This window comes from Methylobacterium indicum (genome assembly GCF_001043895.1).
GTDB lineage: Bacteria > Pseudomonadota > Alphaproteobacteria > Rhizobiales > Beijerinckiaceae > Methylobacterium > Methylobacterium indicum.
In genome coordinates, this window is the sequence record NZ_JTHF01000254.1 from 1 (window position 1) to 43527 (window position 43527).

General features: G+C 71.5%; 38 protein-coding genes and 1 pseudogene. 24 read left to right on the plus strand and 15 right to left on the minus strand.

Annotated elements, in window-relative coordinates:
• Nucleotides 1-703: alpha/beta hydrolase (locus tag QR78_RS25820; protein ID WP_048430463.1), on the plus strand; the 703-nt coding region annotated here is incomplete at its 5' end.
• A gap of 4 nt (nt 704-707) precedes the next feature.
• On the opposite strand, the gene QR78_RS25825 is transcribed toward QR78_RS25820, so the two are convergent.
• On the minus strand, nt 708-1388 hold the full coding sequence (locus QR78_RS25825) for an NADPH-dependent F420 reductase (RefSeq protein WP_048430464.1): 681 nt from the start codon (nt 1386-1388) through the stop codon (nt 708-710).
• Nucleotides 1389-1492: 104 nt separating this feature from the next.
• Here QR78_RS25825 and QR78_RS25830 point away from each other — a divergent pair, with 104 nt between their 5' ends.
• Together QR78_RS25830 and QR78_RS25835 are read left to right on the plus strand one after the other, a co-directional pair.
• On the plus strand, nt 1493-2437 hold the full coding sequence (locus QR78_RS25830; RefSeq protein ID WP_048430465.1) for a LysR family transcriptional regulator: 945 nt from the start codon (nt 1493-1495) through the stop codon (nt 2435-2437).
• 52 nt (nt 2438-2489) lie between these two features.
• Nucleotides 2490-3530, plus strand: coding sequence for a TRAP transporter substrate-binding protein (locus QR78_RS25835; RefSeq protein WP_425284140.1), 1041 nt, complete (start codon nt 2490-2492; stop codon nt 3528-3530).
• Between the two features lie 22 nt (nt 3531-3552).
• On the opposite strand, the gene QR78_RS25840 is transcribed toward QR78_RS25835, so the two are convergent.
• The 3 genes from QR78_RS25840 to QR78_RS25850 form a co-directional block, all read right to left on the minus strand.
• The gene (locus QR78_RS25840; protein ID WP_244276379.1) at nt 3553-4047 is read right to left on the minus strand and encodes a GNAT family N-acetyltransferase; all 495 of its coding nucleotides are present in this window, start codon (nt 4045-4047) and stop codon (nt 3553-3555) included.
• Nucleotides 4044-5213 carry a mandelate racemase/muconate lactonizing enzyme family protein gene (locus tag QR78_RS25845; RefSeq protein WP_048430466.1) on the minus strand — a complete coding sequence of 390 codons (1170 nt, stop codon included), beginning with the start codon at nt 5211-5213 and terminating at the stop codon, nt 4044-4046. The genes QR78_RS25840 and QR78_RS25845 overlap by 4 nt, the downstream gene beginning before the upstream one ends.
• Nucleotides 5214-5293: 80 nt before the next feature.
• Complete coding sequence (locus QR78_RS25850; protein WP_048430467.1) at nt 5294-5605, minus strand: hypothetical protein; 312 nt, start codon at nt 5603-5605, stop codon at nt 5294-5296.
• A gap of 495 nt (nt 5606-6100) precedes the next feature.
• Here QR78_RS25850 and QR78_RS25855 point away from each other — a divergent pair, with 495 nt between their 5' ends.
• A complete protein-coding gene (locus QR78_RS25855) occupies nt 6101-6379 on the plus strand; it encodes a hypothetical protein (protein WP_048430468.1) in 279 nt (92 codons plus the stop codon).
• Nucleotides 6380-6614: 235 nt separating this feature from the next.
• Here QR78_RS25855 and QR78_RS25860 read toward each other — a convergent pair whose 3' ends face one another.
• Complete coding sequence (locus tag QR78_RS25860) at nt 6615-7274, minus strand: sigma-70 family RNA polymerase sigma factor (RefSeq protein ID WP_048430469.1); 660 nt, start codon at nt 7272-7274, stop codon at nt 6615-6617.
• A 96-nt stretch (nt 7275-7370) separates the two neighbouring features.
• Nucleotides 7371-8189 carry a polyamine aminopropyltransferase gene (locus QR78_RS25865; protein WP_053221094.1) on the minus strand — a complete coding sequence of 273 codons (819 nt, stop codon included), beginning with the start codon at nt 8187-8189 and terminating at the stop codon, nt 7371-7373.
• A gap of 206 nt (nt 8190-8395) precedes the next feature.
• Between QR78_RS25865 and QR78_RS25870 the strand changes: the two genes are divergently transcribed.
• Nucleotides 8396-9034, plus strand: a complete 639-nt coding sequence (locus QR78_RS25870) for a glutathione S-transferase (RefSeq protein ID WP_048430499.1) — start codon at nt 8396-8398, stop codon at nt 9032-9034.
• A 26-nt stretch (nt 9035-9060) separates the two neighbouring features.
• Here the strand turns inward: QR78_RS25870 and QR78_RS25875 are convergent, their stop codons facing one another.
• Nucleotides 9061-10233, minus strand: coding sequence for an MFS transporter (locus tag QR78_RS25875; protein ID WP_048430470.1), 1173 nt, complete (start codon nt 10231-10233; stop codon nt 9061-9063).
• A gap of 298 nt (nt 10234-10531) precedes the next feature.
• Between QR78_RS25875 and QR78_RS25880 the strand changes: the two genes are divergently transcribed.
• The 5 genes from QR78_RS25880 (at nt 10532) to QR78_RS25900 (ending at nt 15097) form a co-directional block, all read left to right on the plus strand.
• Nucleotides 10532-11551: an aldo/keto reductase gene (locus tag QR78_RS25880; protein WP_048430471.1), complete on the plus strand. Its 1020-nt coding sequence runs from the start codon at nt 10532-10534 to the stop codon at nt 11549-11551.
• Between the two features lie 168 nt (nt 11552-11719).
• Nucleotides 11720-12136 carry an SWIB/MDM2 domain-containing protein gene (locus QR78_RS25885; protein WP_048430472.1) on the plus strand — a complete coding sequence of 139 codons (417 nt, stop codon included), beginning with the start codon at nt 11720-11722 and terminating at the stop codon, nt 12134-12136.
• Nucleotides 12137-12248: 112 nt separating this feature from the next.
• Entirely contained in the window at nt 12249-12431 is a 183-nt protein-coding gene (locus QR78_RS25890) for a hypothetical protein (RefSeq protein ID WP_048430473.1), read from the plus strand.
• Between the two features lie 801 nt (nt 12432-13232).
• Nucleotides 13233-13544 carry a chorismate mutase gene (locus QR78_RS25895; RefSeq protein WP_048430474.1) on the plus strand — a complete coding sequence of 104 codons (312 nt, stop codon included), beginning with the start codon at nt 13233-13235 and terminating at the stop codon, nt 13542-13544.
• Between the two features lie 182 nt (nt 13545-13726).
• On the plus strand, nt 13727-15097 hold the full coding sequence (locus QR78_RS25900) for an MFS transporter (RefSeq protein ID WP_244276378.1): 1371 nt from the start codon (nt 13727-13729) through the stop codon (nt 15095-15097).
• 78 nt (nt 15098-15175) lie between these two features.
• Here QR78_RS25900 and QR78_RS25905 read toward each other — a convergent pair whose 3' ends face one another.
• Nucleotides 15176-16819, minus strand: a complete 1644-nt coding sequence (locus QR78_RS25905; RefSeq protein ID WP_048430476.1) for an OFA family MFS transporter — start codon at nt 16817-16819, stop codon at nt 15176-15178.
• Between the two features lie 168 nt (nt 16820-16987).
• Complete coding sequence (locus QR78_RS25910; RefSeq protein WP_048430477.1) at nt 16988-18361, minus strand: MFS transporter; 1374 nt, start codon at nt 18359-18361, stop codon at nt 16988-16990.
• A 390-nt stretch (nt 18362-18751) separates the two neighbouring features.
• Here QR78_RS25910 and QR78_RS25915 point away from each other — a divergent pair, with 390 nt between their 5' ends.
• Nucleotides 18752-18955: a hypothetical protein gene (locus tag QR78_RS25915; protein WP_048430478.1), complete on the plus strand. Its 204-nt coding sequence runs from the start codon at nt 18752-18754 to the stop codon at nt 18953-18955.
• 129 nt (nt 18956-19084) lie between these two features.
• Here QR78_RS25915 and QR78_RS33205 read toward each other — a convergent pair whose 3' ends face one another.
• A complete protein-coding gene (locus tag QR78_RS33205) occupies nt 19085-22684 on the minus strand; it encodes an autotransporter family protein (RefSeq protein ID WP_048430479.1) in 3600 nt (1199 codons plus the stop codon).
• Between the two features lie 1012 nt (nt 22685-23696).
• Between QR78_RS33205 and QR78_RS25925 the strand changes: the two genes are divergently transcribed.
• On the plus strand, nt 23697-24758 hold the full coding sequence (locus tag QR78_RS25925) for an HD-GYP domain-containing protein (protein WP_048430480.1): 1062 nt from the start codon (nt 23697-23699) through the stop codon (nt 24756-24758).
• Between the two features lie 199 nt (nt 24759-24957).
• Here the strand turns inward: QR78_RS25925 and QR78_RS25930 are convergent, their stop codons facing one another.
• Nucleotides 24958-27525, minus strand: coding sequence for a putative bifunctional diguanylate cyclase/phosphodiesterase (locus tag QR78_RS25930; protein WP_048430481.1), 2568 nt, complete (start codon nt 27523-27525; stop codon nt 24958-24960).
• Nucleotides 27526-27683: 158 nt separating this feature from the next.
• Nucleotides 27684-29129 (minus strand): MocR-like pyridoxine biosynthesis transcription factor PdxR, encoded by a 1446-nt coding sequence (pdxR, locus tag QR78_RS25935; protein WP_048430482.1) that lies wholly within the window; start codon nt 29127-29129, stop codon nt 27684-27686.
• 97 nt (nt 29130-29226) lie between these two features.
• Here pdxR and QR78_RS25940 point away from each other — a divergent pair, with 97 nt between their 5' ends.
• From QR78_RS25940 to QR78_RS25990, 11 genes are all read left to right on the plus strand, one after another.
• A complete protein-coding gene (locus tag QR78_RS25940) occupies nt 29227-29850 on the plus strand; it encodes an FMN-binding negative transcriptional regulator (protein WP_048430483.1) in 624 nt (207 codons plus the stop codon).
• 97 nt (nt 29851-29947) lie between these two features.
• Nucleotides 29948-30844 carry a LysR family transcriptional regulator gene (locus QR78_RS25945; protein ID WP_048430484.1) on the plus strand — a complete coding sequence of 299 codons (897 nt, stop codon included), beginning with the start codon at nt 29948-29950 and terminating at the stop codon, nt 30842-30844.
• Between the two features lie 108 nt (nt 30845-30952).
• A complete protein-coding gene (locus QR78_RS25950) occupies nt 30953-31753 on the plus strand; it encodes a putative hydro-lyase (protein WP_048430485.1) in 801 nt (266 codons plus the stop codon).
• 140 nt (nt 31754-31893) lie between these two features.
• The gene (locus QR78_RS25955) at nt 31894-33144 is read left to right on the plus strand and encodes an ABC transporter substrate-binding protein (RefSeq protein ID WP_048430486.1); all 1251 of its coding nucleotides are present in this window, start codon (nt 31894-31896) and stop codon (nt 33142-33144) included.
• A 109-nt stretch (nt 33145-33253) separates the two neighbouring features.
• Nucleotides 33254-34132 (plus strand): branched-chain amino acid ABC transporter permease, encoded by an 879-nt coding sequence (locus tag QR78_RS25960; protein ID WP_048430487.1) that lies wholly within the window; start codon nt 33254-33256, stop codon nt 34130-34132.
• Nucleotides 34132-35172, plus strand: a complete 1041-nt coding sequence (locus tag QR78_RS25965; protein WP_048430488.1) for a branched-chain amino acid ABC transporter permease — start codon at nt 34132-34134, stop codon at nt 35170-35172. Before QR78_RS25960 ends, QR78_RS25965 begins: the two co-directional genes overlap by 1 nt.
• Nucleotides 35169-35900, plus strand: coding sequence for an ABC transporter ATP-binding protein (locus QR78_RS25970; protein WP_048430489.1), 732 nt, complete (start codon nt 35169-35171; stop codon nt 35898-35900). The genes QR78_RS25965 and QR78_RS25970 overlap by 4 nt, the downstream gene beginning before the upstream one ends.
• The gene (locus QR78_RS25975; RefSeq protein ID WP_048430500.1) at nt 35893-36597 is read left to right on the plus strand and encodes an ABC transporter ATP-binding protein; all 705 of its coding nucleotides are present in this window, start codon (nt 35893-35895) and stop codon (nt 36595-36597) included. Before QR78_RS25970 ends, QR78_RS25975 begins: the two co-directional genes overlap by 8 nt.
• Nucleotides 36598-36656: 59 nt before the next feature.
• A complete protein-coding gene (locus tag QR78_RS25980; protein ID WP_048430490.1) occupies nt 36657-37238 on the plus strand; it encodes a hypothetical protein in 582 nt (193 codons plus the stop codon).
• Between the two features lie 315 nt (nt 37239-37553).
• Complete coding sequence (locus tag QR78_RS25985; protein ID WP_048430491.1) at nt 37554-39707, plus strand: methyl-accepting chemotaxis protein; 2154 nt, start codon at nt 37554-37556, stop codon at nt 39705-39707.
• Nucleotides 39708-39926: 219 nt separating this feature from the next.
• Nucleotides 39927-40457: a protein phosphatase CheZ gene (locus QR78_RS25990; protein WP_244276407.1), complete on the plus strand. Its 531-nt coding sequence runs from the start codon at nt 39927-39929 to the stop codon at nt 40455-40457.
• 61 nt (nt 40458-40518) lie between these two features.
• Here QR78_RS25990 and QR78_RS25995 read toward each other — a convergent pair whose 3' ends face one another.
• The 3 genes from QR78_RS25995 to QR78_RS26005 form a co-directional block, all read right to left on the minus strand.
• A complete protein-coding gene (locus QR78_RS25995; RefSeq protein ID WP_048430493.1) occupies nt 40519-41061 on the minus strand; it encodes a GNAT family N-acetyltransferase in 543 nt (180 codons plus the stop codon).
• Nucleotides 41062-41139: 78 nt separating this feature from the next.
• Complete coding sequence (locus QR78_RS26000) at nt 41140-41466, minus strand: DUF6916 family protein (protein WP_048430494.1); 327 nt, start codon at nt 41464-41466, stop codon at nt 41140-41142.
• Complete coding sequence (locus QR78_RS26005) at nt 41463-42125, minus strand: phage tail protein (RefSeq protein WP_048430495.1); 663 nt, start codon at nt 42123-42125, stop codon at nt 41463-41465. Before QR78_RS26005 ends, QR78_RS26000 begins: the two co-directional genes overlap by 4 nt.
• A 703-nt stretch (nt 42126-42828) precedes the next feature.
• On the opposite strand from QR78_RS26005, the pseudogene QR78_RS35685 reads away from it, so the two are divergent.
• Nucleotides 42829-43527 (plus strand): annotated as a pseudogene (locus QR78_RS35685) (collagen-like protein); the annotation flags it as partial.

Genomic DNA, 43527 nt, shown 5'->3' on the forward strand with positions numbered 1-43527 from the left:
CGTGCTGCGCCGCCTCGCCCAGAACCCGGAGGTCGGCGAGGTCACGGTGCTGGCCCACTCGATGGGCAACTGGCTGGTGCTCGAATCCTTGCGCCAGATGGCGATCCGCGACGGGCGCGTCGCTCCGAAGATCCGCGACGTGGTGCTGGCCGCCCCCGACGTCGACGTCGACCTCGCCCGCGAGGCTTTTCGCGATATGGGCCCGGGCCGGCCGCGCCTGAGCCTGTTCGTGTCGCAGGACGACAACGCGCTCGCGGTCTCGCGCCTGGTCTGGGGCGGGGCCGGCGCGCGGCTGGGGGCCATCGACCCGACGGCCGAGCCCTACCGCACCGAGCTCGCCCGCGAGAACATCGCGGTCCTGAACCTCACCTCCATGAAGGGCAGCGACGCCCTCAACCACGGCAAGTTCGCCGGCAGCCCGCAGCTCGTGGCTCTCCTCGGCAACCGCCTGGCCCAGGGGCAGACGATCACCGATTCCCGCGTCGGCCTCTCCGACCGCATCGTCCAGATCACCGCGGGCGCCGCCGCCACGGTCGGCACCGCCGCGGGCCTCGCGGTCTCGGCCCCGGTGGCGGTGGTGGACGCCCAGAGCCGCGAGACCTACGGCGAGCACCTGCGCTCCCTCGGCCAGGGCCTCGGCGACACGGCGGAAGGTGCAGTGGACCTCGCGACGGCGCCGGCCCGGGCGCTCGGGGGGCGGTAAGGGGTCAGCCCATGGCGCGCGACAGGTCCTTGCGCCAGGAGCCGTGCGCGACCTCCCCGTCCCGTTCGGCCACGGCGAGGGCCTGAAGCAGCCCGGCGCGGTCGAGGGGGACGCAATAGGCGGGTTTCCCCCGCTCAAAGCGCCAGCTCTCCGCCAGGCTCCCGGCATCGACCGGATCGAAGCCGAACTGGTCGACCAGCTCCGCCGCGACCGCTTTCGCCGGCACGTCGTCGCCCGCGAGCGGCAGGGCCCGGCGTCCCGGCGCGCCCGCCGGCCTGCCATCTGTCTCCAGGTCCTGCGCCCTGATGGCGTTGAACGCCTTGACGATCCGGGCCGCAGGCAGGTGCTCGGCCAGAAGCCCGCTCGTCGTCGCCCGCCGCTCGTCGAGCACCGCGATGGGCCCGTCCCGCTCCGGGTAGTGGTTCATTGCGTCGAGGACGATCTTGCCGGCAAGCTCAGCGCCCGGGAGGGTCGGGTAGGCGTGAAACGGGATCGCCGCCACCACGACCTCCCCGAAGGCCGCCGCCTCCGCGGCCGTCCCGATGTGGCAGCGGAGAGCGGCACTCAAGCTGAACAGGCTCTGCCGTCCGCGGGAATTCGCCACCATGACCTCGTGTCCCTGCACGATGGCGTGCTGGGCAACGGCTCGGCCGACATAGCCGGCCCCGATGATCCCGATCCGCATGGCGTCTCTCCTCGTGCGATTGCCGATGCGCCTTGCGTAACTGGGTGCGATCTGGCGATAAATCGCGCATTCGCGATGAGATTCCCAACCAGCAGGGGTTAATCGTGGACCGGCTCACCAGCATGGCGGTGTTCGTGACGGCTGCGGATCTCGGCTCCTTCGCGGCGGCAGCCGCCTCCCTCGGGATGTCGCCGCAGATGGTGGCCAAGCACGTGGCGTTTCTGGAGGGCCGGCTCGGCACGCGCCTTCTCAACCGCACCACCCGCCGCCAGAGCCTGACCGAGTTCGGCCGCGCCTATCACGAGCGCTGCCGCGTGGTCCTGGCGGAGGCGGAGGCGGCCGACGCGCTCGCCGAGGCGGCGCGGGCTCATCCGCGCGGCACTTTGCGGATCAACGCCCCGGTGACCTTCGGCAGCCACAGCCTGGTGCCCCTCCTGACTCGCTACCTGCGGTCCTGGCCCGAGGTGGAGGTCGATCTGAGCCTCACCGATCGCATGGTCGATCTCGTCGAGGAGGGATTCGAGGCGGTGATCCGCTTGGGGCCTCTCACCGATTCGAGCCTGATCGCCCGACCGCTCGCCCCCTACCGGCTGGTGGCCTGCGCGGCGCCGGCCTACCTCGCGGCGCATGGCGCACCGGATTCGCCCGAGGCCCTGGCCGGTCACCAATGCCTCGACTTCGCCCATTGGCCGCGGGGCCGCGACTCCCTCTGGCGCTTCACGCGCGCCGGCGTCACCCGCGAGGCGCCCGCCACCGGGCGGTTGCACATCAACGACTTTCGCGCCCTGTTGCGGGCCGCCCTCGACGGATTCGGGATCGTGCTCGGCGTCGAGACCGCCCTGCGCGACGATCTCGCGGCCGGTCGTCTCGTGCGGATCCTGCCGGAGTGGGAGGCGCCGTCGCGGCCGATGCACCTGCTCACGATGCGCGACCGGCGCCCGACCGCCAAGCTGCGCCGCTTCATCGACTTGGTGACGAGCGAATTCGGACCGTACGGGGCTGCTGTCGCGGCGGGCGAAGCCTTGGCCAGCCACCGCAAGTCCGCCTAGGGTGCTGCCAACGACAACGCCCCCACGGCACGGCGGCGGAGCGCCGCCGCCGATGGGTGGGATCCCCCAGGAGGCCGAGACCATGCACTACCCCACACGCCGCACCCTGCTCGCCGGTGCCGCCGCGGCCGCTCTCCTGCCGGGCCCACATGTCCGCGCCCAAGGCGGGCCGCTCCGGCTCAAATGCGGGGTCGTCACGCCCGACACCCATCCGGCGACGATCCGCCTGCGCGAGGCGGCCGACAAGGTCGCGAAGGAGACGAGCGGCGCCGTCGAGGTCGCGATCTTCCCCAACGGGCAGCTCGGGTCGGATGCCGACATGCTGAGCCAGCTGCGGTCCGGCGCGCTGGAAATGTTCGCGCAATCCTCCTCGAACCTCGCGACGCTGGTGCCGCGCGCCTCGCTCATCAACGTCGCCTTCGCGTGGAGCGGCTACGACAAGGTCTGGCCGGCCCTCGACGGCGAACTCGGCGCCTATATCCGGGGCGAGATCGCGAAAGCCGGCCTCGTGCCGTTCGAGCGGATGTGGGACAACGGCTTTCGCCAGACCACGACCAGCATCCGGCCGATCGCGAGCCCGGCCGATTTCGACGGCCTGAAGCTCAGGGTGCCGAACAGCGCGCTGTTCACCTCGGCGTTCCGGGCGCTGGGTGCCGCGCCGGTGGCGCTCAACTTCTCGGAGGCCTACTCGGCGCTCCAGACCAAGGTGGTGGACGGGCAGGAGAACCCGCTTGCCATCATCGCGAGCTTCAAGCTCGCCGAGGTGCAGAAGTACCTCTCCTTCACCAACCACATCTGGGACGGGTTCTGGCTGATGTCCGGGAACCGGACCTGGTCGCGCCTGCCCGTCGACGTGAAGGCGGTGCTCGCCCGCCACTTCGACGACGCCGCCCTCGATCAGCGCCGGGACATCGCGAGCCAGGGCGAAACCCTGCGCACGGCGCTCGGCCAGGCTGGTTTTACGATCAACGATGCCCCCGCCGCACCCTTCCAGGACCGGCTGCGGGCCGCCGGGTTCTACGCCGAGTGGAAGGGCAAGTACGGGACCGAGGCCTGGGGCCACCTGGAAAAGTTCGCCGGGGCGGTGTCGTAGGACGCTCGCGGCCGTCGCGCGATCAGATGTCGGGGTCGCCCGGGCGCGCCGCTACGTAGGCCGTCCGGCGGCCCGGCACGAAGCCCATCCCCTCGTAGAAGGTGTGGACCCGCGGATCGGCGCGCCCGCTCTGCATCAGGACGTGGTGGCAGCCGCTCGCCCAGGCCTGGGCGAGGGCCGCCCGGACGACGGCTTTGCCGTGCCCGCGCCCGCGGTGGTCGGGGTGGGTCACGACGTTCTCCAGGAAGCCGTGGGCGCGCCCGCCGCGCAGGAGGTTCGGCGCGGTGACGAGCATGCAGGTCGCCGCGAGGGCCCCGCCGGTGTCGGCGTCGGACACGAAGATCGCGACGCCGGGATGCGCCAGGCTCTCCCGCCACAACCGCTCGGCCCGTGCCCCGGGCGCGGCGGCGCTGACCTCCGACGCGGCAAAGAGCGCCAGGAGCGCCGGCAGGTCGGCGGGACGCGCGGGCCGGGCGGCGGCCCTCCGGCGGTCCTCGCCCGGGCCCACGCGGGTCACCCCTGCTCCAGCGGCCGCATCACCGCGTAGAGCGCGTTCTTCGCCTCGAAGCCGATGCCGGGCACGTCCGGCATCGCGACCCGGCTGTCCTCGACCGGCACCGCGTCGGCAAAGCCGCCGAAGGGCGCGAAGACGTCCGGGTAGCTCTCGTTGCCGCCGAGGCCGAGGCCCACCGCGATGTTGAGGGCGAACTGGTGACCGCCATGGGGCACGCAGCGACGCGGCGACCAGCCGTGGGCGCGCAGCACGTCGAGGGTGCGCAGGTATTCGACGAGCCCGTAGGACAGGGCGGGATCGAATTGCAGGATGTCGCGATCGGGCCGCAGGCCGCCATGGCGGATCAGGTTGCGGGCGTCCTGGTGCGAGAACAGGTTCTCGCCGGTGGCGAGCGGCCCGTCATAGGTCGTGGCGAGGGCGGCATGGGCCAGGCAGTCGAGGGGATCGACCGGCTCCTCGTACCAGCGCAGGCCGTAGGGGGCGACCGCGCGGCCGAAGCGGATCGCCTCCTCGAGGGTGAAGCGGCCGTTGACGTCGACGCAGAGGCGCGCGCCGTCGCCGCCGAGCACCGACAGCACCGCCTCGATCCGGGCGACGTCCTCGGCGAGCGGCACCAGCCCGACCTTCATCTTCACGGTGCTGTAGCCGCGGTCGAGATAGGAGCGCATCTCGTCCTGGAGGGCGTCGAGGCCCTTGCCCGGGTAGTAGTAGCCGCCCGCGGCGTAGACCCACGCGGTCGGATCGGCCTCGCCCCCGCGGTAGCGGTCGGCGAGGAGCCGCCAGAGCGGCACGCCCTTCGCCTTGGCGAGCGCGTCCCACAGGGCCATGTCGAGCACGCCCACCGCCACCGAGCGCTCGCCGTGGCCGCCGGGCTTCTCGTTCTTCATCATCGCCGCCCAGGCCCGGTGCGGGTCGAGGAACCCGTCCTCGTCCTGCAGGTCGTCCGGGGCGGCGGCGAGCAGGCGCGGGATGAAGCGCTCGCGCAGGAGCCCCTGCGGGGCATAGCGGCCGTTCGAGTTGAAGCCGAAGCCGACGACTGGGCGGCCGTCGACCACGGCGTCGGTCACCACCGCGACCACGCTCGCCGTCATGGTCGAGAAGTCGATCCAGGCGTTGGCGATGTCCGACTTGATCGGCGCGACGATGTCGCGGATGGCGGTGATGCGCATGGGTGATCCCCTACGAGGTCGCTGCCCCGTCTCGTAGGCGGCTGCGCCGACGCTGACAAATGCGCCGGGCGCGTGAGCCGTCAGCGCGCGGTGCCGTTCTTCTGCGACCCCGGGCCGGTTCCCGGCGCGCCGCTGCCGGTCGGGCCCTCGCGCTGCACGGTCGGACCGGGGCCCATGTTGCCGCCGCTCGACCCTTGCGAGCCGGTCGAGCCCATGCTGCCCGGGTTGTTGCCGCCGATGCCGGTGCCCGGCGGCTGGCTCGACATGCCCGAGCCGGTATTGCCGGTCGACGGCTTGGCGGCGCCCGAGCCGTTGTCGATGCCCTGGGCGGCGGCGCTGCCGGCCAGCCCCGCGACGAGGGCGGCGGCGAGGAGGGAGGTACGAAGCGGCATGGAAAGGAATCCGGTCTCGGGATGCTGCGGACCGGGGCAACGGGAGGATCCGGCCGGCGTTCCCGCTGCGGCGAAGGGGTAGGCAATGGGACGCGGATCGGACGCGAATCGCATCTTGGCATCCGGGTGCGCGCGCAGGCAGAGTGCCGTCCCTGTCGTCCCCCTGTCATGGGGCGGCGGCTATGGCCACCCGGCAGAAGGTGGCGCGGATCTTGTTAGGGAGCGTGCGGGGTCCGGTCGCGAGCCGTCCCGCGCGAAGGAGTTGAGATGCAGGTTTTCCTGATCGCCCTGGGGCTCGTCGCCGTCGTGGTCGCCGCCGGCGTCTTCGGTCATCATCCCGATCACCGCGAGACCCCGGCCCGCCGTCCCCGCGCCTGAGGACGGAGCGGGGCGCGCAACGGCCGCCGACCTGTCGCGTTGAAGACGCATCGGAGACCGGTGGGCGGCTCGTGACGGCTGCCCGATCCCTGGGGTCTCCCGAGACAGGAGCCGGTCATGTCCGTATCCATCCGCGCCGTGCTCGCCGGGGCGGTCCTGGCGGGCGCGTTCGTCGTCGGGCCCGCCGCGTGGTCCAGGGAGCTGCCCGACCAGACCGGCACCGGGGGCGGGCCGCGCTCCACCATCACGGCGCCGAACACCAGCGCGGTCGGCAAGGTGATGCCGCATGGCGGCGGCGCCGATGCGCGCATGGAGCGCGGGATCGACGCGCGCACCCGCCTGGAGCGGGCCGACGACCGGATCGACGGCGGGATCTGCGTCGGCTGCGGCCGCTAAGCAGATTTGGCCGAAGCGGACACCGGTTCGGCAGTAAAAATCTGCGACACAACAATAACCTAAGCAGGCGAAGCGTTGGCCTGCCAACGCAAGTCTGCTTAGGGCACGTCACGATCGCGTGGCGATCGCGTGGCGATCGCGAAGCGCTCCGGGTCTGTGATCGAGCCGCATTCTTTTGCGGCGAACCGGTGCCCACGGCGTCGAACAACGCTCCAGGACCCGCGGGCGGCCGGATTCAGCCCAGCATCTCCGCCAGCCGCGCCCTGGCGCGGTTGATCCGGCTCTTCACGGTGCCGACCCGGCACTCCATCGCGGCGGCGATGTCCTCGTAGGACAGGTCGTGTACGGCGGAGAGCAGCAGCGCCTCGCGCTGGTCCGGCACCAGCCGGTCGAGGGCCGATTGCACGTCGCGCAGGTCGAGGTTGCCGTCCTGGGCCGGAAGGGACACGAGGCGCCCGGCGAAGATCCCGTCGGGATCGCCGACCTCGCGGGCGCGCTTCTGGTGTTCCGAATAGAAGTGGTTGCGCAGGATGGTATAGAGCCAGGCGCCGAGCTGGGTGCCGGGGGTGAAGCGGTCCTGCGCCGCCCAGGCCTTCAGCAGGGTCTCCTGCACCAGGTCGTCGGCGCGGGTGCGGTCGTTGCAGAGCGTCACGGCCCGGCGCCTCAGCCGCGGCACCTCCGCCAGCATGTCGCGCCGGAACGCCTCCGCGGGCGCGGCGTCGAGGCCGGCGAGCGCCGCGGCGAGGCGCGCGACCAGCGCCTCCAGACGGTCGCAGGGCGGCGCCGCCACGTCGTCGTAGGCGGCGCGCAGCACCGCCCCGAGATGGGCCTGGATGCCCGCCGGCAAGGCCGGCAACTCGGCGGTGTCCAGGGTGGTCGTGGTCGGCTGCGGCATCGGCGGTCTCCGGCGGCCGCCGCTTAAGCCATGCTCTGACGTACCATTACAATGATCCGGGCGTACTAGTTCGAATGGCCGGCATCCGAGCCGGGCTCAGCCGGCATCCGCCACGAGGCCGGGTTCGACCGTGCCCGGAAGCCAGCGGCCGCGCATGTGCCGCGCCGCCGCCTGACGGACCTTCTCGGCATAGCCGGGGAGCGCCGGACCGATCAGCGGCAGACCGAAGGCGGCGATGGTGGCCCGGACGCCCTCCGCGTCGAGGGCGCGCCCGGCCGCCACGGCATGGCGGGCGATCTCGAGCTCCTGGCCCCAGAAATAGAGGCTCGCGGCCTGGACGTTCGCCTGCATCCGGCGCACGTCCGTAACGCGATCGTCGGAGACGAGTGGCAGCCAGATGTCCGGCATCAGCAGGTCGACGGGCCGGTCGGGGCGCCACGCCAGGGCGTCGCCCTCGACGATGCGGATCTTGGCGCGGGCCTCCGGCGGCAGCTGGGCGGCGAGGTCGAGGTCCCGGTGCAGCGCGATCACCTCGGGGTCGATCTCGACGACCGTGACGGCGGTGACCTCCGGCCGCAGGGCGCACGCGACCATCGACCAGCCCATCCCGAGACCGAACACGACGACGTGACCGGCAGACAGGCGCACGCCGATTTCCTGGCTCTCCAGCTCGATCGGGGTGGTCGACATCCAGGTCTCGTCGTCGCGGACCAGGGCCGTGACGCTCGGCACCAGCCGCGCCGGGCTCCAGTAGCCCTGGGCGAGCAGGTTCTGCCCGTGATGGATGTGCCAGGCGCCGGATCGCAGCGGCCGGTAGACCGGCACGAACAGGTCGAAGGTGAACGGCTCCAGCCCCGGCGGGATCGCCGTGAGGGCGGCCGTCATGGGCGGAAGCGTCACGGATGGGATCGTCATGCCGTCATCCTCGCGGGCGGGGGCGGCCCGATTGGCGCCGATTCCCGCCTTCCGTGCAAGCGAGTCCGTCCGGGGTTGGAGCCCGCTCGAGACGGGTCGACCGCGAGAGCCCGAGGGCCGGCCCCGCGGCGCCGGGCTGCGTGGCGATCGGGGTCGATCTAGGGTCTAACGGATCGGCCCCGGCAGCAGGCGAGCGAACGATGACCCTGACGATCTACGACTGGCACACCGGGCCCTATCCGGCGCGCGTACGGATCGCGCTCGCCGAGAAGGGGCTCCAATCCCGGCTTCGCTTCGTGTCGGTCGACCTCCGGAAGGGCGAGCACAAGACCGAGGCCTTCCGCGCCAAGAATTATTCCGGCACCCTGCCGGTCCTGGAACTCGACGACGGCACGCTCATCGCCGAATGCACGGCGATCACGGAGTACGTCGATGCCCTCGACGGCACGCCGGTCCTCACCGGCCGGACGCCGCGCGAGAAGGGCGTGATCCACATGATGAGCCGCCGTGCCGAATTGGAGGTACTCGATGCGCTCAGCCTCTACTTCCATCACGCCACCCCGGGCCTCGGCCCGCACGTCGAGGTCTACCAGAATCCCGAATGGGGCCTGTACCAGCGGGACAAGGCTCTGCGGGGGATGCGCTACTTCGATGGTGTGCTGCGCCGGCAGTCCTTCGTCGCGGGTGAGGCTTTCTCGATGGCCGACATCGCGCTCATCGGCGGGATGATCTTCGCCGGTCTGCTGCGGGTTCCCGTGCCGGAGGAGTGCGAGGCCCTGAACGCCTGGTACGCGAGGATGCAGGAGCGCCCGAGCGTCCGGAACTGGCGCACGATGTCGGCGTGACGGGGGCGGGGGACCCTTGCGATCCTTCAGCCCGCGTCCCGTCGCGGCGCGCCGTCATCGGCAAGGCCCCGCACCAGCGGCAGCGCCGCCGCGCAGAGTGCCGCCATGACCCAGAAGGCGCCGGGGCCGAGCCGCGCCCAGAGCGGCCCGGCCGCGAGGGTCGCCAGGGTGGTGGCGAGGCCGAGGCCGAGGGTGCCGTAGAGGGTCTGGGCCGTCGCCGCGAGGGCGGGCGGCACCGTCCGGGCGAGAACCTGCATCGCCGCGAGGTGCAGGAGCGCGAAGGTGAGCCCGTGCAGGGCCTGGATCGCCGCGAGCGCCGGCAGCGCGACGGTGAGCGCCGCCACCGACCAGCGCAAGGCTCCCGCCCCGGCCGCGAGCGCCAGCGCCCCGGCCGGTCCGAGGCGTGCCAGCAGCCGGGGACCGACGACCAGGAAGACCAGCACCTCCGCCGCCACCGCCTCGGCCCAGAGCAGGCTCGCGGTGCCGGGGGAGAGGCCGGCCTCGCGCCAGCGGATCACCGCGAAGGCCTCGTGCACCGCATGGCTGGCGATCACCAGGGCGGCGACGGCGACGAGGCGGCGGAAGGCGGGCGCGTGCAGGAGCACCCGCAACTCGGCGAGGCCGGGCCGTCCCGCGCTCGGCGCCTCGACCCGGGTGGGGCCGGCCGGCAGGGCCAGCGTCGCGGCGGCCAGCAGCACGAACGCGGCGGCGCCCGCCACCGGCAGGGCCGACAGGCCGACGAAGCCCGTCACCTGGCCGGCCGCGAGCGTGCCGGCGATGAAGGCGGCCGAGCCGGCGCCCCGCACGGTGCCGTAGGCGAAGCGGGACGCCGCGGCGGCCGGGAGCGCCAGGGCATCGGCCAGCGGAGCGAGCGGCGCCGTCGCGGCGGCATGCGCCAGGCCGGCGAGCAGCAGACCGGACAAGCCGTGGCCGGCAAGGTAGAGGAGGGCGCTCGAGCCCGCGAGGAGCCCGCAGGCCGCGAGCACGCCGCGGCCGGCGCGGAGCCGGTCGGCGATCCCGCCCGCCAGCGGGCCGGCGGCCAGCCGGATCGCCGTGCCGGCGGCGAGCACCAGCCCGACCTCGGTCGGCGAGAGCCCGCGCTCGGACAGGAGCGCGGGCAGGAACGGCGTCGTCAGGCCGTAACCGGCATAGAGCGCGGCGTAGACGAGAAGGAAGCGCGGCAGCGCTCCCGTCGGCACGGGGGCCGTGACCGGGCGCGCGCCGTCGTCAGATCAGGCCGGCGCCGTGGGGATGGTCCCGCGGCGGCTCGACGGTGACGATGGTCCCCAGACCGAGGACGAGGGCGCCGGCGGCGCAGAAAGCGAGGGAGAGGGCTGCGATGATCATGGGTGGGAGCTTTGCGATCCCGTGCTTAACGCGACCTTGCCGAACCGGATGAAGAAGGGGAAAACCCCAGCATCCACAACGCGGATGCGGGACGGCGCCGGGATGGCGCCGCGGCCACGCAAACGCCATTTTCGGGACGGGGGACGCCCTATGGAGTACCGCACGCTCGGCCGGTCCGGCCTGAAGGTCTCGCCGCTCTGCCTCGGTACGATGATGTTCGGCGGGCCGACCCCCGACGACGAGGCGGCCCGCATCGTGGCGGATGCCCGCGACCGGGGGATCACCTTCATCGACACCGCGAACGCCTACACGGAAGGGCGATCCGAGGAGGTGGTGGGCCGGGCCATCGCGCAGGACCGCGACGCCTGGGTGCTCGCCACCAAGGTCGCGAACCCGATGGGGAAAGGCCCGAACGACCGCGGCCTGTCGCGCGCCCACATCGTCCAGGCCTGCGAGGCCAGCCTCAAGCGCCTGAACACCGACCGGATCGACCTCTACTACCTCCACAAGGAGGACCACGACACGCCGCTCTCCGAGACCGTGCGGGCGATGGCCGACCTGATCCGGGCCGGCAAGGTCCGGTACTTCGGGGTGTCGAACCACCGGGCCTGGCGGGTCGCCGAGATCTGCCGGCTGTGCGACGAGCACGGCATCGACCGGCCGGCGGCGAGCCAGCCCTACTACAACGCCCTCAACCGGATGCCGGAGGTCGAGCACCTGCCGGCCTGCGCCCATTACGGGCTCGGCGTCGTGCCCTACTCGCCGCTCGCCCGCGGCGTGCTGACCGCGAAGTACCGCCCCGGCGAGGCCCCGCCCGAGGGCACCCGCGCCGGGCGGGGCGACACCCGGATGATGCAGACGGAGTGGCGGCCCGAGAGCCTGCACATCGCCGAGGAGCTGAAGACCCACGCGGAGGGCAAGGGCGCTTCCGTGATCGACTTCGCGGTGGCCTGGGTGCTCAACAACCGCGCCGTCACGGCGGTGATCGCCGGACCCCGGACCTTCGAGCAGTGGCGTTCCTACGCCCGGGCCCTCGACTACCGCTTCACCCCCGAGGACGAGGCGCTAATCGACCGCCTGGTGCCGGCCGGCCATCCCTCGACCCCGGGCTACACCGATCCGGCCTATCCGCTCGAGGGACGAACCACCTGGACGCAGGCCCGCGGCTGAGCCACGCTCCTCAGCGTCAGGCTCGCGGCGTGATCCGATGTGGATGACTCCGGTTCGACGGCGATTTCCTCTTGGAACGCGCCGTCCACGGCTTAGTTGTTGACGCTATGTGCCCAGGCATGTCCACTGTTCGACCCTGGGAGACGGGTTGCAGACCGGAGGAGACCGATGGCGATCAAGACCACCAAGAAGGCCGAGACCAAGGCCGAACCCGAAGCCGCCCCGAAGGCCGCTCCCAAGGCCACGAAGGCGGCCGCCAAGGACACGGCGAAGGACGACGACGCCGGCGAGGCCAAGGGCGCGGCCAAGGGCAAGAAGGTCGCGGCGCCGAAATCCGGCGACAAGCCCAACGCCCTGCAGAAGCCCCTGCAGCCGACGCCCGAGCTCGCCGCCATCGTCGGCGACAGCCCGATCCCGCGCGGCGAGGTGGTGAGCAAGGTGTGGGAGTACATCCGCAAGCACTCGCTCCAGAACCCTGAGAACAAGCGCGAGATCCTCGCCGACGACAGGCTGAAGAAGGTCTTCGGCAAGGACAAGGCGACGATGTTCGAGATGAACAAGTACCTCGCCCAGCACCTGAAGTAGGACTGCCCGGCCACCGGCTTCCTCCGGTCCGTCTCTCCCCGGATGGCCGCCCAGCGCGGCCATCCGCGCTCCCGGCCGCCGGATCGCCCGTCCCGGGCCCATCCGCGAGCCGATGACCCAACCCCCCGATCCAGGCGATGCCGGCCGAGGCCGTGCCCTCGCCGCCCTCCTGTTCGTGGTCGTCCTGGTGGTCGCCTGCGTCTGGCTCGCCGGCGTCCTTCGCCGGGAATCGGCCCGCGAGGATTGCCTGGCGAGCGGCCGGCGGGATTGCGACGTGGTGACATCCTCCCCCTGATCCGCGGCGGCTTTCGCGACGTCATGCGCTCGGCGCTGCAGCCAAGCGACGGACCACGGCGCCGAGCGCGCCCTTCGAGCGCGCCTTTGGGTTTACCTGGGTAACCCCTCGGGGATGACCGTCCGCGGCCGGTCACGGGGCCCGATACAAGACGAATCCCTCGATCTCTTGCAAATGCCCGCTGTCGGCGAACCTCCAGGCGACGATGGCGGAGACCGGGTACGGCCCGCTGACGCCGCCACGTCGCTCGAGGCCGTCGCGCGATCCGCGGATCGTCCCCGCACGGCTCGATCAGGGGGAAGCCCCGGGTGACCAGAGCCGTCGAAACGGCATTCGCATCGCTTCCTTTGGGGAAGTCGGCGCGCAGGCGGGCGGGAGCGCTCGCGATGCGGCACCGCGTTCGGACGCAGTCGTCGGTGCGGTTGCTTCGCAACTGCTTTCGCCGTTGGGCCAGCGGCTTCAGTCCTCCTCGAAAGGAACCGGGTAGGACGCTCTCGACCTGTCGATCCATGCTGGAACGGCATGGCAACGGCGGCGCCCGCGTTGGTCCGGCTGCCCGCAATGCCGTGACGACGGTTACGAGGCGGGCCGAGATTGGCCACGCGGCATCCAACGAACCGGATCGTGACATGCGGCCTTTCCGGCAAACGCCCGGCCGGCACGAAGGCTGCAAGACCCTTCACCCCGAACCGATGCTCGCACAGGTCGCGCCGCCCTGCTGGCGCTGAGTCCTGGATTGTGCTTGGATGGATAACCTTGGGTAAGAAGGCCCCGTTTGCATTTGGACATATCGGAAAAACGATGAAACATATCGATGATGCGGCCGAATCATTGATCGACCTGCGGCAAAGTATAGATAATATAGATTCCGCCATGATTTACATGTTGTCCGAGCGGTTTCGCTGTACGAAGCGCGTCGGAGCCCTGAAGGCGGTCCACGACCTTCCTGCAGCCGATCCCGACCGCGAGGCATACCAAATCGAGCGCCTGCGGAAGCTCGCGGACCAAGCCCGGCTCGATCCCGATTTCGCCGAAAAATATCTCTCTTTCATCATTCGCGAGGTCATCCGCCACCACGAGGCAGTCGGGCGGTCGACCGCCGTCCAGGAGTGACGACAGCATCCGCGACCTGATCGAATGACGACGCCCGCAGACGATCGATCGCCGACCGATCGCAGTGTCCTCCAGCCAGACTGCCGCGTGAGGGACGAGGTGCCGGGTGGGTGCGCACATCCGTGCTGCGACGCGCGGCTGACACCCAGGGGGACTGCTCCTTCATGACATCGCCATCCCCGATGCCGGATCCTTCCGGGCCCGACGGCATGCCGCCCGCCCAGCGGCGGCGCGCCATGGCGGCCATCCTCGCGGGCATCGGGCTCGCTTTTCTCGACACGGCGATCGCCAACACCACGCTGCCCACCATCGCGGCCGATCTCGGGATCGATTCCGCGGCGTCGATCTGGATCGTCAGCGCCTATCAGCTCGCCGTGGTGGCGACGCTGCTGCCGGTCGCCGCGCTCGGCGAGATCGTCGGGCAGCAGCGGGTGTTCACGGCCGGCATCGCCCTGTTCACCGGGGCCTCGCTCGCCTGCGCGCTCGCCTGGTCTCTTCCGGCGCTCATCGCCGCGCGCCTGCTCCAGGGCATCGGTGCCGGCGCAGTGATGTCGGTCAACATCGCGCTCGTCCGCTTCATCACCCCCGCCGACCGGCTCGGACGCGGCGTCGGGCTCAACGCCTTCGTCGGCAGCGTCTGCTTCGTGGCGGGGCCGCCGGCCGCTTCGCTGATCCTGCTCGTCCTGCCGTGGCCCTGGCTGTTCGCGCTCAACCTGCCGATCGGGCTTGCGGCCCTGGTGCTGGCCCTCGCCGCCCTGCCCGACACCGGACGCGCCGCGCACGCCTTCGACGGGCCCGGAGCGGTCCTCACCCTCATCACCTTCTCCCTTCTCGTGCTGGGGCTCGGCGAGATCGCCCACGAGGGGCCGGGTTGGCGCAACGGCGCCGAGCTCGGCGGCGCGATGGTCTTCGGCCTTCTGCTCCTGCGGCGGCAGGCCGGCCATCCGGCGCCGATGCTGCCCGTCGACCTGCTGACGCGCCCGCTCTTCGCCCTCTCGGCCGCCGCCGCCGCGTGTGCTTTCGTGGCGCAGGGCCTCGCCTTCGTGTCCCTGCCGTTCCTGTTTCAGCAGGCGCTCGGGCGTTCCCAGTTCGAGGCCGGCTTCCTGATGACGCCTTGGACCGTCACGGTCGCCCTCGTGGCGCCCCTGGCCGGGCGCCTGTCGGACCGCTACCCCTCGGGCCTGCTCGGCGGAATCGGACTCATGGGGCTCGGCCTCGGTCTGGGTCTGCTCGCCGCCCTTCCGTCCGACCCGAGCCTCGGCGACATCGCGTGGCGGTTGGCGGCGTGCGGAGCCGGCTTCGGCTTCTTCCAGGCGCCCAACCTTCGCGCCCTCATGACGAGCGCGCCACCCGCGCGCGCGGGTGGCGCGAGCGCCATGGCGGCCACTGCCCGGCTGCTCGGCCAGACCACCGGCGCTGCCCTGGTGGCCGCCTGCTTCGCCCTGGCGAATGGCCGGGGGCCCGCGCTCGCCTTGGGACTCGGCGGCATCGTCGCGGGGGCGGCCAGCCTCGTGAGTGTCGCGCGCCTCGCCATTCGGCCCGATCCCCGATGACGATCGGGCCGCTCCCCTCCCGCGCGAGCCGCCGGACGTGCCCCGCGCTGCCGCGCCTCACGCGTGGCGGGCCGCCCGTCACCGAAACAGGATCAGCGCCTTCGACAGGGTGATCCACACGCCCCACAGGATCGGCAGGCCGACCGCCGCCCAGGCGACGACCGCCACCGGCGTCAGGCCGCCGCGGCCGATCCCGAAGGAGCCGGACGGGTCGGAAGCCCCCGCGGTGCCGGCCGTCGCGTCGGCCGGGCGCATGAACCAGCGCTCGGCGAGCGGCCGGACCAGGAGGTTCGCCACGAATCCGGCCGCCAGGAAGCCGGCGAGGATCAGGAGCGTCCGGCCGTAGAGGGCGGCGCCCTGCACGCCGGCATCGACCTGGGCCTGCCGGATCGCCGTCACCACGAAGGGGCCGACGACGCCCGCCGTCGACCAGGCGGTGAGCAGCCGGCCGTGGATCGCGCCGACGAACTGGGTCCCGAACACGTCGGCGAGGTAGGCGGGGATCGTCGCGAAGCCGCCGCCATACATCGACAGGATCACGCAGAAGAACAGCACGAACAGCGCTTGCGAGCCGATGCCCGCGGCCCAGGGCGCGGCGGCGTAGAGGACGCAGCCGAGTGCGAAGAAGGTGGCGTAGGTGACCTTGCGGCCGATGCGGTCCGAGAGCGTGGCCCAGAAGAACCGGCCGAGGATGTTGAACAGCGAGAGCAGGCCGACGAAGCCGGCCGCGATGGCGGCGACCTGCGCCTTCTGCCCGGCATCGAGCTGCGCCAGGCCGAGGTCGGGCCGGCCGATCAGCGCGCCGCCGAAGATCTCCTGGAGCATCGGCGAGGCGAGCGCCAGCACGCCGATGCCGGCCGAGACGTTCAGGCACAGCATCGCCCAGAGCAGCCAGAACTGCGTGGTCTTGTGGGCGTCGCGCAGGTGGACGTGCCCGCTGGTGATCATCCGGTTCTTTGCCGCCGGCGGGGTCCAGCCGTCCGGCCGCCAGCCTGCGGGTGGCACGCGGTAGCCGAAGGCGCCGCAGAGCATGACGAGGAGATAGCCCGCGCCCATCAGCGCGAGGGTCTGCCACACGCCGGCGCCGTCCGGGCCCTTGAAGCGGGTGATGAGCATGTCGGCGAGCGGCGAACCGATCATCGCGCCGCCGCCGAAGCCCATGATCGCCATGCCGGTCGCCATGCCGCGCCGGTCCGGGAACCACTTCACCAGGGTCGAGACCGGCGAGATGTAGCCAAGCCCGAGCCCGATGCCGCCGATCAGCCCCATGCCGAGCCAGATCAGCCAGAGCTGGTGGAGGGAGACGCCGAGCGCCCCGACGAGGAAGCCGCCGCCCCAGCACAGGGCGGCGGCGAGGCCCGCCTTGCGCGGCCCGGCGCGCTCGAGCCAGCCGCCGAACAGGGCGGCCGAGAGACCGAGCATCAGGATGCCGATGGAGAAGGTGAGGACGAGGTCGCTGACGCGCCAGTCGCAGGTCGTGGTGACCAGCGCCGTCAGGAGGCCCATCTCCGGGCAGGCCGCCGGAGCCGGCTGGCCGACGCTGAGTGCGCGCGACAGCGGCAGCCAGAACACCGACAATCCGTAGGACATGCCGATGCAGAGATGGATGGCCAGCGCCGCCGGTGGGACGAGCCAGCGGTTGAAGCCGGCGCGGGCGACGATGCGTTCGCGGTCGAGGAGACCGGGCGCCCCCGTTGAGCGATCGACGACCCGTGCGTCCATGAACGTCCTCCGGTTTCGGCCCCGTGGCGGGCCGTTGACGCAGCACGTCTACGGCAAGATCTTCATCCCGGATAGTCGTCGCGTGTGCGGGGCCGGGCCTCGTCCAAATCGTTCCTTTGCCTCGGAAACGGACGGGTTTGCGGTCCGCCGGCCCGGGACGACGGTGCATCAACGCCGGACCCGCAACCCGCTGGCGAGTGCGCCGGTCAGCGCGAGCGCGCTCGACAGCCACAGCACCGTCGCGGTGCCGCCGGCATGCAGGTGCCCGAAGATCACCGCGACGACCGCGGCGCCGAGGGACTGGCCCAGCAGCCGGGCGGTCGATTGCATCCCGCTCGCGCCGCCGCTGCGCTCCCGCGGCGCGCTGGTGATGATCACCTTGTTGTTGGGCGACTGGAACAGCCCGAAGCCGAGGCCGCACAGCGTCAGCCGCCAGGCGATCGCGAGCGGCGAGGCCTCGGCCGGCAGGGACGCCATCAGGGCGAGCCCCGCCGAGAGGGCGACGAGGCCGATGGCGCCGAGAAGGCCCGGCGGGTAGCGGTCGGCGAGTCGCCCGGCGAAGGGGGCGATCACCGCGATGGCGATCGGCCAGGGCGTCATCAGCAACCCGGTCTGGGTGCTGGAGAGGTGGAGCACGTCCTGGAAGTAGAAGGGCAGGGCGACGTAGGCCATCATCTGGGCCGAGAACGAGCAGACCGAGCTCACCATCGACAGCGCGAAGACCGGGATGCGCAGGAGGTCGATCGGCAGGAGCGGGGCCGGCAGGCGGGCCTGCATCCACACGAAGGCGATGCCGACGAGGCCGGCCGCCGTGAGCAGGGCGAGCGCCGTGCCCCCCCGTCCCGCCTCGCCGAGCCCGTCGACGCCGGTGATGAGCAGGCAGAAGACCAGGGCGTTGAGGAGCGCGCTCAGGGCATCGAACCGGGCGCCGCTGCGGGGCGTCGCCGGCAGCATCCGGGTCGCCAGCGTCAGGGCCGCGAGGCCGAGGGGCACGTTGACGAGGAAGAGCCACGGCCAGCTCGTCAGCGACAGCACGGCGGCCGCCACGCTCGGCCCCGCCGCCGAGGCGATCGCCACGATGAGCGCCATGGTGCCGACGCCCCGCCCGATCATCCGGTGCGGGTAGACGAAGCGCACGAGCGCGATGTTGACGCTCATGATGCCGGCGGCACCGAGCCCCTGGACGATGCGGGCCGCGACCAGCATCGGCAGCGAGCCGGCGAGCGCGCAGGCGAGCGAGGCCGCCGTGAACAGCGCGAGGCCGGTGCAGTAGACCCGCTTGTAGCCGAGGATGTCGCCGAGCGAGGCCAGAGGCAGCAGGGCGGCGGTGACCGCGAGCTGGTAGCCGTTGGTGATGAAGATCGCGGCGCCCGGCGAGACCTGAAGGTCCTTCGCCATCACCGGCAGGGCGACGTTGACGATGGCGCCGTCGAGCACCGCCATCGACATGGCGATGCCGATCGCCAGCATCGCCCACAGCCTCGCCCGGGTCGGCAGGCCGTCGGCCACCTCCGCCGTCGCCGGTCCCGCCGCTCCCGTCATCCGTCCGGTTCTCCTTGACGCCGGCGCCGCGCCCCCGCCGCCGACTCTTCCACGCGAGCCGCGCCTCGCGCCCGATCCGAGGCCTAACGCAAAGCTGCCGCCCGCGCATCGCTCCCGGCCTCATTCCGGCCCTGCACGAGGGGCGGAGATGCTGCGACATCGGCGGCACGCAAACGCGTTGACACGCTTGCCCACGGGCGTAAGGAGCATCCGTGGCCCCGGGCGCGTCGTCGCCCCGCCATGCCCATCCAGGAACCATCAACCCCATGCCGAGCGACAGTCACAGTCGATCGACCGCGCCGTTCGTGCCGGCCGCTTCTCGCAGGGACGCCTGACCGGGCGCTCTCGGAGGCGTCGGCCGCGCGGACGGCCGCCCCCGAGAGGTGCATCATGACCTTCACCATCCTGCCCTTCGCGCCGAAGGGCGCCGTGTCCGTGCGCCTGCCCGCGGCTCTCGCCGTTCCGGTGCCCAAGACCGTCCTGCGCGCCACCTGGTCCCTCGATCCGGAGACCGGCCGCCCGGTCTGCCGCTGGAGCACGGACGACGAGGGAACCCCGGCCCGCTGCCCGGTCCCGCGTCTCAAGGCGGCGTAGGCCGGCCCGGGCCCTTCCTCGGGCAGCTCTGCGCATAGGAGGCTTAGAGACGGCCGCCTCGCGATAACTCCACGAACGAAGAAGGGCGCGGCTCGCGCCGCGCCCTCTTTTTCTGGCCTGCGCCAAAGCTCAGAACCGATAGGTGAAGCTGCCCTTCACCGCGTGGTCCTCGGCCCGCGACCCGACCTGACCGGTGTACGACACGCCGATCGTCGCTGCCTGCGACACCCGCAGGTCGAGGCCCGCCGAGGCCACCAGCGCGTCCCGGCTGATCGGGATCCCCGCGGTCACGAAGCTCGGGCCGGTCCCGAAGGCCAGGAGCGCCGTCGGAATCACGTCCCCGAAGGCGCGGCGGTAGCCCACCAGCCCGTGCAGCGACACCGGCGCGCCGAAGCCCAGATCCACCTCGGTCTGCCCGCGGACACCCGCCGTAAGCGTCGGGATCTCGGCGAGCCGCGAGGCACCGCTCAGGGCCGCCACGCCGCCGGTCTCGGCGAACCGGTCCCGGTCGATGCCGACATAGGCCCCGCCGACGAACGGCTCGATGGAGGACGCGGAGGCCTTGCCGAGCGTCCCCGCCGCGAGGGCGATCCGGTAGCCGATCTCGCCGAAGCCCTGCACGGTCGATCCGCCGTAGCGGGCGCTCTCGGTCTCCGAGACGCCGGGAAACACCACGGAGCGGCGCAGGCGCAGGCTGTTGTCGGCGTACACTGCGCCGAGCCGCACGGCGAACGGGCCGGCCTCGTACCCGCCGTAGACGCCGCCGAACCCGCTCTCGATCGACCCGCTCGCCGTCTGGCCGGGCGCATCGAGAGTGGTGCGGGTGTAGCCGCCGGCCACGCCGAGCCGGAGGCCGCTCTCGAGCCGGATATCGGCACCGAGCACGAAGCCGGCGGTGTCGCGGTTGAGGGTGACGGCATTCCCGTCGTTGCGCGCCTGGCCGAAGCTGCCGAAGCCCTGGCCCCACAGCCCGAACACTCGGGGATCGAGGACGCGCACCGGCACCGGGGCGACCGGGGCGGCCCGTCCGGGCAGGTCGGCGGTGTAGGTGGCGGGCAGGTTCCCGTAGTCGCGGGTGGCCTCGCCCGACCAGCGCAGCCGGTCGAGGATGGCTTCGCGGACGAAGAAGGCGGTCTCGTAGGCGGCCGAGACCGCGCTGGCGTGGATATCGCCGGTGAGCGCCTGGAAGGCGGTGACGGCCTCCGGCGTCGTCAGCCCCACCGTACGGTCGTAGACGCCCGATCCCGCGCCCGCGCCCTGGATCGCGTTCGCCACGGCGGCCTGGTTGCGGGTCCGGGCGATGGCGGCGAAGGCGACGTCGTTGCGGGTGAGCGTGAGATCGACCTCGGCGGGCTGGTAGCGGAGCGTCGGGGTGAGGAAGGCGAGGTTGGAGGCGACGCCCGCGAAGGTGCCGGAGACGCCGCCCGCGGCCGACAGGATGGTGTAGCCGGTGCGGGGGGCGTAGGCGCCGTTCGCGGCGAGCACCTGGACGGTGCCGCCCTGGAGCGTGGCGGCGCCGGTGACGGCGAGGCGGTCGGACTGGCCGCTCGCATTGGCCTCGACCTGGAAGGTCGAGCCGGCGGCGAAGCTGGCATTGCCGGCGACCGTGAGGGTGCCGAGGGAGCCGCCGGGGGCGACCGTCGCACCGGACTGCGCCGCCACCCCGCCGACCGTGCCGGTGCCGCCGAGCAGGCCGCCGGCGCCGACCGTGACGACAGAGCCGGCGAGCGAGCCGTTCACCGCGAGGCCGCCGTCGAGCACCGCCGTGGCGCCGGTGAAGGCGCTCTGGCCGGTCAGCGTGAGGGTGCCGGCATTGATCTTGGCGAGCGTGCCGGTGCCCGAAAGCGCGTTGGCCATCGTGCCGTCGGTCGCCTGGTCGAGGACGAGGCTGGCATCGTTGCGGATCGCGCCCGAACCGAAGGCCCGGGCGTGGCCGACGAGGGTGCCGCCCGCCACCGTGGTGCCGCCCGCATACGTGTTGGCGCCGGTCAGCACCAGGGTGCCGCTGCCGGCCTTGGTGAGCGAACCCTGGCCCGCGATGTCGTTGCGCCAGGTGTCGAAGGCCGAGGCGCCGCCCTGGCCTGCATCCATCGTCACGGTGACGGCGCGGGTGAAGGCGCCGTAGCCGTCGAAGGCGGCGTAGAGGTTCAGCCGGCCCCAGCCGTCATAGGTGTTGCCGCTGAGGACCGGGTAGCCGGAGGGAAGACCGGTGCTCGCCAGTACCTCGGTGCGCTGCGCGTCGGTGAGGTAGGGGAAGCGGGTGAGCAGCAGCACCTGTGCCTGGAGCGGCACGTCGGCGGTCGTCATCGGGGCGACGGTGCCGGTGGGCTGGAAGCCGTAGGTCAGGCGGGCGGTGTAGTCGGCCTTGTTGCGCGCCGCGTCGCCGAAGGCGTCGGTCGTGCCCGCAGCGGCGGCCGCGTTGAGGCAGGACGCGACGCTCGCCGCGCCGCAGGTCGAGGCGAGATAGGACTGCGTCTGCCGGTAGGCCTGGTAGACCCCGTAGGCGGCCTTGTTCGCCGGGTCGGTCCAGTCGAGCCGGTTGCCGGCCGAATCGTAGAGCGCGCCGTAGATGTTGGTGGCGACGATCGCGCTCGATTCCATCCGGCCGCCCATCACGTCGAAGGGCGAGTGCATGCCGGCCAGGATGCGGTTGTTGCCGAGTTCCGAGGCCCGGGTCAGGAGCTGCTGGCCCCGCTCCGGCACCAGGAAGGCGGTGGCCAGCGCCTGAAGGTAGCCCGAATTGGTGTGGCCGCTCGGATAGGCGCCGTCGGCATAGGGGTTGGTGCTGTTGATGACCGGCTGCAGCAGCGTCGGCACGGCGACGCCGGTCGAGACCCGGTAGGGCCGCGGCGAGGTGCCGATGCCAGGCACGTAGTCGCCGACCGAGAAGGTCGCCGGCGTGAAGGTGCTCCCCGAGAAGGTGCCGACGTTGGGCACGGTGAGCGGCCGGCCGCCATTGGCGTCGATCATGGCTTGCGTGACCGTGAAGCCGCGCACCCAGCGATCCGCCGTGCCGTAGACCGCCGGGACGGGGAAGTTCTGGAGGTAGGTCGGCACCACCAGGCCCGCGGTGTCGCGGGTCGAGAGGCCGGTCTTGTTGGTCGTCGCGCTGTAGGCGTTGAAGCGGGGATCGAGCGGGTTGATGGCGGAAGCGTCGCCCTGGTAGCGGGCGAAGATCCGCTTGGCCGGCTCGGTCGAGGCGTTGGCCCGGGCCACGTCGTTGATGAAGCCGACCGCCGCGGCGAGCGGCGTCGCCGTGCCGTTGCCGAAGGTCGTCGCGCCCGCGCTGGCGTCGTTGCCGGTGCGGATGCTGGCCGCGTAGTCGGCGAACGTCGTGGCGACGTAGGCCGTCGGCGTCAGGCTGTTCGGGGTCGTTCCGGTGAACGACGCGCCGGCGCCCGTGAGGTAGGCCGAGGTCAGCGGTCCGAGGCCGTTGAGGATGCTGTAGGCCTGGCCCGTGCGGTCGTCGTGGATCGCCGCCAGGGTCTGGGCGTCGGTGCGCCCCTGCGTCATCGCGACGACGGTCTGGTAGTTCCGGGTCAGCGCCGCGGGATTGCCGGCAAGGAGCCCGGCATAGGAATCGAGCACCCGGTTCATCACCGTGCCGGGAGTGACCGAGGTGCTGTTCGGGAAGCCGACCGGCGGCGAGGTCGGAACGCCTTGCGCCCACGCATCGATCGGAAACAGGCAGGTCGCCGCAAGAAGCGCGGCGTGGAGCGTCGGACGCATGGACCCCTCGAGACGATGTTCTCTGTTGCGGGCCGGCGCCTAGCTTGGCCGCATGAAGTCCCGATGACGGGGCGGCATGAGAAATATCGAGAAACACCAACGGCGACGACCGGGAGACGGTGGGTCCTGTCTCGCGCAATGGAAGATCGACTATCGACAATCTTCGGGGCCGGGATACCGACCGACCTTGCGTCAGACAATCAGCATACGGTGCGGTTTCGCGATGACCGGGGTCGCTGGACTCGACATCGGCGGGCTACCACCGCTCGGGTCGAGATCCCGGCTGCCCGTCGCGCACGGGAAAGCTTTCTTCGGCCGTGCGGAGCAATCCTGACCGGTCCTATTCCGGTCGGTTCCAGTTCATCCGGCAGCATCGCGCCTGTTATCCATCTCTCTCGACCTCCGACTGACGGCGTGGAGGAGGAGACGACCTGCGCCTTGCCGCCGCGATGATGGCGAGGATATGCGCGCCTTGAAGGCCGGGATGCTCGGACCGGCACGACACGGCGAAGGCTGCCGAGGGCAGGCGCCTCATCGGAAGGCCCCTCGGCCGCGACCGCCAACGCCGCGCCCATGAAAGCGGCCGATTCGGAGCCGCCCGCAGCCGGGGCATTGTCGGCCCGGCCGGGGCTTTATGAGGTGCCCGGGCCCGGTCGCCGAACGGGGGATGCGTGGCAGTTCGGATGGAGATCCCGACCGGGCCGGACCGGGCCTGTCGTGACTAACAGTTACGACGACGTTACCGCAGGATGAGTTCATCCCGGGTGGCTAACATTCATAGGTTGCATCGGAGAACGAAAAGCGACGACGCGCCGGCCCCGGCGTCGTCCCGCGCGGGGGTGGGCCGCGAAACGCCACGAGGGTGGCGCCGACGACACGCCGATACCAGCCGCCGAGCTGTGTCTGCTTGCGGCCGTCCGGTGATGGTCGCGATCGGCGTAAGCATTTGTTCGGGAGTAAACCTGTAGATCAGGAACCGCAGGGGAGCCGTGCGGCCGCCAGGAGGGACGCGATGCCCGACGAGAGGACCTTCGTCCTCGTGACCGACAGGCCGGACCGCAGTGCCGCGATCAGTGCGGCCTTGCGGGGGATCGGCATCTGCGACGTCGTCGGCCCGGACGAGACGTGGCGAGGCCGGGGGGCGCTCGCCGGCGTGGTGTCGGACATGACCCTGTCCCGGCCGGAGGCCGATCACTGCCTGCGCGCGCTGCAGCGCCGCTTCGCCGACAAGCACCTGCCGGTGATCTGCCTGCTGCGGAAGGCGACCCAGGACGCGCTGCGCCACGCCAAGACCCTCGGGGCGACGGTGTGCATGCCCGCCTACGTGCCGCCCGAGACGATCGTGGCGGCGCTCGCCAACCAGGTCGGCATCATCGCCGAGGGTGCGGGCCAGACGGTCAGCCAGGGGGTCGCCCGGGCCGGCGAGGCGCTGAGCGGCCTCCTCGCCGAGGCGCGGGCCGGCCAGCCGATCCGCATGGGCGCCGTCGAGGCCGGCCTCGGCCCGATCCTCACCGCGGTCCGCGAGGGCGGACTCGCCCGCTGGCTCGACACGGTGTGGACCCACGACGACGCCACCTACCAGCATTGCCTGCTGGTCGCCGGCCACGCCGCGCAATTCTCGCTGCATCTGGGCTTTCGCCACGAGGACCAGTTCCGCTTCGTGCGCGCCGCGCTCATCCACGACGTCGGCAAGGCCCGCATCCCGCTCGAGATCCTCAACAAGCCCGGCCGGCTCACGCCGGACGAGATGAGCGTGATGCGCACCCACGCCGCCATCGGTCACGAGATCCTGGTGGCCGGCGGCGAGCGCGACCCGATCACGCTCGCCGCCGCGCGCCATCACCACGAGATGCTCGACGGGTCGGGCTATCCCGACGGCCTCGCCGGCAGCCAGATCGGCGACATCGTGCGCCTGCTCACCATCTGCGACATCTACGCCGCCCTGACGGAGCGTCGCCCCTACAAGGCGCCGATGCCGATGGCCGATGCGATGGCGATCCTGTCCGCCATGGACGGCAAGCTCGAAGCGCGCCTCGTGCAGTCGTTCGGCGAGTCGCTGAAGGCTGCGGGCTGAGGCCGCCGGCCCGCCACCTCTTTCATGGGGGGCAGGTCATAGGGGGCAGGGGGACCGCAAGCGGGGGCCGGTCTCGACCCTCGATCGTCCCATCGCCGATCCCCTCGCCACCCCCCGCACCGTATGGGCCGATCGTCGATGCGGCGGCCCCATCGACCGGTCCGCGGGGATGGCCGGACGCGCGCCTCCCGGCCTGGCCTCAGGCGCTCCGCCGCTCCTCGGCGCAGCACAAAGCCGTGAACGCCTCGGCGGGCATCGGGCGGCCGAACAGGTAGCCCTGCGCCTCCTCGCAGCCCTTCGCCCGCAGCCTCTCGGCCATCGTCTCGGTCTCGACGCCCTCGGCGATGACGGCGAGCCCGAAGCTGCGCCCGAGCGTCAGCACCGACTGCACGATCGCCCGGTCCTGGGGCGAGGCCACCATGCCCTGCACGAACGAGCGGTCGATCTTCAGCCGGGTGAGCGGGAAGCGCTTCAGCGGGCTGAGCGAGGCGTAGCCGGTGCCGTAATCGTCGAAGGCGAGGCCGACGCCGAGGTCGCGCAGCGCCCGCAGCGGTGCGATCAGGCCCTCGTCATGCCGCAGGATGATGGTCTCGGTGATCTCGATCTCGAGGGCGGAGGCCGGCAGGCCGGAATCGGCGAGCGCCGCCTTCACCTCGTCGACGAGGCTCGCCGAGTGGAACTGCGCCCCGAACAGGTTGACGCCGATCCTCAGGTCGCCCGCGCCGGCCCGGCGCCACGCGGCGGCCTGGGCGCAGGCCTCGCGCAGCACCCAGCGGCCGACCGGCACGGCGAGCCGGCTCGCCTCGAGGGGAGCCAGGAACTCCGCCGGGGCGAGGAGGCCGAGCCGGGGGTGGCGCCAGCGGATCAGCGCCTCCGCGCCGACGACCCGGCGATCCGCCAGCCGCAGCTGCGGCTGGTAGAACAGCACGAACTCCCCGGCGGCCAGCGCCCGCGGCAGCTCCTGCTGGCGCGCGGTCCAGGACAGGGTCGCGTCGCGCAGGGCCGGCGTGAACAGGCGGTGGCAGTGCCGCCCGGCGCGCTTGGCCTCGTAGAGCGCCATGTCGGCGCAGGCGAGGAGCGCGTCGTCGAGGGGGCCGTGGAGCGGGCTGAGCGCGATGCCGACGCTCGCCCCGAGATGGATGGTCTGGCCGGCGATCGGGAACGGCTCGGAGAGGCTGTGCAGGAACGTCTCGGCGAAGGCCGTGGCCTGCTCGGGCTCGCCGCAGCCGGGCAGCAGAACCGCGAACTCGTCGCCGCCCATGCGGGCGACGAGGCCGTCCCCGCCGATGCAGGCCGCGAGCCGCGCACCGGCCTGCCGGATCAGGTCGTCGCCGGCCTCGTGGCCGAGGCTGTCGTTGACCTTCTTGAAGCCGTCGAGGTCGATCATCAGGGCGGCGGCCCCGAGGCCCCCGGACGCCCCGGCGAGGCGCGTCATCGCGACGGCGAGGCCCCGGCGGTTGCTCATTCCGGTCAGGCCGTCGGTCTCGGCCTGCCGGCGCAGGGTCGCCATCAGGCGACCGCGCTCGTGCATCCGCTCGTCCAGCACCGCGAGGGCGTCGAACAGGCGCCGGATCTCGGTCACCCGCAGGGCCGGCAGCCGGCGCGGGGCCGGCGCGCCGTCCTCCGACAAGGCCATGACGGTCTCGCGAGCGATCAGCAACGGGCGCAGCACCGAGGCCCGCAGCGACAGCAGCAGGGCGACGAGGACCGTCAGGACCGTCACGGTGCCGCAGGCCACGGCGACGAGCCGGGTGCGCACGGCGTCGCGCTCGGCGGCGAAGCCCGCGACCATTCCGGCGAGGTAGCGGTCGCGCAGGGCCTCGACCGGCTTCAGGGTCGGGACGTAGCGGCGGGTGAGTTCGTCGGCCGAGAGCGTGTAGCGGCCGCCGCTGCGTCCCTCGGCGATCGCCGTGTCGATGAGGCCGAGCCCCGTCTCGCAGAAGGTCGCCTCGACCTCGGCCAGGAGATCCGCCACCGGCTGGCCGGGTCCGAACGCCGCCTGGCCGCGCAGCAGCCGCATCAGCTCGACGATGCGGCCCCGGATCTGCACCGCCTCGGCGATCTGGAGCGGATCGAGCGGCTGCTGCACCGCCACCGCCGGGATGATGGCCGAGCCGATCCGGCCGCCATATTCGCGCAGGTCGCTCACCACGTGGCCGACGAGCCCCGGACCGATCAGGCGGGGGTCGGCCTGGCCGAGGGCGCGGATCTCCCAGGCGACGGCGTCCTGGTACATGTCGACCACCGCCACCATCCGGGCGACCGCTGCGGCGATGTCCGCGGCGCGGCGCTCGGAGACCGGCACCCCGGCGACCCGGTCGACCTCGCGCCGCGCCTCCTCCAGCCGGGCCCCCGTCGCCGCGACGATGCGATCCGGCAGGAGGCGATCGGTCTCGTCTGCCGGGGCGGCCGGGTCCGCTTGTTCGAGGGCCGCAATGCCCATCAGTGCCCTGTCGCTCGCCACCCGAAAGGCCGCGAGCCGCGCCTCCGCCGCCGGATCGCTGCCGGGGGCGATCGCCATGACCACGTTCGAGGGGCCGCGCTCCGCCGAGAGGCGGTTGGCGGCCTCGAGCACCTGCCGCAGCCGGCCGATGCGCGCGAGGTTGCTCTGGCTGTCGCGGTAGGCCGTGACCGAGGGGGCGATGACGATGGCCGTGAGGGCGAGCAGACCCGCCGCGAGGAGCAGGGCCGTGACCCACAGCCGGCGCCCGAGCCCGACGTCCCGTCTGCCTGCCAGCCGGAGATTTGCCAGTCGACGGCCTACCATTCTGACGGTGGCGGCCGGCTCCCGAGGTGGATGCTGCAAGAAGGTCCCCCGGTCATGCTGAACCGGCACCGCGCCCGGGCGCTGCTAGGGCTTACAGGCAAAGCGTTGCCGAAACGCTTATTCCCGACCCGATTGCGCAAGGCCGAGATGCCACCGGCTCAGCCCGCCGCGGGGCACCCGGAGGCCAGCACGGCGGCGAGGGCGCCGATGCCCTCCCGGATCGCCGCGGGCTCGCTCCCGGCAAAGCCCAGGATCAGTCCGGCCCGGTCGGGCCGCACCGCCGCGTCGTGGTAGAGCGGGCCGACCGGGTAGACGCCGATCCCCGCGGCTCTGGCCGCCGCGACGATCGCGGCCTCCCGCGCGGCGGGCTCGCGCAGGAGCCAGGCGACGAGGTGCAGCCCCGCCGCCGCGCCCTCGACCCGGACCGCGGCACCGACATGCTCGGCGAGGGCGGCCAGCATGGCGGCGCGCCGTGCGGCGTTGCGCCGGCGGGCCTGGCGCAGGTGGCGCTCGTAGCCGCCCTCCGCGAGCAGGGCGGCGAGGGCGGCCTGTTCCAGCCCCGGCGCCTGCCGGTCGGCGAGGCGCTTGGCCTCGGCCATGGCCGGCCCCAGGGCCGGCGGCACCACGAGGTAGCCCAGGCGCAACTGCGGCGAGAGCGTCTTGGAGACCGTTCCGACATAGACGACGCGGCCGGTGCGATCGAGGCTCAGCAGCGATTCCACGGGCTGCCCGTCGAAGCGGTATTCGCCGTCGTAATCGTCCTCGACGATCATGGCCCCGCAGGCCTCCGCCCAGGCGAGCAGGGCTTGACGCCGCGCGACCGGCATCACGCCGCCGAGGGGGAACTGGTGCGAGGGCGTGACGTAGGCGAGCCGCGCCGGGCCGAGCCCTCCGGTCCGCATCCCTTCCGCATCGACCGGGACCGGGATGATCGCGGCGCCCGCCGCCGCGAAGGTCCGGCGCGCCGTGCCGTAGCCCGGGTCCTCGAACACCACCCGGTCGCCCGGATCGACGAACAGCCGGGCACAGAGGTCGATGCCCTGCTGCGACCCGTTGACGACGACGATCTGGTCGAGGTCGCAGCGCAGGCCGCGGGCGCGCCAGAGATAGGCCTGGAGCGCCGCCCGCAGCTCCGGCAGTCCCCGCGGATCGTCGTAGCCGAGACGGGCAGGCCGGCGCAGGACGGCGGCGGTGAGTGCCCGCCGCCAGGCGAGGACCGGGAAGTCGCGGCCCGAGAGGTCGCCGTAGCGGAAATCGATCGCCGGTCCCGGCCGCATCTCGGGCGGCGGCTCGGCCATGAGGCGGCACCCGAAGGCGGACAGGCGCGGCGGTGCCGTCGCCTCGCCGGGCCCCGGGGGCGGCACCGGCAGGATGCCGGCGGCGACCCGCGTCCGCCCCCCGGGCCGGGTCTCGAGCCACCCCTCGGCGACGAGCTGGTCGTAGGCCGCCGTCACGGTGGTGCGCGAGACGCCGAGCTCGATCGCGAGCGCCCGGCTCGACGGCACGGCCGTCCCCGGCGGATAGACGCCCTGGGCGATCTGCGCCTTCAGGTCGGCGCCGATCCGGCGGCCGACCGGGGCGGGGCGGCGTGAGGCTTCGGTCAAACTGGCCCACCCGTTTCGTGGCGAACTGGCCGTTCAGCATGGGCCGGTTTCGGGGCAAGGACCAGTACCGGCCCCGTCGCGGCCGAGGAGAGTTTCGATGTACGTCCCGCCTGCCTTCCGCGAGACCGACGAGGCCGCGATCCACGAGACGATGCGGGCCGCGCCGCTCGCGAGCCTCGTGACCGCGACGGCGGCCGGTCTCCTGTGCACGCCGCTGCCGCTCCTCCTCGCGCCGGAGGAGGGCGAGCGCGGCGTGCTCTACGGCCACCTCGCCCGCGCCAACCCGCATTGGCGCGAGCCGGCTCTGGCCGAGTCGCTGGCGATCTTCTCCGGGCCCGACGCCTACGTGACGCCGTCCTGGTACGCGACCAAGCGGGAGACGGGGAAGGTCGTGCCGACCTGGAACTACGTCGCGGTCCACGCCTACGGGACCGCCGAGTTCTTCGACGAGCCGGAGCGGCTGCTGGCCGTCGTCACCCGGCTCACCGAGCGGCACGAGGGCGCGCGGCCGGCCCCCTGGGCGGTGGCGGATGCGCCCGCCGACTTCGTCGCTGCGCAGCTGCGTGGCATCGTCGGCCTGCGGCTGCCGATCGCCCGCCTTGAGGGCAAGCGCAAGATGAGCCAGAACCGCAGCGCGGCGGACCGTGCCGGCGTCGCGGCCGGGCTCGCCGCGGGCGAGGCCGGCGCACGCCGCGTGGCGGCGCTCATCACGGAGGGATGATCCGCCCCCGCCTCCCGGCCGGGAGGCGGCCGCGGGCATTTGCGCCCGGTCCGATCCTTGCTCCAAGATGCCCGGTGAACGCGAACCGGGATGGGGCATGGCGGACCTGCGAAGCCTGGAGATCTTCTACTGGGCTGCCTCGTTGTGCAGTTTCCGCAAGGCGGCGGAGCGGATGAATACCTCCCAGCCGGCGGTGTCGCAGCGCATCGCGGCCCTGGAGGACGAGTTCGGGGTGCCGCTGTTCGAGCGGCGCGCCCGCTCGGTCGCGCTGACGCCCAAGGGGCGCGACCTCCTCGGCTATGCCGAGCGTTTCCTGCACCTGCGCACCGAGATGATGCGGAACGTCGCCGGACCCGGCGCGATGCGGGGCGTCCTGCGCCTCGGCGTCTCGGAGACCATCGTCCATACCTGGCTGATGCGCTTCATCGCCCGGATGAACGAGGCCCATCCTGGCGTCACGGTGGATATCGCGGTCGACATCTCGCCCAACATGCGCGACGCGCTCCTCAACCGGGATCTCGACCTCGCCTTCCTGGTCGGGCCCATCACCATGCCGAGCCTGGTCAACCTGCCGCTCTGCAGCGTGTCCCTGGCCTGGATCGCCGCGCCGCAGCTCGATCTCGGCCCCGGCGAGGTGAGCCTGGCGAGCCTTCTGCGGCACCCGCTGATCACCTACCCGAAGAACACCAATCCCTACGTGTCCTTACGCGAGATGCTGGCCCGCTCCGACCTGCCGCCGCCCCGGCTGCACAGCAACGCCTCGCTCTCCACCATCGTGCGCATGGCCCGCGAGGGCATCGGCATCGGGGTGATCCCGCCCGAGGTGGTGCGCCGGGACCTGGAGGAGGGGGCCTTGCGGATCATCGCCCCGGCGCCGGCCCTGCCTGACATCGCCTTCACGGCCACCTATGCCAGCCTGACCGACAGCGGCCTCGCGGCGGCCGCGGCGCGGCTCGCCTGCGAGGTCGCCGCCGCGCCGGACTGGCGCCGATAAGCTCCGCTTATCGAAACCGATGCGAAATCATGATTGGCCGTGACGTGCCTGCGATGTGATCATGCTCCATCCTTGGGCAGGCGATTGGCCGCGAGCAGGGGATCTGCGATGACTCTTCCCTTCGACCGGGCGCGGATGAGCGGCGAGGCCGCAAGGCTCGCCTGCCGCAGCGGTGCCGTCACGGGCTGCACCGCCGGCATCGCCGACGGCTTCGTCCAGGGCAACCTCGCGGTTCTGCCCGTCGACCTCGCCGCCGAGTTCCTGCTCTTTGCCCAGCGCAACCCGAAATCCTGCCCGATCATCGGCGTCTCGGCGCCGGGCGAGCGCCGGATCCCGGAACTCGGCCTCGACCTCGACATCGCGACCGACATCCCGGGCTACCGGGTCTGGCGCGACGGCGAGGTGGTGGCGGAGCGCGACGAGGTCGCCGACCTGTGGCGCGACGACCTCGTCGCCTTCGTGATCGGCTGCTCCTACTCGTTCGAGGCGGCGATGGCCGAGGACGGCTTGCCGCTGCGCCACGTCGAGATGGGGGTGCGGGTGCCGATGTACCGCACCAGCATCCCGTGCACGCCCGCCGGCCGCTTCGCCGGACCGATGGTGGTGTCGATGCGCCCGCTCACCCCCGCTCAGGCGATCCGGGCGGTGCAGATCACCTCGCGCTTCCCCGCCGTCCACGGCGCGCCGGTCCATCTCGGCCGGCCGGACCTGATCGGCATCGCGGACATCGCCGTGCCCGATTACGGCGATCCGGTGAGGATCGGGGAGGACGAGATCCCGGTCTTCTGGGCCTGCGGCGTCACCCCGCAATCGGTCATCGCCGCGGTGCGGCCGCCCTTCGCCATCACCCACGCCCCGGGCTGCATGCTGATCACCGACCGGCGCAACAGCGAGTTCGCCGTCCTGTGACAGATGTCCCCGGTCCTTTCGTCTGGGCCTGTTGTATGTGCATCATTTCCGCCATCCGGCTTTGACCGCTTCGACACCGGCTTTTCAAAGCAGGCGAAATGAGGCTTAGAGAAAGTCGTCCAGCCCCTGGAGGCCAGCGCATGATCCGTCGTCGAGAACTCTTGGTGGGGGCCGGCGCCCTCTCGCTCGCGAGCCTGCGCGGCACGCCCGCCCGCGCCGCCGCGCCGGAGGTGGTGGTCGGCGTGCTCTACGCCATGTCGGGGCCGAGCGCGCAGGTGGGCGTGGATGCCCGCCACGCCATCGAGACGGCGCTCGACCTCATCAACAACGACCACGACCTCGACCTGCCGGGCGCCAAGGGCGTCGGGCTCGCCGGGTTCGGCGGCGCCAAGATCCGCCTCGTCTTCGCCGACCACCAGGCCGACCCGCAGAAGGGCCGCGCGGAGGCCGAGCGCCTGATCACCCAGGACAAGGTGTCGGCGCTCGTCGGCTGCTACCAGTCGGCGGTCTCCGCGACCGTGAGCGCCACCGCCGAGCGCTACGGCGTGCCGTTCGTCTGCGCCGATTCCTCGTCGCCGAGCCTGCACCGCAAGGGCCTGAAGTACTTCTTCCGCCCGGCCGCCCACGACGAGATGTTCTCGACCGCGATGTTCGACTTCCTGGATGCCCAGCGCAAGCAGGGCCAGAAGATCGACTCGGTGGCCCTGTTCTTCGAGGACACGATCTACGGCGTCGATTCCTCGACGGTGCAGCGCAAGCTCGCCGCCGAGCGCGGCTACAAGCTCGTCGCCGACGTGAAGTACAAGAGCAACTCGCCCTCGCTGACCGCCGAGGTGCAGCAGCTCAAGACCGCCAACGCCGACGTGCTCTTGCCGACGAGCTACACCACCGACGCGATCCTGCTCACCAAGACCATGAGCGAACTCGGCTACAAGCCGAAGAGCATCATCGCGCAGGCCGCCGGCTTCTCCGAGAAGGTCACCTACGACGCGGTCGGCGACAAGCTCCAGGGCCTGATCTCGCGGGGCAGCTTCTCCCTCGATCTGGCCGCCAAGCGCCCGATGGTCGCCACCGTCAACGGAATGTACAAGGCCCGCGCCGGCCGCGACCTCAACGACAATTCCTCGCGCCAGTTCATGGCGATGATCGTGCTCGCCGACGCCCTCGACCGCGCCGGCTCGACCGACGGCCAGAAGATCCGGGCGGCGCTCGCCGCCACCGACATTCCGGGCACCCGCACGGTGATGCCCTGGACCAAGGTGGCGTTCGGTCCCGACGGCCAGAACACCTACGCCGACCCGGTGCTGCTGCAATGGATCGGCGACAAGTTCGTCACGGTCTTCCCCGAATCCGCGGCCGCGGCGCCGGCCAAGTGGCCGATGAACGCGTGAGGGGACGCTCTTCCTCCTCTCCCCGCCCGCGGGGAGAGGAGGAACCTGCGCCATTCCTGGCGCCGATCGATCCATCATTGCGCGCCGCCCACCGGAGCCCGAATCCCCCATGACGACGCAAGCCCTGGTGCAGGTGCTGGCGAGCGGCCTCCTGATGGGCTTGATCTACGCCCTGATCGCGGTCGGCCTCTCGCTGATCTTCGGCCTGATGGACGTGGTGAACTTCGCCCATGGCGAGTTCCTGATGCTCGCCATGTACGCGACCTTCGGGCTGGTGCTGGTCACCCGGCTCGACCCGGTGGTGCTGATGCCGCTGGTCGCCGCCCTGCTCTTCATGCTGGGGGCGGCGGCCTACATGGGTGTGGTGCGCTTCGCCATGCGGGCCAAGGCCAACCAGGGCATGGTGCAGATCTTCGCGACCTTCGGGCTCGCGATCCTGCTCCAGGGGGCCGCCCAGTACCTGTTCACGCCCGATTACCGCAACGTCCAGAACACGTGGCTCGGCGGGCGCACCCTCGAGCTCGGCGGGATCTTCCTGCCCTGGCCGCAGCTCTTCGGCGCCGTGGTCTCGCTCGCCGCCTTCGGGGGGCTGCACCTCCTGATGAGCCGCACCGATTTCGGCCGCGCGCTGGAGGCGACCCGGGAGGACCAGGGCGCGGTGGCGCTCGTCGGCATCGACCGCAACCGGGTCTTCGCCCTCGGCTGGGGTTTGGGCGCGGCGCTGGTCGGCCTCGCCGGCGCCGTGCTGGCGATCTTCTACTACATCCACCCCCAGGTCGGGGCGAGCTTCGCGCTCATCGCCTACGTCACTGTGGCGCTCGGCGGCTTCGGCAGCGTCGCCGGGGCGCTGGTCGCCGGGATCATCGTCGGCCTCGTCGAGGCGTTCACGGCGGTGATCCTGCCGCCGGCGCTGAAGTCGATCGGGGTCTACGCCCTCTACCTCGCGGTGGTGTTCGTGCGGCCGCAAGGCCTGTTCGGGAGGCTCTGATGACCGCCGCGACCACCACCCTGGCGCCGGGCGACGGCCTCGCGCGGGCCGAGGCGAGCCATGCGGCCAGGCGCCGGCGCAAGCTCGTCGTCGCCGCCGTGGTCTTCGCGGGCCTCGCCGCGCTGCCCTACGGCATCACCGACATCTACCTCCAGAACGTCCTGATCCTGACCCTGATGTACGCCGCGCTCTCGCAGAGCTGGAACATCCTAGGCGGCTATTGCGGACAGGTTTCCCTCGGTCACGCGCTCTATTTCGGCATCGGCGCCTACGCGACCTCGGTCCTGTTCGTGACCTACGGCGTGCTGCCGTGGTTCGGCATGCTGGCGGGCGGCGCCCTCTCGGCGGCGGTGGCGCTCCTTCTCGGCTATCCGTGCTTCCGGCTGGCCGGCCACTACTTCTCGATCGCCACCATCGTGATCGCGGAGATCGGCCTCCTCCTGGTTCACAACTGGGAGTTCGTCGGCGGGGCGATGGGCATCCAGTGGCCGTTCAACCCGGATTCGTGGTGGACGCTCCAGTTCGCCCGCGACAAGATCCCCTACGTCCACTTCGCGGTCGGCTTCCTGGCGGTGGTGTGGTTCGTGACCTGGCTGATCGAGGGCTCGCGCTGGGGCTATTGGTGGCGCGCCGTCAAGGACGACGCCCAGGCTGCCGAGAGCCTCGGCGTCGAGGTCTTCCGCTCCAAGATGGCGGCGGCCGCCGTCTCGGCCTTCTTCACCGCCATCGGCGGCGGCTTCTACGCGGCCTACGTCTCCTACATCGATCCCGAGAGCGTGATGAGCTTCCGCTTCTCGCTGCTCTTCGCCTTGCCGGCGGTGCTCGGCGGCATCGGCACGCTGTGGGGGCCGCTCGTCGGTGCGGCGATCCTGATCCCGCTCACCGAGATCAGCCGCTCGTATCTCGGCGGCAGCGGCAACGGCCTCGACCTGATGCTCTATGGCGTCCTCGTCATGGTGGTGGCGCTTGCCCGGCCGGAAGGCGTGCTCAGCCTGTTTCGCCGCACCCGCCGGGCCCGCAACGAGGAGGTCACGCCGTGAGCGAACCCTTGCTCCGCATCGACCACGTCACGCTGCGCTTCGGCGGCCTCGTCGCCAATGCCGATGTCAGCCTCGACGTGCCGGAAGGCCAGATCCTCGGGCTGCTCGGGCCGAACGGCGCCGGCAAGTCGACGCTGTTCAACCTGATCTCCGGCACCTATCAGCCGAGCGAGGGACGAATCGTCTTCCGGGGCGAGGACATCACTGACCTCTCCGCCCCCGAGCGCTGCCGGCGCGGCATCGCCCGCACCTTCCAGGTGCCGCGCTCGTTCGACTCGATGAACGTGCTCGAGAACGTGATCGTCGGCGGCTTCGCCCGCCATCCCGGCGCCGCCGCGGCCCGGCGCAGGGCGCTGGAGACCCTCGACTTCGCCGGCCTCTCCCATCGCGCCGAGGCCGTGGCCGGCGAGCTGACCCCGCCCGAGAAGCGCCGCCTCGAGGTCGCCCGGGCGCTCGCCACCGAGCCGAAGCTCCTCCTCCTCGACGAGGTGCTGACCGGGCTCACCCCGAGCGAGGCCAAGGCCGGCGTCGCGCTGATCCGCAAGGTCGCGGCGAGCGGCGTCACCGTCATCATGGTCGAGCACGTGATGGAGGTGGTGATGCCGCTCGTCGACCGCGCCGTCGTCCTGCATCTCGGCCGCGTGCTGGCGGAGGGCCACCCGACCGAGGTGGTGCGCGACGAGGGCGTCATCACCGCCTATCTGGGGGAGCGCCACCGTGCTGCTTGAGGTCCGCGGGCTCTCCACCGCCTATCAGGGCTTGCTCGCCATCCAGGGGATCTCGATCGAGGTCGCGGCGGGCGAGATCGTCGTGGTCGCCGGCGCCAACGGCGCCGGCAAGTCGACCTTGCTCAAGTCCATCGCCGGGATGGAGCGGCCGAAATCCGGCGAGGTCGTGTTCGACGGCACCCGCATCGACGGGCTGCCGGGCCACGCCATCACGGCGAAGGGCATCGCCTACGTGCCGGAGAACAAGCGGCTGTTTCCCCGCCTGTCGGTCGCCGACAACCTGCGGCTCGGCAGCTACCTCCACCGCAAGGCGCCCGACCGCGAGGCGCCCCTGGACCGGGTCTTCTCCCTGTTTCCCCGTCTCGAGGAGCGCCTGCCGCAGCGCACCGGCACCCTCTCGGGCGGCGAGCAGCAGATGCTCGCCATCGGCCGCGCCCTGATGACCCGTCCGCGCCTCCTGATGCTCGACGAGCCCTCGCAGGGCATCATGCCCAAGCTCGTCGACGAGATCTTCTCCGCCATCGAGGCGATCCGGGCCTCCGGCACCACGATCCTCCTGGTCGAGCAGCGCCTCGCGGAGTCCTTGAGCATCGCCGACCGGGCCTACGTGCTCCAGACCGGCCGGCTGATGCTCAGCGGGCCGGCCGCGTCCCTGCGCGACGACCCGGAGGTGCGCCGGGTCTATCTCGGCATCTGAACCGCGACTCCCGCTGCCGGCCTCGATGCTCTACAGAGGCCCGGCACGGAGACCCAGCGATGACCAGCCCCACCACCGAGATCACGCTCGAGCGCATCGCCCTGATCCGGCGCCTGGTCGTGGCCTGGGACCCGGCGGGGCAGGGCGCCCCGGCGATCCACCCGGACGCCCCCTATGGCAGCCTCGACCGCGACGGCGACATCGCCAACGTCACCGGCGACGACGAGGGCGCGGCGGAGGAGCACCGGGCGGTGGGCGCGGCGCTCGCCGCCTTCCTGCGCCACGCCGAGCTGAAGCCCGGCCGCTACACCTACCACAACCCGCTGACCAAGCTCGACCTGACGCAGGTCTCCGACGTCTTCCGCGACGAGAGCACCGGGACGGCGCCCGAGCAGATCGTGTTCGAGGTCGGACCCGAGCACATCGCCCTGATCCGCCGCCTCGCCGTGGGGTGGGACGAGGCCCGCGGCGTCCCGGCGGTCGATGCCGACGCCCCCTACGGTCCGGGAACGCTGGACGACGCGATGGCCCGGGCGCTCGGCGGCCCGCGCGACGACCTCGCCCGGCTGCACCGTGCGATGCAGCCCGCGCTCCAGATCTTCCTGCGCAGCGCCGACATCGCGCCGGGCGACTACGCCTGACCGCCCGCCGGTCAGTACCGGCACCGCGACCGGAGGCGGGTTCCGGGCGTTGGCGATTGCCCGACGGTCACCGGAACGAGATCTGCCGCGGAAACCCCGCGGCAGTAGCGGAAGCGACCCTATTCGCCGGGCCGGCGCCAATCCAGACTAGGCCAAAGGTCCAGTCGTAACAGTTACCACCATGGCCGACGGCCGCAGACGGCACCGCTTTACGAAAAATTTCCGCGCTTATGATGCTCTCAGGATAACGGGGTTTCCGCCTCGAATCCCATGCCCTCAACGGCAAGCAGCGCATCGCGAGCTGGATCACCCTACATGCTGACCTTGTCCAAGCTGGCCATCCGGCTGCCCGCCACCATCATCGGTCTGGCACTCGTCAGTTCGTCCGTGATGGGAGGCTTGAGCTGGTACACCGCCCGGAGCAGCCTCGTCTCGGCGGTCGAGGATCGCCTTCGGCTCGCCGCCACGGCGACCGGCCACGGCATGGCGCTCGTCGCCGATCGGGCCCAGGCCGAGTTCGTCGCCGCCGCCAACCACCCGCAGGTGGCCTCGAACTTCACCGACCTGATCGAGAACCTCGATCCGAACAAGCCGGACTATGCCGGCATCCTGGCGGCCTTCCGGGCGCCGCAGGGCGTCGAGGCGCGGCTCGCCTTCGACGGCACGACCACCAACACCATGTATGGCCGCCGGCACGTCAAGGTGCAGGAGGTGGCCCGCAAGCTCGTGGGCCCGGCCGGCTACGCCGACCTGATGTTCCTCGATACCAACGGGCGCATCGTCTACACGGCGACCAAGGGCGACGACTTCGCCGCCTCGCTCGGCGATCCGGCCCTGCGCGACACCAGCCTCGCGAAGCTGTTCGAGACGATGAAGGCGGGCGGTCCCGATGCCGTGAGCTTCGCGGATTTCGCCGCCTACCCGGTCGGCGGCCAGGCGGCCTTCATCGGCAAGCCGGTGAACCGGCGCGCCAACGTCGCCATGGGCACCGCCCAGGCGGTGGACCGCGCCGGCTACGTGGTGATGCGGCTCACCCCGGCCCTGTTCGACCAGACCCTGTCGCACCGCGCCGGCCTCGGCGAGACCGGCCAGACCCTCGCGATCGGCGCCGACGGCAACCTGCGCGGCAACCCGCCCCTCGACCCCGCCGTCAAGGCGGGCGCGCCCCTGAGCGCCCTCGGCATCGCCCCGGAGCAGGTCGCGGCCGACAAGCCCTTCACCTACGCGGTCGCCGATGGCGGCCACCGGGCGGTGAGCGCGGTCGTGCCGGTGCTCGGCGTGCCCTACACCCTGGTGGCCGAGCAGGCGGATGCGGAGGCCCTCCAGGCGGTCGGCGACCTCTCCCGCCTCCTCGTGATGATCGGGCTCGCGGTGCTCGCCGGCACCGCGCTCCTCGGCCTGCTGATGGCGCGGGCGATCGTGCGGCCCCTCGGCGCCCTGACCACGGCGCTCAAGGCGCTCGCCGCCCGCCAGGTGCTCGACGCGGTGCCGGGCTACAAGCGCCGCGACGAGATCGGCGACATCGCCCGGGCCGTCGTGATGATCCGCGACATGTCCCTCGAGGAGGCGGCCCAGCAGCTCCAGACCACCGAGGCCGCGCGCCTGCGCGAGGAGCAGGCCCGGCGCAGCCTGCTGCGCGATCTCGCCGACCGGTTCGAGGCCTCCGTCGGCGGCATCGTCGCCCGGGTGTCGGGGGCGGCCGAGGGGCTGACCGGCGCCTCCGGCGCCATGCACCACGCGGTCGAGGGCACCTCGTCCCGCTCGGTCACCGTCGCGTCGGTGGCCCGGCAGACCAGCGGCAACATCGGCGCCGTCGCGGCGGCGGCCGAGGAGCTCGGCGCGACCGTGGCGGAGATCAGCCGCCAGGTGGTCCAGGCCGCCGGGATGTCGTCCGAGGCGGTGGCCCAGGCCCGGAGCGCCGGCGGCACGATGGCGGAGCTCTCCGCCGCCGCCACCCGCATCGGCGACGTCGTCGGCCTCGTCTCGCAGATCGCCTCGCAGACCAACCTGCTGGCGCTCAACGCCACCATCGAGGCGGCCCGCGCCGGGGCGGCCGGCCGCGGCTTCGCGGTGGTGGCCGCCGAGGTCAAGGAGCTGGCCGGACAGACCGCGAAGGCGACCGAGGAGATCGGCCGGCACGTCGCGGCGATCCAGGCCACCAGCGAGGGGGCGGGCGGCGCCATCGCCGGGGTGACGGCGCAGATCGAGGCGATGAGCCAGGTCACCACCGGCATCGCCTCGGCGATCGAGGAGCAGGGCGCGATGACCCACGAGATCGTCCGCCAGATGGCGGAGGCGACCGAGGGCACGGCCGCGATGACGAGCGACATCAACGAGGTCGCCAACGCCGCCGCCGCCGCCGGCCGCGCCGCCTCCGAGGTGTCGCAGGGCTCCGACGACCTGTCCGAGCAATGCGCCCGCCTGCGCCGGGAGGTCGACGGCTTCCTCGCCAGCGTCCGCGCCGCCTGACCGCATCCGCCCGATGGCCGAAGGCCGGACCCTGCCCGCGGGCGGGGTCCGGCCTTCGTCGTTCCGACCGTCCGGTGTTGCGTTGCGGCAAGTATTGTCCGGCCACGATGTTTCCCGGTCACCGTCCATCGCCGTTCGGAATTGATTAAGCGGGTCGGGATAGGGTGTCGAACAGCGTGATGTTCGACGATTGGCCTGACGATCATGATGAGTGGCACGGTGAGCCCGGGATCCCTGGAGGACACGACGGCGCTGCTCCAGCGTCACCTGATGTCGATCTCCGAGACCATCGCCCGCACGCGCCAGGAGATCGCCGACCTGCGCGAACAGCAGGAGAGCGGCCGCGCCCGCGACGAGCTGCACGCCGTCGTCCAGGGCACCGAGCAGGCCACCCACACCATCCTGACCGTCTCCGAGACCGTCGACGCGCTTGCCCGCAACATCGCCAAGCGGGCGCAGGACGAGGCGACCCGGGAGGATGCCCGCGCCATCCAGGCCGAGATGCAGACGGTGTTCGAGGCCTGCAACTTCCAGGACCTGACCGGCCAGCGGATCTCCAAGGTGGTGCGCACCATCGTCGACGTCGAGGAGCGGGTCGGCGAGATGCTGCGCCTGTGGTCCGGCGCCGCGCCCTCGCCCGCCCGGCCCAAGCCCGACCCCCGCGGCGAGGAGGAGTCCCTCCTCAACGGCCCTGCCCTGCCCGGCGCCGCGGCGGTGTCGCAGGACGCCGTCGACGCGATGTTCCCGTAGCGCGCCGGTCACCGGCGCGATGGGACGGGGCGGGGACCGCGGATGCGCCCGCCCGGCGGCTTCAGCCGGCGATGAACCCTGCCGGCTGCGGCGCCTTCCGGCAGGCCGGCAGCCACGCCATGTCGTAATGCGGTGGGCGCACCGCCGTGACCTGGAAGCCCAGGCGCTCGTAGAGGGAGCGCCCGTCGGTGGCGCCGACCATCGGGGTCGAGAGGGTGATCGGCAGGCGCACGCTCTCGGCCGCCGCCTGCAGGCTGCGCACCAGGTCGGTGCCGATGCCCTTGCCGCGGGCCGCCGCGACGATCGCCAGTTCCGAGATGCGCCAGTCGGCATAGCCGAGATCGACGACGAGGCGCCCGACCGCCTGGCCGGTACGCTCGACGATGAAGTCCATGTGCTCGGGATACACGCTCTCCAGCCCCGCCCGCATGGCCCGGAACTGCTGCTCGTAGAGCGCCTGCAGCACGTCGCGGTCCGTGTCGGCCCAGGACAGCCAGGGACGCGATTCGATGAAGAGCCGCAGCAGGAAGTCCTGGTCGCTCGGGCGGATGGGGCGAAGGCCCAGGCCGCCGAACAGCGGGAGGGAGCCGGTCTGGGAGGCCATGCGGTGGGTCTCCGGTCGGAATATGGACGCGACGAGGGCGGCCCGCGCAGCGAGGCTGGCGGGGCCGCCCGGTGAGGTTCAGTTGAAGACCGCCTGGTAGGCGGCGGAGCCCGGAGGGACGCCCGTGGGCAGGATCCGCTCGACATAGAGCGGCCCGATCTCGCCGAAAGCGGGATGCGTCAGCACGCAATGGCCCCCCCGGAAGGGCCCCGCCGCCGCCGCCGGGCAGTGGAAGACCAGGGAGAACGCCGTGCGCGGGCTGCCCGCCATGGTCGAGTGGGGGGATTCCCGGCACGAGGCCAGGGTGACGGCCAGATCCTGACCGCCCGGGCCCCGCAACGCGAAGCCGTCCCCCAGCAGGTCCGCGAAGAGCGCCGCCGATACGGTATCGAGCGCGACGGTCACGGCCGCTCCGGGTAGAGGCCGACGAGCGCGATGATGAAGCTCATCGCCAGCGACGGCTGGTAGTTGGTGAACGGCTGGCCGCCGCCGGCAGCGCTGATCTCCACGGTACCGCCGGTGACGGTCGGGACGCTGAAGGTCTGCCCCGCGGTCGCGGCGGTGCCGGTCAGCCCGGCCGACGCGGATGCCAGCGGGGTCATGGAACCGACGGCGCCGTAGATCTTGTATGAACCCCCTATCGTCGCCAGCACGGTGGACGGGCCCGGCCCGGTCGTACCCGCAGCCGTCGAGGCGTTGATCTGCACCGATTGGGTGCCGGTCTGCCCCGGGATGGTGACGGTCTGGCTGCCAGTGACCGCCTTGAACGTCGCGCCGTGGTTGTGCACCGGCAGGTTGCCGAGCCCGAGTGTCGTGGTCGGGGTGCCGGTTTTCATGGCGAGCGGGAAGCTGGTGCCCTGAGACACGCCGGTGCCGATGGGAGCGCGCCCCTGAAGGTCGGGCAGGTTGAAATTCGTATTACCGCTACCGCCGAACGTGAGTCCCATCAGGCTGTACAGAGCCGTGTACTGCTGGACCGTCAGAGTCTGACCCTGACATAGCGCATAATTATTTGGCGCCCAGTTCCAAGGTATCATGAAGATCATGCCGAGCATTGGTTCCATGACAAATTTCCTTGATTTGACGGTGCCAAGATAACAATGACGCAAAAACGAATCAGCTTGACCAGCGATTCGCCCTGCACAACGACTGTTATTCGACCGGCGGCCGCTTCCGCAAGAGGTCTTCTCGATGTCTGCTCGTTCGATTAGGGAGCGTAGCCCTGACAGGACATGACGATCGCGTAAAGAAAGGTGGCCGCCGGGTGTCCGTGCCCGCTTGCATGCCGTGGCTCATCCGTCCGGACGGTGATTGCTCCCGGCGACGCGCCGCAGGACGAGCGATGGCGTATCCGTCTGTACGGGGCACGACGGCGACGGACAGGTGGATTCTCCGCGGGGCGCACGACGTACTCCGGCGACAGCGTGCGGGTCGATCCGCTGGATTACTGTTTCAGTAGCCAAAGCAATAACACGTTTGTCTTTAATTTTTATCCAAAATTTTTATTTTCAGACAAAATAAAATCAAACTACGAAATATTGTTATAGATCGAGAAAAACAGTATGACAATGCTGTGATGATGCTGATCGGTCTTCCGTGCAAAAATACCACTTACGGGAGAATTTCTAGTCTGCCCGTGGGAAAGGCGCCGTTTCCGTCTTCCTCGACAGCCGCCGAACAGGCATTCAGGTCGTGATCTGATGTTGCGACGACGCATCCTCCCTTTCGAGGGGTGTGCCTGTCATCTGGAATGGTTGGGGCATTTCAATGGCCGACAAATTGTTGACGATTACGGGGACGGGCGGATCCAGTGGGGATGATTATGAGTGGTCTTATCGCGATGTAAACAACAACGCCGATGTCTTTTTCGCAGTTTCGAGAGGGAAATTTAGCAGCGGAACTGATTATAACTTTCAATGGGTGATCCAGGAAAACACTGCCATCGACAACGCAACAGTGTTTACTGCAAGATCAGGTTTTTCTGGTGATACGTTCTCCGATGCATTAGGGGGCGGGTCGACAACGACTACCACCGGAAATGGTACGTACACCATGAATGCCAACAAGGCGAACCTGGCGGCGATCGGCTCGACCGGTCCCACGGGTCCGCAGGGCGTGACCGGTGCCACTGGCGCGACCGGTGCCACGGGTGCGACCGGTGCCACGGGTGCGACCGGTGCAACGGGTGCCACTGGCGCGACCGGTGCCACGGGTGCGACCGGTGCCACGGGTGCGACCGGTGCAACGGGTGCGACCGGCGCCACGGGCACGACCGGCGCCACGGGTGCCACGGGCGCCACGGGTGCGACCGGCGCCACCGGTGCGACGGGTGCCACCGGCGCCCAAGGCGTGACCGGCGCCCAGGGGGCCACGGGTGCCCAGGGCGCCACCGGTGTCCAAGGCGCGACGGGCGTGCAGGGCGCCACCGGCGCCCAGGGAACCACAGGTGCGCAGGGCGCCACCGGC

Excerpts from the sequence above, each read along its gene's own strand:
- QR78_RS25845 (WP_048430466.1), bottom strand. The coding sequence starts at position 5,213 with ATGCGCATCACCGCCATCCGCGACATCGTCGCGCCGATCAAGTCGGAC.
- QR78_RS25930 (WP_048430481.1), bottom strand. The coding sequence starts at position 27,525 with ATGGTAGGCCGTCGACTGGCAAATCTCCGGCTGGCAGGCAGACGGGAC.
- QR78_RS25995 (WP_048430493.1), bottom strand. The coding sequence starts at position 41,061 with ATGGCCTCCCAGACCGGCTCCCTCCCGCTGTTCGGCGGCCTGGGCCTT.
- QR78_RS25860 (WP_048430469.1), bottom strand. The coding sequence starts at position 7,274 with ATGCCGCAGCCGACCACGACCACCCTGGACACCGCCGAGTTGCCGGCC.
- QR78_RS25865 (WP_053221094.1), bottom strand. The coding sequence starts at position 8,189 with ATGACGATCCCATCCGTGACGCTTCCGCCCATGACGGCCGCCCTCACG.
- QR78_RS25905 (WP_048430476.1), bottom strand. The coding sequence starts at position 16,819 with ATGGACGCACGGGTCGTCGATCGCTCAACGGGGGCGCCCGGTCTCCTC.
- QR78_RS25940 (WP_048430483.1), top strand. The coding sequence starts at position 29,227 with ATGTACGTCCCGCCTGCCTTCCGCGAGACCGACGAGGCCGCGATCCAC.
- QR78_RS25885 (WP_048430472.1), top strand. The coding sequence starts at position 11,720 with ATGGCGATCAAGACCACCAAGAAGGCCGAGACCAAGGCCGAACCCGAA.
- QR78_RS25900 (WP_244276378.1), top strand. The coding sequence starts at position 13,727 with ATGCCGGATCCTTCCGGGCCCGACGGCATGCCGCCCGCCCAGCGGCGG.
- QR78_RS25985 (WP_048430491.1), top strand. The coding sequence starts at position 37,554 with ATGCTGACCTTGTCCAAGCTGGCCATCCGGCTGCCCGCCACCATCATC.
- QR78_RS25835 (WP_425284140.1), top strand. The coding sequence starts at position 2,490 with ATGGGTGGGATCCCCCAGGAGGCCGAGACCATGCACTACCCCACACGC.
- QR78_RS25850 (WP_048430467.1), bottom strand. The coding sequence starts at position 5,605 with ATGCCGCTTCGTACCTCCCTCCTCGCCGCCGCCCTCGTCGCGGGGCTG.
- QR78_RS25910 (WP_048430477.1), bottom strand. The coding sequence starts at position 18,361 with ATGACGGGAGCGGCGGGACCGGCGACGGCGGAGGTGGCCGACGGCCTG.
- QR78_RS25915 (WP_048430478.1), top strand. The coding sequence starts at position 18,752 with ATGACCTTCACCATCCTGCCCTTCGCGCCGAAGGGCGCCGTGTCCGTG.
- QR78_RS25855 (WP_048430468.1), top strand. The coding sequence starts at position 6,101 with ATGTCCGTATCCATCCGCGCCGTGCTCGCCGGGGCGGTCCTGGCGGGC.
- QR78_RS25950 (WP_048430485.1), top strand. The coding sequence starts at position 30,953 with ATGACTCTTCCCTTCGACCGGGCGCGGATGAGCGGCGAGGCCGCAAGG.
- QR78_RS25895 (WP_048430474.1), top strand. The coding sequence starts at position 13,233 with ATGAAACATATCGATGATGCGGCCGAATCATTGATCGACCTGCGGCAA.
- QR78_RS25960 (WP_048430487.1), top strand. The coding sequence starts at position 33,254 with ATGACGACGCAAGCCCTGGTGCAGGTGCTGGCGAGCGGCCTCCTGATG.
- QR78_RS25955 (WP_048430486.1), top strand. The coding sequence starts at position 31,894 with ATGATCCGTCGTCGAGAACTCTTGGTGGGGGCCGGCGCCCTCTCGCTC.
- QR78_RS25945 (WP_048430484.1), top strand. The coding sequence starts at position 29,948 with ATGGCGGACCTGCGAAGCCTGGAGATCTTCTACTGGGCTGCCTCGTTG.
- QR78_RS25890 (WP_048430473.1), top strand. The coding sequence starts at position 12,249 with ATGACCCAACCCCCCGATCCAGGCGATGCCGGCCGAGGCCGTGCCCTC.
- QR78_RS25925 (WP_048430480.1), top strand. The coding sequence starts at position 23,697 with ATGCCCGACGAGAGGACCTTCGTCCTCGTGACCGACAGGCCGGACCGC.
- QR78_RS25965 (WP_048430488.1), top strand. The coding sequence starts at position 34,132 with ATGACCGCCGCGACCACCACCCTGGCGCCGGGCGACGGCCTCGCGCGG.
- QR78_RS26005 (WP_048430495.1), bottom strand. The coding sequence starts at position 42,125 with ATGGAACCAATGCTCGGCATGATCTTCATGATACCTTGGAACTGGGCG.
- QR78_RS25825 (WP_048430464.1), bottom strand. The coding sequence starts at position 1,388 with ATGCGGATCGGGATCATCGGGGCCGGCTATGTCGGCCGAGCCGTTGCC.
- QR78_RS33205 (WP_048430479.1), bottom strand. The coding sequence starts at position 22,684 with ATGCGTCCGACGCTCCACGCCGCGCTTCTTGCGGCGACCTGCCTGTTT.
- QR78_RS25880 (WP_048430471.1), top strand. The coding sequence starts at position 10,532 with ATGGAGTACCGCACGCTCGGCCGGTCCGGCCTGAAGGTCTCGCCGCTC.
- QR78_RS25980 (WP_048430490.1), top strand. The coding sequence starts at position 36,657 with ATGACCAGCCCCACCACCGAGATCACGCTCGAGCGCATCGCCCTGATC.